Origin of the sequence: Sphingobium sp. IP1 (assembly GCF_002708645.1) — a bacterium.
Classification (GTDB): Bacteria; Pseudomonadota; Alphaproteobacteria; order Sphingomonadales; family Sphingomonadaceae; genus Sphingobium; species Sphingobium yanoikuyae.
Genome location: NZ_NOIW01000045.1, coordinates 1 through 41,391, shown reverse-complemented (window position 1 = coordinate 41,391; position 41,391 = coordinate 1). Strand labels below are relative to the sequence as shown.

The 41,391-nt window shown below is 66.5% G+C and carries 29 protein-coding genes and 1 riboswitch; of the genes, 16 read left to right on the top strand and 13 right to left on the bottom strand.

Features of this window, described 5'->3' with window-relative positions; translation table 11 throughout:
* Positions 1-1,019 (bottom strand): peptide MFS transporter (locus CG471_RS16235; protein WP_099232495.1); only part of this gene is annotated, 1,019 nt, incomplete at its 3' end.
* The gene (locus CG471_RS16230) at positions 1,016-2,293 is read right to left on the bottom strand and encodes an amidohydrolase family protein (RefSeq protein ID WP_099232497.1); all 1,278 of its coding nucleotides are present in this window, start codon (positions 2,291-2,293) and stop codon (positions 1,016-1,018) included. The genes CG471_RS16235 and CG471_RS16230, both read right to left, overlap by 4 nt.
* A 66-nt stretch (positions 2,294-2,359) precedes the next feature.
* Between CG471_RS16230 and CG471_RS16225 the strand changes: the two genes are divergently transcribed.
* From CG471_RS16225 to CG471_RS16185, 9 genes are all read left to right on the top strand, one after another.
* A complete protein-coding gene (locus CG471_RS16225; RefSeq protein ID WP_099232494.1) occupies positions 2,360-4,522 on the top strand; it encodes a penicillin acylase family protein in 2,163 nt (720 codons plus the stop codon).
* A gap of 9 nt (positions 4,523-4,531) precedes the next feature.
* A complete protein-coding gene (locus CG471_RS16220; RefSeq protein ID WP_099232496.1) occupies positions 4,532-5,896 on the top strand; it encodes an amidohydrolase family protein in 1,365 nt (454 codons plus the stop codon).
* Positions 5,893-7,017: a dipeptidase gene (locus CG471_RS16215; RefSeq protein ID WP_099232493.1), complete on the top strand. Its 1,125-nt coding sequence runs from the start codon at positions 5,893-5,895 to the stop codon at positions 7,015-7,017. Before CG471_RS16220 ends, CG471_RS16215 begins: the two co-directional genes overlap by 4 nt.
* Positions 7,018-7,021: 4 nt before the next feature.
* Positions 7,022-7,894 carry an ROK family protein gene (locus tag CG471_RS16210; protein ID WP_099232492.1) on the top strand — a complete coding sequence of 291 codons (873 nt, stop codon included), beginning with the start codon at positions 7,022-7,024 and terminating at the stop codon, positions 7,892-7,894.
* 11 nt (positions 7,895-7,905) lie between these two features.
* Positions 7,906-9,378, top strand: a complete 1,473-nt coding sequence (locus CG471_RS16205; RefSeq protein WP_099232491.1) for a PLP-dependent aminotransferase family protein — start codon at positions 7,906-7,908, stop codon at positions 9,376-9,378.
* Between the two features lie 68 nt (positions 9,379-9,446).
* A complete protein-coding gene (locus tag CG471_RS16200) occupies positions 9,447-10,079 on the top strand; it encodes an FMN-binding negative transcriptional regulator (protein ID WP_099232490.1) in 633 nt (210 codons plus the stop codon).
* Entirely contained in the window at positions 10,076-11,761 is a 1,686-nt protein-coding gene (locus tag CG471_RS16195; RefSeq protein WP_099232489.1) for an amidohydrolase, read from the top strand. Before CG471_RS16200 ends, CG471_RS16195 begins: the two co-directional genes overlap by 4 nt.
* Positions 11,762-11,825: 64 nt before the next feature.
* A complete protein-coding gene (locus CG471_RS16190) occupies positions 11,826-14,069 on the top strand; it encodes a TonB-dependent receptor (protein ID WP_099232488.1) in 2,244 nt (747 codons plus the stop codon).
* 83 nt (positions 14,070-14,152) lie between these two features.
* Positions 14,153-17,356, top strand: coding sequence for an amidohydrolase family protein (locus CG471_RS16185; RefSeq protein ID WP_099232487.1), 3,204 nt, complete (start codon positions 14,153-14,155; stop codon positions 17,354-17,356).
* 6 nt (positions 17,357-17,362) lie between these two features.
* Here the strand turns inward: CG471_RS16185 and CG471_RS16180 are convergent, their stop codons facing one another.
* Entirely contained in the window at positions 17,363-18,259 is an 897-nt protein-coding gene (locus CG471_RS16180; RefSeq protein ID WP_010339681.1) for a LysR substrate-binding domain-containing protein, read from the bottom strand.
* Positions 18,260-18,588: 329 nt separating this feature from the next.
* Between CG471_RS16180 and CG471_RS16175 the strand changes: the two genes are divergently transcribed.
* Genes CG471_RS16175 through CG471_RS16160 form a run of 4 tightly spaced genes read left to right on the top strand, consistent with a single transcriptional unit; the run spans position 18,589 to position 25,163 of the window.
* Positions 18,589-21,783, top strand: a complete 3,195-nt coding sequence (locus tag CG471_RS16175; protein ID WP_017500943.1) for an efflux RND transporter permease subunit — start codon at positions 18,589-18,591, stop codon at positions 21,781-21,783.
* Positions 21,776-22,981 carry an efflux RND transporter periplasmic adaptor subunit gene (locus tag CG471_RS16170; protein WP_099232486.1) on the top strand — a complete coding sequence of 402 codons (1,206 nt, stop codon included), beginning with the start codon at positions 21,776-21,778 and terminating at the stop codon, positions 22,979-22,981. Before CG471_RS16175 ends, CG471_RS16170 begins: the two co-directional genes overlap by 8 nt.
* Positions 22,971-24,377, top strand: a complete 1,407-nt coding sequence (locus CG471_RS16165) for an efflux transporter outer membrane subunit (protein ID WP_099232485.1) — start codon at positions 22,971-22,973, stop codon at positions 24,375-24,377. The genes CG471_RS16170 and CG471_RS16165 overlap by 11 nt, the downstream gene beginning before the upstream one ends.
* A 39-nt stretch (positions 24,378-24,416) precedes the next feature.
* Positions 24,417-25,163, top strand: a complete 747-nt coding sequence (locus CG471_RS16160) for an SDR family NAD(P)-dependent oxidoreductase (RefSeq protein WP_099232484.1) — start codon at positions 24,417-24,419, stop codon at positions 25,161-25,163.
* Between the two features lie 51 nt (positions 25,164-25,214).
* Here the strand turns inward: CG471_RS16160 and CG471_RS16155 are convergent, their stop codons facing one another.
* The 8 genes from CG471_RS16155 to CG471_RS16120 form a co-directional block, all read right to left on the bottom strand.
* Positions 25,215-26,267 (bottom strand): HoxN/HupN/NixA family nickel/cobalt transporter, encoded by a 1,053-nt coding sequence (locus CG471_RS16155; protein ID WP_099232483.1) that lies wholly within the window; start codon positions 26,265-26,267, stop codon positions 25,215-25,217.
* Positions 26,264-27,763 (bottom strand): peptidase, encoded by a 1,500-nt coding sequence (locus CG471_RS16150; RefSeq protein ID WP_099232482.1) that lies wholly within the window; start codon positions 27,761-27,763, stop codon positions 26,264-26,266. Before CG471_RS16150 ends, CG471_RS16155 begins: the two co-directional genes overlap by 4 nt.
* 2 nt (positions 27,764-27,765) lie before the next feature.
* A complete protein-coding gene (locus CG471_RS16145; RefSeq protein WP_099232481.1) occupies positions 27,766-29,754 on the bottom strand; it encodes a TonB-dependent siderophore receptor in 1,989 nt (662 codons plus the stop codon).
* 189 nt (positions 29,755-29,943) lie between these two features.
* Positions 29,944-30,189, bottom strand: a riboswitch (cobalamin riboswitch).
* A gap of 62 nt (positions 30,190-30,251) precedes the next feature.
* Positions 30,252-31,112, bottom strand: a complete 861-nt coding sequence (locus CG471_RS16140) for a copper resistance protein B (RefSeq protein ID WP_099232480.1) — start codon at positions 31,110-31,112, stop codon at positions 30,252-30,254.
* A complete protein-coding gene (locus tag CG471_RS16135; RefSeq protein ID WP_099232479.1) occupies positions 31,109-32,848 on the bottom strand; it encodes a copper resistance system multicopper oxidase in 1,740 nt (579 codons plus the stop codon). Before CG471_RS16135 ends, CG471_RS16140 begins: the two co-directional genes overlap by 4 nt.
* A 6-nt stretch (positions 32,849-32,854) precedes the next feature.
* Complete coding sequence (locus tag CG471_RS16130; RefSeq protein WP_099232478.1) at positions 32,855-33,430, bottom strand: RNA polymerase sigma factor; 576 nt, start codon at positions 33,428-33,430, stop codon at positions 32,855-32,857.
* Positions 33,427-33,861 (bottom strand): periplasmic heavy metal sensor, encoded by a 435-nt coding sequence (locus tag CG471_RS16125; RefSeq protein ID WP_037521141.1) that lies wholly within the window; start codon positions 33,859-33,861, stop codon positions 33,427-33,429. The genes CG471_RS16130 and CG471_RS16125 overlap by 4 nt, the downstream gene beginning before the upstream one ends.
* Before the next feature lie 2 nt (positions 33,862-33,863).
* Positions 33,864-34,160, bottom strand: a complete 297-nt coding sequence (locus CG471_RS16120; protein WP_099232477.1) for a hypothetical protein — start codon at positions 34,158-34,160, stop codon at positions 33,864-33,866.
* Between the two features lie 100 nt (positions 34,161-34,260).
* Between CG471_RS16120 and copC the strand changes: the two genes are divergently transcribed.
* Together copC and CG471_RS16110 are read left to right on the top strand one after the other, a co-directional pair.
* Positions 34,261-34,641, top strand: coding sequence for a copper homeostasis periplasmic binding protein CopC (copC, locus tag CG471_RS16115; protein ID WP_099232476.1), 381 nt, complete (start codon positions 34,261-34,263; stop codon positions 34,639-34,641).
* 652 nt (positions 34,642-35,293) lie between these two features.
* Positions 35,294-37,678: a glycoside hydrolase family 2 TIM barrel-domain containing protein gene (locus tag CG471_RS16110; RefSeq protein ID WP_257211572.1), complete on the top strand. Its 2,385-nt coding sequence runs from the start codon at positions 35,294-35,296 to the stop codon at positions 37,676-37,678.
* Here CG471_RS16110 and CG471_RS16105 read toward each other — a convergent pair.
* Positions 37,675-37,878: a hypothetical protein gene (locus tag CG471_RS16105; protein ID WP_004208544.1), complete on the bottom strand. Its 204-nt coding sequence runs from the start codon at positions 37,876-37,878 to the stop codon at positions 37,675-37,677. The genes CG471_RS16110 and CG471_RS16105 overlap by 4 nt on opposite strands.
* 92 nt (positions 37,879-37,970) lie before the next feature.
* Complete coding sequence (locus CG471_RS16100; RefSeq protein WP_099232474.1) at positions 37,971-40,478, bottom strand: TonB-dependent receptor; 2,508 nt, start codon at positions 40,476-40,478, stop codon at positions 37,971-37,973.
* 322 nt (positions 40,479-40,800) lie between these two features.
* On the opposite strand from CG471_RS16100, the gene CG471_RS16095 reads away from it, so the two are divergent.
* Positions 40,801-41,391: LysR family transcriptional regulator (locus CG471_RS16095; protein ID WP_257211571.1), on the top strand; the 591-nt coding region annotated here is incomplete at its 3' end.

The following is a 41,391-nucleotide window of genomic DNA, read 5'->3' as shown; positions in this document are numbered from 1 at the left end:
GCCCCCGCCAGCGCCGATCCCAGTGCCAGGCAGAGCATGCCCCCGGTCGCAAAGAGCGACCCGATCGTCAGCTTGGCAAGATCGCCGGGCTCGGGCCGATGGCGCGCATAGCGGCGATAGACGAAAGGCAGGCCGGCAAGGATCGTCAGGCCCAGCCCCGCATCGAGGGTGATGAGCCAGCTCGTCGGCACGCGCAGCCCGCCCAACGTCAGTTCCAGATGCGCGTCGCCCCAGATCAGATAGGCGTTGAATATCTGATTGTTGGGCAACAGCGCCACCGCCAGCAGCGGGATCAGCAGGATGATGCCCAGCAGGCCGCGCAAATCCTGCCCGGTCATGCGCATGCGCCGCTCCGATCGTGATCCGCGCTCATCAACCGGCAGATGCCTGCGTCCGGCAAGGTAGATGATCGTGGCGATCGCCATGCCGACGCCGGCGACGGCAAAGCCGACATGCCAGCCGCGCGTTTCCGCCAGCGTGCCGATCACCAGCGGCGCGGCGATCAGGCCGATATTGATGCCCAGATAATAAAGCTGGAACGCGCCGTCGCGGCGCGGATCGTCACGACCATAGAGCGCGCCGATCTGGCTGGCGAGATTGCCCTTGAACAGGCCGCTGCCCAGCACCAGCAAGCCGAGCGCGGGCAGGAAGGCGGCCTGGACCGCCATCAGGAAATGGCCCGCCATCATCGTCAATGCGCCCAGCAGCACCGTGCGATGCCGGCCCAGCAGTCGGTCCGCGACCAGCCCTCCCAGGATCGGCGTCACATAGACGCTGGCGAAATAGGTGCCGACAATGGCGGAGGCGAGCGGCTGGCCGTCCAGCCCGCCATAAAGCTGGCGAAAGGCATCGAAGAAGAGCAGGCCGTCGGCCTGCCCCGGCTGCAGCAGATGCTTGACCAGATAGAGGGCCAGCAGCGACTGCATGCCATAATAGGAAAAACGCTCCCACGCTTCGGTGAACAGCAGATAGGCGAGGCCCCGCGGATGGCCCAGGAACGCGCGATCGCCCTGGTTCATGGCTGCGCGCCCGGCCCCTTGTAGATGACGCCGTCCTTCATCACGAAGCCGACCTGGCGCAGCGCGCCGATGCTGCGGGTCGGATCGCCCTCGACCGCGACCAGATCGGCGAGCAGGCCCGGCTTCACCGCGCCCAGCCGGTCGGCGATGCCGAACAGTGTCGCATTGCCGCTGGTCGCCGCAATCAGCACGTCGCGGGACGCCATGCCGGCGGCCGCCATCAACTCCGCCTCGCGGGCATTGTCGCCATGGGCAAACACGCCGACATCGCCGCCCAGGCAGATGGCGACGCCCGCCGCCCGCGCGCGATCCAGCGCCTGGCGCGCCTGCGTCACCGCCGCCGGCGCCGGTTCCGCCCCGGTCCAGCCACGATAGCGCGCGGTGGCATCGGACGCCGCCAGGGTCGGGCAATAGCCGACATTGTGCGCCTTCATCAGCGCGAAGGTCGCGGCGCTGCCCTCATAGCCATGCTCGATCGTGTCGACCCCGGCCAGGATCGCCCGGCGCATCCCCTCGTCAGTGGCGGCATGAGCCGCGACCTTACGGCCGGCACTATGCGCCGCCTCGACCGCTGCGGCCATTTCCGCCTGAGTGAAGGTCGGGCGGCTCGGCTCGCCCTTGCCCCAGCGATAATCGGCATAGAGTTTCACGACATCGGCGCCGGCCGCGATCTGTCGCCGCACCGCCGTCACCAGATCGGGGCCGCCGGCCTCCTCCGCGCCCAGCGGCACGACGACGCCCGGCTCGAACCCGCGCGGGCCGTAGGCGCCCGGCGCCACCAGCGCACGGGTCGCGACCAGCATGCGCGGCCCGGCGATGATGCCCTGATCGATCGCCTGCTTGAGGCCGACATCGGCATAGCCAGCCCCTTCCGTGCCCAGATCGCGCACGGTGGTGAAGCCCGCCATCAGCGTCGCTCGCGCCGACACCGTGGCCCGCGCGGTGCGCAGCGCCAGCGGCTCATGCAGCACCTGATCGTCCCAGCTCGTCTCGTTATAGGGGTGCAGGAAGAGGTGCGAATGGCCCTCGATCAGGCCGGGGAGCAGGGTCTTGCCGGGCAGGTCGATGACGGTCGCTCCGGCCGGCACCACGATCCCCGGTCCCGCCACCTCGATCCGGTTGCCACGCACCAGCACCGCCCATCCGCGATGCGACGCCGCGCCGTCGAACACGGCATCGGGGCGCAGCAGATAGAGCGTCGGCGCAGCTTCTTCCGCCACGGCCGGCATCGGCGCGACGAACAGAAAGGCCAGCAGGATCAAAAGCCTGTGCATCGATATCATCCCCCTTGACGGGAGGCTGCTTGCGCCGTCCCGCCCCCTTCATTACTCCCCCTCTCTATGACGAAATTCCTGCCGCGCGCCACCTCCCTTGCGGGGGCATTGGTCGCTCTTGCCGCCTGCCCTGCCCTTGCCCAATCGCCGACCGCGCTTTCGCCGGCCAAGGTCACCATCACCCGCGACCAATGGGGCATAGCCCATGTCCATGGCGCGACCGATGCCGATGCCGTGTTCGGCATGGTCTATGCCCAGGCCGAAGACGACTTCAACCGGATCGAGACCAATTATCTGGTCAACTTGGGCCGCCTCGCCGAAGCCGAGGGTGAGAAGGCGATCTGGCAGGATCTGCGCCAGCGCCTGTTCATCGATCCTGCCCGGTTGCAGGCCGACTATGCCCGCAGCCCGGCCTGGCTCAAGAAGCTGATGCAGGCCTGGGCCGATGGCCTGAATTATTATCTCTCCACCCATCCGATGGTGAAGCCGCGCGTCATCACCCGGTTCGAGCCGTGGATGGCACTGAGCTTCACCGAAGGCAGCATCGGCGGCGATATCGAGCGGGTGCCGCTGACCCAGCTCCAGGCCTTTTACGAGAAGAAACCGGTGGCGCTCACCATGCTGGAACAGGGCCTCGCCTATCGCGAGCCGCAGGGGTCGAACGGCTTTGCCATCGCGCCATCCCGAACGCAGGACGGCCATGCGCTGCTGATGATCAACCCGCACACCAGCTTCTTCTTCCGATCCGAACTGCAGATGAGCAGCGACGAGGGGCTGGACGCCTATGGCGCCGTCACCTGGGGGCAATTCTTCATCTACCAGGGCTTCAACCGCCATATCGGCTGGATGCACACGTCGAGCGGCATCGACAATGTCGACGAATTTGCCGAAACGATCGTGCGCCAGGGCGATCGTCTCTTCTACCGCTATGGCAAGCAATTGCGCCCGGTCACGGAAAAGACCATCGCCATTTCCTACCGCACGCCAGATGGCAAGCTCGCCCAGCGCGCCTTCACCGGCTACTCCACCCATCATGGCCCGATCGTCCGGACCGAGGGCGACAAGTGGATCGCCTTCGCGCTGATGAACAAGCCGGTGCCGGCGCTGGAACAGAGCTATCTGCGCACCAAGACCAGCGATTATGCGAGCTTCCTCAAGGTCGCGGAGAATAAGGCGAACAGCAGCAACAATACGCTGCTGGCCGACGACAAGGGCGAGATCGCCTATCTCCATCCGCAATTCGTGCCGATCCGCGACGATCGCTTCGACTATACGAAGCCGGTCGACGGCAGCGACCCGGCGACCGACTGGCGCGGCCTGCACGACCTGTCGAGCCTGCCCCAAGCAGTAAACCCGAAGGGCGGCTGGGCGATGAACACCAATAACTGGCCCTGGACGGCGGCCGGCGCGGACAGCCCGAAGCGCGAGGCCTTTCCGCGCTACATGGACCAGGCCGGCGAGAATCCGCGCGGTCCCCATGCGCAGATCGTGCTGTCGGCCAATGAGCACTTCACCCTCGATAGCCTGATCGGCGCCGCCTATGATCCCTATCTGACCGGCTTTGCCCGGCTCGTTCCGGGCCTGATCGCCGCGCAGGACAAGGCGCCTGATCCGGCGCTGGCCGATGCGGTGCAGAGCCTGCGCGGTTGGGATTATAAATGGAGCCTGACCTCGACCCAGACCTCGCTCGCCGTCTTCTGGGGCGAGGCGCTGTGGAAGGCGGTGGCTCCGGCCGCCAAGGAAGCGGGCCTGTCGACCATCGACTATATGGCGACCCGCGCGACCGACGCGCAGAAGCTGGCGGCGCTGCGCGAGGCGGTCGAGCGGCTGGCCGCCGATTTCGGCAGCATCGCCGTGCCCTGGGGCGAGATCAACCGCTACCAGCGCAATGACGGCGCGATCGTCCAGACGTTCGACGATGCCAAGCCCAGCACGCCCATCCCCTTCGCCTCGTCGCAATGGGGATCGCTCGCCGCCTTCGGCGCGGCGCGCTATCCGGGGACGAAGCGCTATTATGGCACCAAGGGCAACAGCTTCGTCGCGGCGGTCGAGTTCGGGCCCAAGGTCGTTGCCCGCGCGGTCAGCGCCGGCGGCGAGAGCGGCGATCCCCACTCGCCCCATTTCGCCGATCAGGTCGACCTCTATGCCAAGGGCGAACTGCGCCCGGTCTATTTCTACCCCGAAGACATAAAGGCCCATGCCGTGCGCGCCTATCGGCCCGGCGAATAAGGATAGATGATGCACACCGCCCGCCTTGCCGCCCTGATCGCCTGCGCCCTGCCCTTCGCCGCTTTCGCCCAGCCGCCCAAAGCGGCGGAGGACGTGGTGCTCTATAGCGGCGCGACCATCATCGACGGCACCGGCGCGGCGCCGCGCGACAATCAGGACATGCTGGTGCGCGGCGACCGGATCGTCGCGCTGGCGCCGCATGGCAGCCTGTCCGCCGCCGATGTCGCGGGCGCGAAGCCGGTCGATCTGGCCGGCCGCTATGTCATCCCCGGCCTGATCGACAGCCATGTCCATATGGCAACCCCGCCCAACGCCGTGCAGGCCAGGGCGATGCTGCGCCGCAATCTCTATGGCGGGGTGACGGCGGTGCGCGACATGGCCGACGATCTGCGCTCGGTCGGCGAGCTGGCGCGCGAGGCGCGCATGGCGGAGATCCCCGCGCCCGACATCTATTATGCCGCGATCATGGCCGGCCGGCCCTTCTTCGCCGATCCGCGCGTCGCCGCCGCCAGCCAGGGGGTGACGCCGGGCACCGCGCCTTGGATGCAGGCGATCGACGACAAGACCGATCTCAAGGAAGCCATCACCCTGGCGCGTGGCACATCGGCCAGCGCGATCAAGGTCTATGCCGACCTCACTCCGCGCCAGGTCAAAGCCGTGACTGCTGCCGCCCATCGCCAGCATATGCTGGTCTGGGCGCATAGTTCGGTCTTCCCCACCCGCCCGGCCGACGTGATCGCCGCCGGGCCGGATGCGATCAGCCATGTCTGCTATCTCGCCTATCAGCGCGAGCCGGTGATGCTGGCGGCGTATGAGGACCGGACGCCGGTGCATGAAAATCTGCTGGCGCCGGGCGATGATGATCCGGTGATGGCCAATCTGTTCCGCGCGATGCTGAAACAGGGCACGATCCTCGACGCGACCGGCGCGCTGTTCGTGAAATATGAGGCCAAGCGCAAGGCCGATCCCAAGGCGAAGCCGCTGCGCTGCACCGGCGACCTCACTACCCGCCTCACCCGTCAGGCGTGGAAGATGGGTGTCCCCATCTCCACCGGCACCGACTTCGTTGGCGAGGCCGAGGATCCGTGGCCTGCCGTCCATGAGGAACTGCTCTTCCTGGCCCGCAATGTCGGCATGCCGCCGGTCGAGGTGATCCGGTCCGCCACGCTGGTCGGCGCGCAGGCGGCGGGGCAGGCGAAGGATATGGGCTCGATCGAACCGGGCAAGCTCGCCAATTTCGTGGTGCTGAAAAGCGATCCGGTCGCCGACATCGCCAATATCCAGACGATCGAGACGGTGGTGAAGCGCGGCAAAGCCTATGCCCGCAACGCCTATGTGCCGGTGACGAAGGAAGAAATGGGGGACGACGAATGAAGCTGGATCGGCGCAATTTCATGGGCGTATCGGCCGCGATGCTGGCCGCCGGCAGTGCCCGCGCGGCAGGCGTCGACGCCGACCCGATCAAGGACATGATCGTCATCAATGCGCTCGGTGGCCTGGGCGATCCCAACCAGCCCGCCGATTCCCTCGTGCCGCAGTTCAGCCCGCGCGTGCTGGCCGAAGCCCATGCGTCCGGCTTGACCGCCGTCAACATCACCATCGGCTATGTCTCCGGATCGGACGACCCGTTCGAGCAGAGCGTGCGCGAAGTTGCAGAGACCGATGCGCAGGTGCGCGCCAATAGCCGCGACCTGATGAAGATCCTGACCGCCGCCGACATTCGCCGTGCCAAGGCGGAGGGCAAGACCGGGCTGATCTACGGATTCCAGAATGGCGCGATGATGGGCCAGGATGCGAGCCGGATCGACATTTTCGCCAATCTGGGCGTGCGCATCTTCCAGCTGACCTACAACCCCGCCAACCAGTTGGGCGACGGATCGATGGCGCCGGGCAATCGCGGCCTGACCCCGTTCGGGCGCGAGGTTGTCGCGCGCTGCAATGCGCAGCGGGTGATGGTCGACCTGTCGCATAGCGGCGAGCAGACCTGCCTGGAGGCAGCCCGTATCTCGAAACAGCCGATCTCGATCAACCATACCGGTTGCCGCGCGGTCACCAATCTGCCGCGCAACAAGACCGACGCGGAATTGAAGCTGGTCGCCGATCGCGGCGGCTTCATCGGCATCTATTTCATGCCCTTCCTTGATCTGTCCGGCCATGCCCGCGCCGAACATGTCGTCGCCCATATCGACCATGCGGTGAAGCTGTGCGGCGAGGATCATGTCGGCATCGGCACCGACGGCACGGTGACGCAGATCGACGACCTCAAGGCCTATGAGGCGGTGCTGGCCAAGGAAATCGCCGCACGCCAGGCCGCCGGCATCAGCGCCAAGGGAGAACGGCCCGACACCTATCCCTTCGTCGTCGACCTGCGCGGCCCGGACCAGTTCCGCAAGCTCGTTGGGCTGCTGCGCGCCAAAGGCTATTCGACGGCCCGGATCGAGAAGATATTGGGCGGTAATTTCCTGGCCTATGCCGAGACGATCTGGGGAGCATGAACCGATGCTGGCAGGCGTAGAACTGGGCGGCACCAAGTGCATCTGCATCCTGGGCACCGGGCCGGACGATATCCGGGCGCAGGTGGAAATTCCGACCACCACGCCCGCCGAGACCCTGTCGGCGGTGGCCGCGACATTGGCCGGATGGGATTTCGCCGCGCTGGGCCTTGGCAGCTTCGGACCGCTTGATCTTGATCCGGCGTCGGCCAGTTTCGGCTCGATCGTCAGCACGCCCAAGCCGGGCTGGAGCGGAACGGACATCACCCACCTCGCGGCCGGACGGCCCTTCATGGTCGATACCGATGTCAATGGTGCGGCGCTGGCCGAGGGGCGCTGGGGCGCGGCGCAGGGGTTGACCAGCTGGGCCTATGTCACGGTCGGCACCGGCATCGGCGTGGGCAGCATCGTGTCCGGCATGCCCGTGCGCGGACTGGGCCATAGCGAGGCCGGGCATATGCGCGTCCCGCGCGCTGCCGGAGACGATTTTGCAGGCAATTGCCCCTTCCATCGCGACTGCCTGGAGGGACTGGCCAATGGTCCCGCGATCGAGGCGCGGACCGGCCAGCGCGGACGCGACGTGTCCGCCAATGATCCGCAATGGTCGTTCGTCGCCCATGCACTGGCGGCGATGTGCCATAATCTGGCGCTGACCAGCCTGCCCCAGCGTATCCTGATCGGCGGTGGGGTCGCCATGGGCCAGCCCCAGTTGATGCCATTGATCCGCGATCGACTGACCGCCAGTCTGGCGGCCTATGGCGCGGCTGCGACGATCGCATCGATGGACGACTATGTCGCCCATCCGGCACTGGGCGACCGCGCCGGGCCGCTCGGGACGATCGCCCTTGCCGACATGGCCCTGGCGGCATCGCAGCGCTGATCGCCACACGGATGCTGCGCCCCTGGACCCTGCCGCTCAAGGAACGGGTGCGGATCGCGCCGGACAGCCCGCGCTACATGCAGATCGCCCATGGGCTGATCCACGAGATCGAGCGCGGCCGGCTGTTGCCCGGCGAATTCCTGCCAAGCAGCCGGGAACTCGCCGCCGCGCTGGAGGTCAATCGCAAGACCATCGTCACCGCCTATGAGGAACTGATCGCGCAAGGCTGGCTGGTGAGCGCAGGCACGCGCGGCACGATCGTGTCGACCTCCCTGCCCAGCAGCGACGATGCCCCTGCCCCGCCGATCGCCCCCGACACGCGCCAGCCGGACGAAACCGAATATCCGTTCCTGGCCGCGCCCGACCGGCTGATCGCCATCCCGGCGGGCAAATGGCGCAAGCTGGACGAGGGCGTCGCCGACGGGCGCCTCTTCCCCGCCGACCTGCTGGCCCGCGCCTATCGCAAGGCGGCGGAGGGGGCCTCGCGCGCCAATGCGCTTCACTATCGCGACCCGCGCGGGTCGCCACGGCTGCGGCAGGAGATCGCCAGCATGTTGCGGCGCCAGCGCGGGCTGATGGTCGGCGCGGAAAATATCTGCATCACCCGCGGCAGCCAGATGGGCGTGTTCCTGACCGCGCGCATCCTGATCCGGCCGGGCGATGCGGTGCTGGTCGAACGGCTGACCTATGAGCCGGCGGTCGCCGCCTTCCGCGCCTGTGGGGCCAAGATCGTCACGGTCGGGCTGGACGAGGATGGCGTCGATGTCGCCGATGTCGAGCGGGCCTGTCGCAAGCATCGCGTCCGCGCCATCTTCGTGACGCCGCATCATCAATTCCCGACCACCGTGTCGATGCGGCCGGAGCGGCGGCTGCGCCTGCTGGAACTGGCGCGGCAATTCGCGTTCGGGATCATCGAGGATGATTATGACCATGAGTTTCACTTCGGCGCGCAGCCGCTGCTGCCGATGGCGAGCTACGCGCCGGCGCGGGTGATCTATGCCGGGTCGATGTCCAAGCTGCTCGTGCCGGCGCTGCGCATCGGCTATATCGCCGCTGCGCCCAAAGTCGTCGACGCGCTGGCCTATCAGATCTCGCTGATCGACGGCATGGGCAATACCGTGACGGAGGAGGCCGCCGCCGAACTGCTGGAGAGCGGCGAGGTGCGCCGCCATGTGCGCAAGACGGCGCAGATCTACGCCCGGCGGCGCGATGCCTTCGCGCGCAATCTTGACAGCGAAATGGACAGGTTGATCGACTATCGCCTGCCCGATGGCGGCCTCGCCTTCTGGTTGCAGTTCAAGGACATGGCCGCGCTGGACCGGCTGGAAGCGCGGGCACCCGAGATCGGCCTCAGCTTTGCGTCCTCGCACAGCTATGCGGCCGAGGAAGGGGCCGAGCGGGGGCTGCGCATCGGCTTTGCCAGCCTGACCGAGGAGGAGGCGAAAGAGGTGTTGCAGGCGCTGCGCCGCTGCGCCGAACCCTGATCCTTACTTGGACCCCTTCACTTTCCTGAATTGGATGTTTCGGGCGGGTCCAATGCCGGCGCAGTGTCATGCATATGAAATATGCGCCCCGCTCCCCGGACGACATCGTCACCCTGATCGGCGACCATCCGCTCTGCTGGATCGTTTCCCATAGCGAGGCCGGCTTCGGCGCTACGCCGCTGCCGCTGCTGGCAGAATGCGACGCGGACGGTGCGCTGGTGTCGCTGCTGGGCCATTTTGCCCTGTCCAACCCGCAAGTGGCGCAACTGCGCACCGCGCCCCGCGCCACCGTACTGGTGAACGGGCCGCAGGCCTATATCTCGCCCGAGATGCAGTCGAACCCGACCTGGGTGCCGACCTGGAACTATGCGATGGCGGTGCTGACCGTCGATGTCGAGCTTCTGCCGGAAGCCACCCGCGAATCGATCGAGACGCTGACCGACCGGATGGAGGCGGGCCGCGCCGCCCCCTGGCATATCGACGATGCCGGCGCGCGGCTGGAACCGATGATGAAGCATATCATCGGCTTTCGCGCCCATGTCCGCGCGATCGACGGCCGATTCAAGCTGGGCCGCGACGAAAGCCGCCAGGGCATCAACGAGATTGTCGGCAGCCTGGCCCCCGGCGGGCTGCGCGACTGGATGCAGATCTACAATGAGGACCGGCTCGACGACGCGAACCGGAAGGGAGCAGAGCAATGATGTTCAGCCGACGCGAGATGCTGGCCGGGGGTGCGACCGGCCTGGCCGGACTGGCATTGAGCAGCAGCCTTTGGGCGAAGGGACAGGTGCTGGACACCGCCTATGTCAACGCAACGGTCTGGACCGGCGAAGGCATGCCCGTGCAGCGGTCTGCGATCGGCCTTGCCGGTGGACGCATCGCCGCGATCGGTGCGGCGGCGGTCAAGGCGCAGTCGGGCAAGAGCACGCGGGTCATCGATCTGGGCGGCGCCTTCGTCATGCCCGGCTTCACCGACGCCCACACCCATTTCCTCACCGGCTCCTATCTGCTGAGCCAGCCCAATCTGCGCGAGGCGAAGAGCCCGCAGGAATTTGCCCGCATCGTCGGCGAGGCGGCCAAGGGCCTGAAGCCCGGCCAATGGTTGCAGGGCGGCAGCTGGGACGCCGAACTATGGGGCGGCGAATTGCCCGACCGCAGCTGGATGGACCCGGTGACGCCCAATACCCCGGTCGCGGTGCAGCGGCTGGACCTGCACATGCTGGCGCTCAATTCGCTGGCGCTGAAACTGGCCGGGATCGACCGCAACACCCCCGACGTGGCCGGCGGCATGATCGTGCGCGACAAGGATGGCAACCCGACCGGCATCCTGAAGGATGCGGCGATGGACCTGGTCAAGCGCGCCATCCCCGCGCCGACCGACGCCGACAAGGAGGATGCCGCGCGCCAGGGCATCGCCCATGGCCTGTCCAAGGGCGTGGTCCAGGTCCACACCACCGAACTGGACTGGGTCACCCATGACACGCTGCGCCGCCTGCGTGCCAAGGGCGAGACCGACATGCGCTTCTATTCCTTCGTACCGTTGCAGGACTGGTCGAAGCTCAAGACGCTGATCGATGCCGAAGGACGCGGCGACGACTGGGTCCGCTGGGGTGGGCTGAAGCTGCAATATGACGGGTCGCTGGGATCGCGAACGGCGATGTTCTATCGCCCCTATGACGACGCGCCCGACAATGTAGGCTTCCCGATCCACAAGCGCGCCGATGTCCAGCAATGGACCAATGATGCCGACGCGGCGGGCCTGCAGATCACCATCCACGGCATCGGCGACAAGGCGAATGACGAGGCGCTGGACATCTTTGCCGCCGCTGCCGCGAAGAATGGCAAGCGCGACCGCCGTTTCCGCATCGAACATGCCCAGCATCTCGCGCCGGCCGCGATCCCGCGCTTCGCCCAGCAGCAGGTCATCGCATCGGTCCAGCCCTATCATGCGATCGACGATGGACGCTGGGCGATCCAGCGTGTCGGCGCCGAGCGGCTGAAGGGCACCTATGCGTTCAAGTCGCTGCTCGACGCCGGGGCGAAGGTCGCCTTCGGATCGGACTGGCCGGTGGCGCCGCTCGATCCGCTGACCGGGGTCGCCGCCGCCGTGCTGCGCCAGACGATCGACGGCGCCAACCCCGGCGGCTGGCTGCCGCAGCAGAAGATCAGCATGCTCCAGGCGCTGCACGCCTATACCGCGACCAACGCCTTTGCCGGTTTCAGCGACGACCGGATGGGCCTGCTGAAGCCCGGCATGCTGGCCGATTTCGCGGTGCTGGACGCCGATCTGTTCGCGATCGATCCGGCCAGGATCGGCGCGACCAAGGTGTTGCGCACGATCGTCGGCGGTCGCCAGCGCTTTGGCGAAGGGAGCGACATCTAACAACCGAGCAAGGGAGAAAGCCGGCCGGAACAAGGCCGGTTCTCACATCATAAGGGGAATGACAATGAACAGACTGACGCATCTCAAGACTGTGAGTTTCACCGCCATCGCGGCCGCGACCATCTTGTCCGGCACCGCCCTTGCCCAGGCCCCGGCCGCCAGCGACAGCGAGACGATCATCGTCACCGCCGGCAAGCGCGACGAGGATATCCGCCAGGTCGCGCTGCCGATCAGCGCCGTCACCGGCGAGCAGCTCAAGAAGATGAACGCCAACAGCCTGTCGGACTATATCGTCCGCCTGCCCGGCGTCGTGTTCAACGATTATCAGCCCGGCATTTCCGAAGTCGTGATCCGCGGCGTCGCCGCCACCACCTATCATGAGCAGGGCCAGACCACGGTCGGCTATTATCTCAACGAAGTGCCGGTGGTGGAGCCGGGCTTCCCGATCGGCATCCCCGACGTTGACACGTTCGACCTGCAGCGCGTGGAAGTGCTGCGCGGGCCGCAGGGCACGCTGTTCGGTTCCTCGACCCTGGGCGGCCTCGTCAACTATGTCGCCAATGTCGCCGATCCGTCCAAGGTCGACGCCGCCGCATCGGGCCTGATCGGTACTACCAAGAATGCCTCGGGCGAACTCAATTATGCCGCCAAGGCGATGATCAACATCCCGCTGGTCGCCGACCAGCTGGCGCTGCGCCTGGTCGCGCTGCAGCGGTCGGACGCGGGCTATCTTGACAATCCCGGCATCGGCGTGAATGGCTCGAACGATTATCGCACCCGCGGCCTGCGCGGATCGATCGTCGCCAATCTGGGCGAGACCACCAAGGTCACCTATCTGTCGAGCTGGCAGGACAGCAAGCTGGACGACCAGACCTATCTCGACCTGCCAAACCCCTATGTCCGTAACCTGCCGCGCGCCGAAACCCAGAAGACGAAATTCTGGATGAACAGCCTGCGGCTGGACCAGGAAGTCAGCGACATCGCCAATCTGACGGTGCTGGGGTCGATCACCAAGAAGACCAACACCACCATCTTCTCCTACCCCTATGCCTATGTGACCGGCGTCACCACCGGCGACGGCGCCGCCTATTCGCTGGGCGAGGCCGACGCGCTCATCAAGACGGTGGAGGCCCGCCTCGCCTCGGCCGGCGACGGTCCGTTCAAATGGCTGGTCGGCGTCAGCTACCTGCAGGCCAAGAAGAACAGCTATGACCAGATCTTCCAGGCCGGTGCCGCCGACTATATCGACGCCAATCCCGACCTGTTCGGCGGCTATTCCGGCGCGCAGCTGACGCCGGGCGACCGCCTCTATGGCTATTTCACCAAGAGCACGAACGAGGATTTCGGCGTGTTCGGCGAACTGTCCTACAAGCCGGTGGAGCAGATCGAGATCACGCTGGGCGGTCGTTATTATGACACCACCGCCAAGGCCGACGTACTGAACCAGGCCGGCGCGCTGGGCGGCTATGAAGGCGGCTATACGCCGACCGACAGCAGCGGCAGCGTCAACCAGAAGGAAGACGGCTTCCTGCCCAAGGCGACGATCGCCTGGCGCCCGTCGAAGGATGTCATGGTCTATGCCACCTATTCGCAGGGCTATCGCGTCGGCGGCATCAACCCCAATGCCGGCCTGCTGCCCAGCATTCCGGAAGCCTATGAGAGCGACAAGGTCAAGAATTACGAAATCGGCGTGAAGGCGCAGACCCCCGACGGCCGCTTCGCCATCGACCTGACCGGCTTCCACCTCGACTGGAACAATATCCAGGCGCGTCTGTTCGGCCCGGCGCCCTCCTATTATTCCTATGTCGTCAATGCCGGTGGCGCGCGCGTCAACGGCGTGGAATTTTCCGGCACGGTGAATTTCAACAAGATCGTCCACTTCACCACCAACGTCACCTGGCAGGATGCGGAGCTGACCGAATTCCTGCCCTATCCGTTCGACGTCGCCGGGCTGGGCGGCTATGCCAAGGGCACGACGCTGCCGGGTTCGTCCAAATGGTCGATCGCCAATAATCTGACGCTCAGCTTCGCCGATGTGACCGGCGCGCCCAGCTTCGACATTGCCCATCGCTACCTATCGTCGGCGCCGACCAGCTTCGACGATGTCTCGCGCCGTGGCGATTTCAACGTGTTCGACCTGCGCGCCTCGGTCAGCCTGGGCGAGAAGGTCCGGCTGATGGCCTTCGCCAACAATGTGTTCGACAAATATGGCGTGCTGAACGCGCCGTTCGCGAACGATGCGGCGACGCCGCAGGGCTCGATCATCCGGCCGCGCACCATCGGCCTGCGCGCCGACTGGAGCCTCTAACCGCCTTGAAGAACGGGGCCGCATCCGCAAGGCTGCGGCCCCGTTCCCTATCTGCCTTCCTAGCTTCTGACCGAAAGGCCGCAATGCGTTCTCTTGCCTCCCTGCTGCTGGGTGCGTCCCTGCTTTGTGCCCATCCCGCGCTGGCGCAGGACAAGAGCGGGCTGAGCCTGACGCCCACGCGGACGCTGCGCTATGACGCGCATGAGGCAACCTGGATGCAGCCGGACATGTCGCCCGATGGCCGGACGATCCTGTTCGACCTGCTGGGCGACATCTATGCGCTGGACGCCGGCGGCGGCGCGGCACGGCCGCTGCTGACCGGCATGGCGTTCGAGCGCAACCCGGTCTTCTCGCCCGATGGCAAGCAGTTCGCCTTCCTCTCCGACCGGTCGGGCGTCACCAATCTCTGGATCGCCAATGTCGATGGCACCGGCCTAAAACAGCTGTCGCAGGACCAGTCGCTCGCCATCTATTCCTCGCCGGCCTGGTCGCCCGACGGTCGCTCTGTCTATGTCTCGCGCACGGTCCATTCGATCCTGGCGTTCGAGCTGTTCATGTATGACCGTGACGGCGGCAGCGGCATCCAGATCACCAAGGCGGGATCGCCCGACAATTGGGACGCGAAGATGAATGCCATGGGCGCGGTCGCGACGCCCGATGGCCGCTATCTCTATTATGCGACCAAGCGCGGCCATACCTGGACCGAGAATGACCTGCCCAACTGGTCGATCGCGCGCCGCGACCTCAAGAGCGGACAGGACGAGACGATCATCCAGTCGGCCGGCGGGGCCATGCGCCCGGCGCTGTCGCATGACGGCAAGCTGATCGCCTATGCCAGCCGGCAGGGTCAGAAGGATGGCCTGCGCCTGCGCAATCTGGAGACCGGCGAGGACAAATGGATCGCCTTCCCGATCGACCGGGACGGCCAGGATGGCGGCTATTATGCCGACCTGCTGCCGCGCTTCAGCTTCATGCCGGGCGACAAGGCGATGCTGATGAGCGTCGGCGGCGGGATCAGGCGGCTCGACATTGCGTCGGGCGCGATCAGCGACATCCCCTTCACCGCGCCGGTGCAACTGGGCCTCGGCCCGCTGACCCGCGTGCGGCAGACGGAAGAGACCGGCCCGGTCCGCGTCCGCGTGGTGCAGGCGCCGCGCCAGTCGCCCGATGGCGGCAGCGTTGTCTTCACCGCTCTGGGCGGCCTCTATGTCCAGAAGCTGACAGCGAACATGACACCCAGACGCATTGTCGCGGCCGATGCCTTCCAGCCGAGCTGGTCGCCCGATGGCAAGAGCATCGCCTATGTCAGCTGGACCGCCAAGGAGGGCGGCCATGTCTGGACGATCCCGGCGACGGGCGGCACGCCGCGCCGGCTGACGCAGGTCCCGGCCTATTACAGCCAGCCCGTCTTCACCCCCGACGGCAAGGGCGTGGTGGCGTTGCGCGCGAACCAATATGACCGGCTGCGCACCGCGTCGGAGATCGATCCCGCGCGCCCGACCGACATCATCCACATGCCCGTCGGCGGCGGCGCGGCGCGGCTGATCACCCATGCCATGGGCGCGCGCCAGCCGCAGTTCGGCAGCGAAAGTGACACCCTCTATTTCTATGGCGCGGGCGGCCTGTCCTCGGTGCCGCTGGCTGGGGGCGATCCGCAGCCGCTGCTGCGCGTGCTGGCCCATGGCCTGGGCCAATATTTCCCCGGTCCAGCGCCGGTCGAGGATGTGCGGATCAGCCCGGACGGCAGCCGCGCGCTCATCAAGTCGTTCAGCCAGGCCTATCTGGTGGATATCCCGCCGGCCAATGGCGGCGAGCCGGCGACCGTCAATCTCGACACGCCGGCGGTGGCGCGACGCAAGCTGACACGGGTCGGCGCCGACTTCATCGACTGGGCCGACAAGGGCGCGACCATCACCTGGTCGGTCGGATCGACCTTCCGCCGCTTGCCGATCGATCAGGCATTGAACGCGGCGCCGGGCGCGGCCGAGACGGCGGCGCAAAGCTTCGCCCTGCCGGTCGAGCTGCCGCGCGATGTGCCCCGCGGCAGCGTCGTGCTGCGCGGCGCGACCGTCATGCCGATGGCCGGCGGGCAGGATGTGATCCGCAATGCCGACATCGTCATCACCGACAATCGCATCGTTGCGGTCGGCGCCAGCGGATCGATCGCCGTGCCGCAGGGCGCGACGATCCGCGATGTCGGCGGCAAATATATCGTCCCCGGCTTCGTCGACACCCATGCCCACTGGTTCGAGATACGACGCGGCATCCAGGAACGCGGCCATTGGGACTTTGCCGCCAACCTCGCCTTCGGTGTCACGTCGGCGCTCGACCCGCAGCCCTTCACCACCGACATCTTCGCCTATAAGGACATGATCGATGCCGGCATGATGCGGGGGCCGCGCGCCTGGTCGACCGGGCCGGGCGTGTTCGTGAACGCGGAAATCCACAGCAAGCAGGATGCGGTCGACGTCCTCACCCGCTATCGCGACCATTATCGCACCCGCAACATCAAGAGCTACATGATCGGCGACCGCGCCCAGCGCCAATATATGGTCGAGGCGGCGGCGGAACTGGGCATGATGCCCACGACCGAGGGCGCGAGCGACATGGTGCTGAACCTGACCCACGCGATCGACGGCTTTTCCGGCAATGAGCACAGCATCCCGGTGTCGCCGCTGCGCGAGGATATCGTCCGCCTGTTCGCGCAGAGCCGCACCAGCTACACGCCGACCATCCTGGTCGCCTATGGCACCACCCCGGCGCTGTTCGACTTCATCATCAACAAGCGCCCGCAGGACGACGCGAAATGGACCCATTTCGTGCCGGCCGGCATCGTCAGCGACAAGCTGCGCAACCGCCACTGGATGCCGCCCGAAGCGCAGAGCTGGCAGCAGATCGCGGCCGACGCGGTGAAGATCCAGCGCGCCGGCGGCCTCGTCGGCCTTGGCAGCCATGGCGAGATCCAGGGGCTGGGCTATCAGTGGGAATTGCAGGCCTTTGCCGCTGGCGGCGCAACGCCGATGGAGGCGCTGAAGGCCGCGACGATCGGGTCGGCCGAGGTGATCGGCCATAGCGACGATGTCGGCAGCCTGGAGCCGGGCAAGTTTGCCGACCTGCTGATCCTGGACGCCGATCCGCTGGCCGACATCGCCAATGCGCAGAAGATCGGCGCGGTGATGAAGAATGGCCGGCTTTACGATCCCGCCACGCTGGATGAAATCTGGCCGACGCCTGCCAAATTGGCCGAACCCTGGTTCGCGCAGGATGGTGCCACCCCGACGCCCTGAGCCATGTCAGCGCGCCGGGCTGTCTTCCAGCACGGTCGCGCGGAACGCCTCGGCCGGGGGCGACAGGGTGCGATGATGGATCATCCATAGCGAACTGGTGACGGGCGAGGTGAAGCGGCGGTTGACGACATTGTCGACATGCAGCCGCGCCATCGACCGCGCGATCACGGTCGGGCCGAAGCCGGCGGAAACGAGCCCCAGCAAGGTCGCCAGGCTGCGCGCCTCATGCGCGATCCGCGGCACGAACCCCGCCGCCTCGCACTGGGCGAAGAAATGCTCGGTAAAGCCCGCCCCATTGGGCGCGCCATAAAGGACCAGCGGCTCGCCGGCGAGATCGGTGATGCTGGGATCCTCCTTGCGCAGCGCCAGCGGATGATCGTCGCGCAGTGCCAGCAGCATATCCTCGGTCAACAGGCAGTGCGACACCATGTCCTCGGGCAGGACCGGCGGCAGGAAGTCGCGCACCAGGCCGATGTCGAGCTGATGGTTGCGCACATTCTCGATCTGCTCGTCCCGCCCCTGTTCGCGCAGGATCAATTCGACCTGCGGATAGGTCTGACGAAAGCGATAGAGGGCGCTGGCGATCTGCGGCACGAACGGGCCGGACGCGGTGAAGCCCAGCCCCAGATGGCCGATCTCACCACGCTGCGCCCGACGCGCGGTCTGGCTGGCACGATCCGCCTGCACCAATGTCGCCCGCGCCTCCGGCTCGAACAGCCGCCCCGCTTCGGTCAGGCGGACGCGGCGGCTGGTGCGGTCGAACAGGCGCACGCCCAGTTCCTCCTCCAGCGCCCTGATCTGCTGGCTGAGCGGCGGTTGCGATATGCCCAGGCGCAGTGCGGCCCGGCCGAAATGCATTTCCTCGGCAACAGTCAGGAAATAGCGGAGATGGCGGAGATCCATTGATCCATTCGTTAGAAATATCGATTATGCCATATTATATATTAGACGCAGAATGTCCAAGGGCGCATGGCCCATCGCGGATGTGGCGGTGGTCCTCATCGTCCCATGGCATTGTGCGCGGATTCGCCCCCGATCCCGCTGCGCGTGCCATATTGCGGCCGACCAGCGGATTGCCGTCACATTCATGAATGCCGTTCATAGGCTCATGCCGCCATGCCGCTCTGGCAACCCGGCTGCAGAACCCGTAAAATAAGGGCATTCCTTCTGGAGAGGCGCCAAATTTTCGCACCCCGGCATCGTTCCGCCGGGAGATGCGCCGGGAGTCGTGAATGATCGGTATCGTCAAGGTTGCCCTGCATCGCCCGCTGACCTTCATTGTCATGGCGATCCTGATCGCGATCGTGGGCATCCTGTCCGCCGCGCGCACCCCGGTCGACATGTTCCCCAATATCCGCATTCCGGTGATCGCTGTCGCCTTCCAATATGCCGGCCTGTCGCCCGAGGACATGTCGGGCCGCATCGTCGGCCCCTATGAGCGGGTGCTGACCACCACGGTCAACGATATCGAACATATTGAAAGCCAGTCGCTGCAGGGCATTGGCGTCATCAAGATCTATTTCCAGCCCGGCGCCGACATCCGCACCGCCACCGCGCAGGTGACGTCGATCTCGCAAACCGTGCTGCGCCAGATGCCGCCGGGCGTGACCCCGCCGCTGATCCTGAACTATAGCGCGTCGACGGTGCCGATCCTTCAGCTCGCTTTGTCGGGCAAGGGCCTGTCGGAACAGCAATTGTTCGACCTTGGCCAGAACCAGATCCGGCCGCAGCTGGTGACCATCCCCGGCCTCGCCATGCCCTTCCCCTCGGGCGGCAAGCAGCGCCAGGTGCAGATCGACCTCAATCCGCTGGCGCTCCAGTCCAAGGGGCTGTCGGCGCAGGATGTCGGCAACGCCATCGCCGCGCAGAACCAGATCAACCCGGCCGGCTTCGTCAAGATTGGCGCGACCCAATATAGCGTCCGCCTGAACAATGCGCCGGAATCGATCGCCGCGCTCAACGACCTGCCGGTCAAGGTGGTGAACGGCGCGACCATCTATATGCGCGATGTCGCCTATGTCCGCGACGGCGCCGGTCCGCAGCAGAATATCGTCCATGTGGAAGGCAGCCGTTCGGCGCTGCTGACCGTGCTCAAAAATGGCAGCACCTCCACCCTCGCCATCGTCGACGGGGTGAAGCAGGCGCTGCCGAAGATTTCGGCTACCCTGCCCGACACGCTCAAGATCCTGCCGATCGGCGATCAGTCGCTGTTCGTGAAGGCCGCGGTCGAGGGCGTCATCCATGAAGGCGCGATCGCCGCAGCGCTCACCTCGCTGATGATCCTGCTGTTCCTGGGCAGCTGGCGCTCGACCGTCATCATCGCGCTGTCGATCCCGCTCGCCATTCTGGCCGCGATCGCGGCGCTGGCGATGTTCGGCCAGACCCTCAACGTCATGACGCTGGGCGGCCTCGCGCTGGCGGTCGGCATCCTGGTCGACGACGCGACCGTGACGATCGAGAATATCAACTGGCACCTGGAACAGGGCAAGGGCGTGATCGAGGCGATCCTGGACGGCGCAGCACAGATCGTGACGCCGGCCTTCGTCTCGCTGCTCTGCATCTGCATCGTGTTCGTGCCGATGTTCTTCCTGCCCGGCGTCGCCGGCTTCCTGTTCGTGCCGATGGCGCTGTCGGTGGTGTTCGCGATGATCGCGTCCTTCATCCTGTCGCGCACGCTGGTGCCGACCATGGCGATGTATCTGCTGAAACCGCACCATGTCGGCGACGAGGACGAGCATCTGGCCGGCACCGCGACGTCCAGGAACCCGCTCGTCCGCTTCCAGCGCGGTTTTGAATATCGGTTCGAGAAGGTCCGCACATCCTATGTCGGGATGCTTCACCGCGCGCTGGGCGCCCGCAAGCCCTTCCTGATCGGCTTCATGGCGGTTGTCGTCCTGTCCTTCGGACTGCTGCCGTTCCTGGGCAGCAACTTCTTCCCGTCGGTCGATTCCGGTCAGATCGCCATGCATATCCGCGTGCCGGTCGGCGCCCGGATCGAGGATACGGCCGCCCGCTTCGACCAGATCGGACGCGAAGTGCGCAAGATCATCCCGGCCGACCAGCTGGGATCGATCACCGACAATATCGGCCTGCCGGTCAGCTCCATCAACACCGTCTACAATAATAGCGGCACCATCGGTCCGCAGGACGGCGACATGCTGATCGCGCTCAACAAGGGCCATCGCCCCACCGACGAGTTCGTCTCGCAGCTGCGCCGCGAACTGCCGCGCCGCTTCCCCGGCACGACCTTCGCCTTCCTGCCCGCCGACATCACCAGTCAGATCCTGAACTTCGGCGCGCCCGCGCCGATCGACATCCAGATCGCGGGCAAGGATGCGGAGGCGAACCGCGCCTATGCGCAGAAGCTGCTGGCGAAGATCACGACCATTCCGGGCCTGGCCGACGCCCGCATCCAGCAGCCCGGCCGTGCGCCGCAGCTGGACGTCGATGTCGATCGCTCGCGCGTCGGCCAATATGGCCTGACCGAACGCGACGTGACCACCAGCCTTGCCAGCTCGCTGGCCGGCACCTCGCAGACCGCGCCGGTCTTCTTCGTGAACCCGCAGAACGGCGTGCAATATCCGGTCGTCGCGCAGGCACCCGAATATCTGGTCGGCTCCATGAGCGACCTGTCCAACGTCCCGGTGTCGGGTGCGGGCGCCAGCGCGGTTCAGCCGCTGGGCGGCCTGGCCACCATCGTCCGCTCCAACACCGTGCCGGTCGTGTCGCACTATAATATCGCGCCGGTGCTCGACATCTTCGCGACCACGCAGGGCCGTGACCTGGGCGCGGTGGCGGGCGACATCGACCGGGCGATCAAGTCGCTGAAGGCGGAGGAGCCCAAGGGCGCCACCATCACCATTCGCGGCCAATATGCGACGATGAACACCGCCTTCTCGGGCCTTGGCTTCGGCCTCGCCGGCGCGATCGTGCTCATCTACCTGCTGATCGTCGTCAACTTCCAGAGCTGGGTCGATCCGTTCGTCATCATCACCGCCCTGCCCGCGGCGCTGGCCGGCATCATCTGGATGCTGTTCATGACCGGCACCACTTTGTCGGTGCCGGCGCTGACCGGCGCGATCATGTGCATGGGCGTGGCGACGGCCAACTCGATCCTGGTCGTCAGCTTCGCCCGCGAACGGCTCGCCGAACTGGGCGACGCGACCAAGGCCGCGCTGGAGGCCGGCATGGTCCGCTTCCGCCCGGTGCTGATGACCGCGCTCGCCATGATCATCGGCATGGGCCCCATGGCGCTCGGCCTGGGCGAAGGCGGCGAACAAAATGCCCCGCTGGGCCGCGCCGTCGTCGGCGGCCTGATCTGCGCCACCATCGCCACCCTCTTCTTCGTCCCCACCGTCTTCGCCTTCGTCCATAGCCGCAAGGCTGCGAAGGCCAACAACATGGAAATGCAGCCGAGCCATGTCTGACCATAACAGCATCGAAAATCCCGAGCAGGCCGGCCCCGACAGCGGCACGCTGAAGAAGATCGGCATCGGCGCGGCGGTGGTCGCGCTCGCCGTGGTCGGCGTGGGCGTCGCCTCGCGCATCAGCGCCACCAACGAACTGCGCGAAACCGCCGCCGACGCATCGGTGCCGACCGTCGCGGTGGTCAAGCCGACGATGAATGGCGAGGGCAACGACCTGGTCCTGCCCGGCAATGTGCAGGCCTATAACAGCGCCGCCATCTATGCCCGCACCAATGGCTATGTCCGCCGCTGGCTGGCCGATATCGGCGACCGGGTGCGCGCAGGCCAGCCGCTTGCCATCCTCGACGCGCCCGATCTCGACCAGCAGGTCGCCGCCGCGCAGGCCGATTATCAGACCGCGCTGGCCAACCAGCGCCTCGCCGAAACCACATCGAAGCGCTGGAACACGATGCTGGCGCAGGACGCCGTCTCGCGGCAGGAGGCCGACGAGAAGGCCGGCGACCTCGCCGCCCGCACTGCCGTCTCCAACGCGGCGCTCGCCAACGTCAAGCGGCTGAAGGCCCAGCAGGGCTTCACCCGCCTCGCCGCGCCGTTCGATGGCGTCGTCACCAGCCGCTCGGCCCAGATCGGCGCGCTGGTGGTGTCCGGCAATGCCGCCGCCCAGCCGCTCTTCACCGTGTCCGACGTCCATCGCATGCGCATCTATGTCCGCGTGCCGCAGGGCTATTCGGCTTCGGTGCGTCCCGGCATGGGCGCGACGCTGACCCTGCCCGAATATCCCGGCCGCAGCTTCAACGCGACCCTGACCAGCAGTTCGGGTGCAGTCGATGCGCAGTCGGGCGCGGTGCTGGTCCAGTTGCAGGCGGAAAATCCCGACGGCGCATTGAAGCCCGGCGCCTTCGCCCAGGTCAGCTTCAAGGTCGGCGCCGGCCAGGGCAATGGCATGACCCTGCCGGGCAGCGCGATCCTCTACAGCAACAACGGCCCCAGCGTCGCCGTGGTGGGTGCGGACAATCGCGTCACTATGAAGTCGGTCGCCATTTCGCGCGACGAGGGCGCCACGGTGCAGATCGCCAGCGGTCTCAGCCCCAATGACCGGATCGTCGACACCCCGCCCGATGCGATCCGCACCGGCGACATGGTGAAGGTGCAGGCCTCGGCACCCGCTGGCGGAAAGGGCGCGACGCATGCGCGCTGACCGCCGGATCGGCGGCGCGGGCGTGACATTGGCGGCGGCCTTGCTGGCCGGCTGCTCGATGGCGCCGACCTATCAGCCGCCCCAGACCAGCGCCCCCGCCACCTACAAGGAAGTGGCGGGCTGGACCGCCGCCCAGCCGGCCGACGCGACGCCGCGCGGCAATTGGTGGGAGGCGTTCAACGATCCCGTCCTCAATGACCTGGAAACCCGCGCCGAGCAGGCCAGCCCGACTTTGGCGGCTGCGCTGGCCCGCTATGACCAGGCGCGCGCCGCCGCGCGGGTGGAAAATGCCGACCTGTTCCCGCAGATCAGTGCCGGCGCCGATGCCGGCCGCCGCCGCGTGTCGGGCAACCGCTTCCAGGGCAATGGCAACGCCGTCACCTATAATGACTATGTGGTGGGCGGCAGCCTCGACTATGAACTCGACCTGTGGGGCCGCATCCGCAACAGCGTGAAGGCGGCGCGGGCCGATGCCGACGCCAGCAATGCCGACCTCGCCTCCGCCCGGCTCAGCCTGCAAGCCGCCGTCGCCGACGCCTATGCGCGGCTGCGCGGGCTCGATGCGCAGGCGGAACTGCTGCACCAGACGGTCGAAGCCTTTGGCAAGGCCTATGACCTGACCGACCGGCGCCACAAGGGCGGCGTGTCGTCGGGCATCGACGTCAATCGCGCCAAGACGGTGCTGGACAATGCGAAGGCGGACATCTCCGCCATCGCCAACGAGCGCGCCGCGACCGAGCATGAGATCGCAGCGCTGGTCGGCGCGATCGCGTCGGACTTCAGCATCGCCGCGCGCACCCAGCCGCTCGCCGCGCTAGACGTGCCGACTGGCGCGCCCTCGCAACTGCTGGAGCGCCGGCCCGACATCGCGGCGGCCGAACGGCGCATGTTCGCCGCCAATGCGCGCATCGGCGTCGCCAAGGCGGCCTTCTTCCCGACGCTGACGCTGGGCCTGACCGGCGGGTGGGAAACCACCCATGGCGACCTGTTCAGCACGCCCAACAGCTTCTGGGGCCTGGGCCCGGCATCGGCGCTGCTCAACCTGTTCGACGGCGGCAAGCGCCGCGCACAGGTGAAGATGTCGCGCGCGGAGTATGAGGAACTGGCCGCCGGCTATCGCGACACGGTCCTCACCGCCTTCCGCCAGGTCGAGGATGCGGTTGCCGCCAATCATCACCTGTCCGACCAGATCGGCCACCAGCGCAGCGCCGCCGATGCCGCCCAGCGCACCAGCGATCTGGCGCTGACCCGCTATCGCGACGGTGCGTCGGACTATCTGGAGGTGGTAACCGCCCAGACCGATGCGCTTGACGCCCAGCGCGCGGTGCTGATCGCGCAGACCCAGCGGATGCGCGCCAGCGTCGCGCTGGTGAAGGCTCTGGGCGGGGCGGCCTGACCTCGCTATTGGGCTGACGACAAAAGACAGGAGCGCCCCATGACCAAGACCGTCCTCATCACCGGCGCGACCGCCGGCATTGGCGAAGCCGCCGTCCGCGCCTTTGCCGCCGCTGGCTGGCAGGTGATCGGCACCGGCCGCCGCGCCGATCGACTGGAAAAGCTGGCCGCCGAAATCGGTGATGCCTTCTGCCCGCTGGTGTTCGACATGCGCGACGAAGCCGCGATCGATGCGGCGCTGGCCAGCCTGCCCGAAGCCTTCCGCGCGATCGACATGCTGGTCAACAATGCCGGCCTGGCGCTCGGCACCGCGCCGGCCCAGTCGGCCGACCTCGCCCAGTGGCAGCAGATGATCGAGACCAACATCACCGGCCTCGTCACCGTCACCCACAAGCTGTTGCCCGGTCTGGTCGCGCGCAAAGGCGGGATCATCAATCTGAGTTCGGTGGCGGCGACCTATCCCTACACCGGCGGCAATGTCTATGGCGGCACCAAGGCGTTCGTGCGCCAATTCTCGCTCGGCCTGCGGTCGGACCTGCACGGCACCGGCGTGCGCGTCACATCGATCGAGCCGGGCATGGTGGAGACCGAATTCACGCTGGTCCGCACCGGCAGCCAGCAGGCGTCCGACACCCTTTACGGCAATGCCAATCCGATGACCGCGGACGACATCGCCGCCACCCTGCTCTGGGTCGCGAACCAGCCCGCGCATCTCAACATCAACACGCTGGAACTGATGCCGGTGAGCCAGTCCTTCGCCGGCTTCCAGGTCGCGCGCGAGGGGTAAAAACTGCCGTTCGGGCTGGGCGAAACCGAAGCTCAGCCCGAACGGAATAGGCTAAGCCCGCACTTCCCCGGCCGGGGTCAGTTCGATCGCGTCATAGCCCTTCCAGCGATAGAAGAGCGCGCTGGCGATCCAGCAGGCGATGAACAGGCCGATGATCGCAAAGCCCAGATCGTTGAAATGCTCGCCCAGCGTCGCGGCGACATCCCAGATGCCACCGCTTAGCCCCAGCTTGTCGCCCAGCAGCGCCAGCGTCTCGATCGTGCCGATGCCGATCGCCACCGCCGCCGACAAGGCGGTGATGACGATATTATAGTAGAGCTTGCGCAGCGGCTTCACGAACGCCCATTGATAGGCGCCCATCATCAGCATGCCGTCGACCGTATCGACCAGCGCCATGCCGGCGGCGAACAGCAGGGGCAGCACCAGCACCGGGCCGAGCGCGAAGCCGTCGCTCGCCTGCGCGGCGGAGAGGCCGAGGATCGCCACTTCGGTCGCGGTATCGAAGCCGAGGCCGAAGAGGAAGCCGAGCGGCGCCATCTGCCAGGGGCGCGAGATCAGGCGGAAGACCGGACGGAACAGGCGCGACAGCGGCCCGCGCCCGCCGGTCAGCATGTCGAGGTCCGCCTCCACATAGCTGCCGCCCGCCTGCACCCGGCGGAAGGTCGCCCAGACCTGGCGCAGGATCACCAGATTCATGATCGCGATGGCGAACAGGAAGGTAGCGGAGATCAGCGTCGCCACCACGCCGCCGGCGGCGCGGAACCGCTCCAGCCCGGCGAGCGCACTGACCGCATAGGCGAGGCCCAGCGCGGCGATCAGCACGATCGCGCTATGGCCGATCGCGAACCACAGGCCCACGGTCAGCGGCCGCTGCCCATCCTGCATCAGCTTGCGCGTCACATTGTCGATCGCGGCGATATGATCGGCATCGACCGCATGGCGCAACCCGAGCCCCCAGGCGAGCAGGGCCGTGCCCATCATCACCGGTCGGTCGCCGAACAGGGCGAAGGCCCAGCCCCAGACGGCCAGATTGGCAATAACGAGCGCCGCGATCAGCGGCACGCTGCGTCGCCGAAGCGACGCCTGCAAAGGGGGGGCAGTCATGCGGTTTCTCCGATCAGGGGCCGTAGGGCGCGGGCGCGCCGACGGCGATTGCGGACGCGGCGCAGGTCGCGCCGCAACTTGGAAAGGCCCATCCATGTCCCGGTCCCGCAAACGAGCGTGACCATGGCGAGCAGCGGCAGGACGATCAGATCCCACCAGGGACGGGTGCGCAGCAGCGGGAAGTCGAGCCGGTGCAGCCCGTCCTGCAGCCAGCGGAAAGCGCGGCCATTGCGGTCGAAGGCGCGGATCAGGCGGCCCGATGCCGGATCGACATAGAGGCGTGTCGCCTGCTCATCGGCCAGGATGACGCGCCACACCGGCAGGGCGACGCTGGCCTTGTGACCATAATAATAAGCGTCTTCCTGCCGCAGCAGGTCGAGCGAGGCGATCGGCGGTCCATCCTGGAGCGCCGCACGCAGCCCCGCTTCCGACAAAGTGGCAGGCCGGCCAGCAGCGTCGAAGCGCTGCGCCTTGCCAGCCCGATCGATCGCCACCAGATGGACGGCACCGGCAAAGGGCACTGCTTCCAGCCGGACGATATCCGTCGGCAGGGCGGGCAGCGCCGCGATCGCCCGGCGCGCATCGCCCCAGGCGAAGTCACCGTTCAGCCGCTGGCGCTCCGTCATCATCGCCTCGCTGTCCAGCAGCCCCCAGGGATTCATCGACAGCAGCCCGCTCGCCACCCAGGCCAGCGTCACTATGCCGAAGAACAGCCCGGCCATATGGTGCCCCCACCACAGGCCGCGATAGGGCGATCCGATGCTGCCATCGCGACGGCGGCGCAGCCGGGCGATGCCGACCCACAGGCCGGTGATCGTCAGGAAACAGCCGATCAGCGAGGTCCAAATGACGACCTGGCTCCACAACGCACCATCCTGTCGCAGAATCGTGGGATAGAGCCAGTGCGGCACCGCGCCGAGCCAGCCCCAGAAGCGCTGGAAGCGGGTGGTCAGCTGCACCACCTCCCCGCTCTTGCCCGAAACATAGGCCTGCGTCCCGGCCGCATCGGCATAATCGACGCGATAGAGCGGCGCATTGCGGCGGAAGGTCTGGACCGTCCACTGGTCCATCTCCGTCTGCGCGACCTGCCCGACCGGGCCGGCAATGGCGCTGTTGCGGCCGAATTCGCGCGCGATCCTGTGGATATTTTGCGGATCGACCTGCTCGACCGGTTTCCCCGTCGCCCAGTCATGGGTGCCGGCGGAGACCCGCATCTGCGGGATGGTGCGCGTCGGATCGAGCGCCGGCGTCACCCGCAGCACAGGTCGCCCCGCCATCATCTCGATCCGGGCGGCGGACAGCATCATGGCGTCGGGCAATATCCCCGCCTGCCCGGCCGACAGCTTGAGGGGCGTGAGCCCCCCAAGCTGCGCGGCCGGTGTCAGGCGCGGATAGTCGACATAGAGCATCACGAAGCCGGACAGGCACCACAGCGTCATGACGGCGCCGATGATGATGCCCAGCCAGCGATGCAGCAGCAGGACCGGCCGCAACATGGTCAGAAGCTCAGGCCATAGCTGACCCGCAGCGTGCGCGGCACGCCCCGGTAGAAATAGAGGAAGCGGCTGTTGCTGCCGTCCAATACCCCTGCGTCGCTGACCGCCGAGCGATAGCCGGTGGAGGCATAGTCGCGGTCGAACAGATTCTCGACATTGACGCCGAACCGGTTGCGCCGCGCCTGGTCCAGCCACAGATGCGCGCCCGCATCGACCACGGCATAATTGCCATAGTTCATCCGGCCAAAGCCCGACGCGGTCGACCAGACATCGCCCACCCAATTGGCCGACAGATTGGCGCCGAAGCGGCCGGCTTCCGGCGCATAGACGATCGCGGCGCGGCCATATTGTTCCGGATTGCGATCGCGCTGCACCGAACTGCCCTGATTGCGGACGCGCGAATATGTGTAGCTAGCCGACAGGCCCCAGCCGCCGGTCAGGTCGGCGTTCAGCTCCAGCTCGGCGCCCCTGGCCCGCACCTTGTCGCTGACGTTGATATAGGTGCCTTCCGGAAAGGCCGGATCATCATAGGTCGTGTCGATCAGGTCGGTGATGCGCCGGTTGAAATAGGTCGCTTTCCACCGGATCGCCCCGCCGGCCAGCGCGCCGCCCAGCGCGGCGTTGAGGTTCAGGCTTTCCTCGGGCTTCAGGTTCGGGTTGCCGACCTCGCAACAGGGATCATTGCCATAAAGCTGCGAGGCGTCGGGCAGCACGAAGGAGGTGCCACCATTGGCCTCCACGAACAGCGCGTCGCTGACATCATAACGGCCCGAGACGTTCCAGATCGTCTTTTCCGATCCCTTCGCCTTGTTGTAGCGCAGGCCCGCCGCGATCCGCGCCTTGCTCGACAATTCGTCATTGGTGCGCAGCTGGAAGATGCCGGCATGGACCTGTTCGTCGGTCGGCGCGATCAGCAGGACGTCGTCGCGGCCATTGAAGCTCTGAAAATCATAGCCGATCAGCGTGTCGATGCCGCGCAGCATGTTGAGCTGCACCACCGCGCTGCCGCCATAATCCTGATAGCCCCAGAAGGTGCCGGCCGGGTAGATGACCTGCGGCGGGCCGGCGGGCACGGGGTTTCGGATCTGGACATAGGCGGTCTTCCAGTCGTGGAAATAGCCCTTGAGGAAGAATTGCACCCCATCCTCGCCGGTATAGTCGAGGCGCAGGCTGGCGATTTCCTCATTGCGGTCGTTGCGGCTTTCCTTGGTCCGCGTCGCGCTGATATTGTCGAGATCGGCCCTGGTATGCTGGTAGAGCGCATTGAGGCGCAGGTCCGGCGCGATATCATATTGATATTTGATGCCCGCCGACCAGAGATCATAACCGCGCGCGCGATCGGTGGCGCTGGGCTGCATCACGTCATAGGGACGATAGCCGTCCGACTGGCTGCGATTGGCCCAGACCACGAAGCGATGCTGGCCGATCGCGCCGCGAACATAGCCATCCAGGCTAGTGCCGGCAAAGCTGTCGAGGCTGGCATTGACTTGGCCGCCCAGATCATCGCTGAAGTCGCGGGTGACGACATTGATGACACCGGCCGCCGCCTGGGTGCCGTAGAACAGGCTTTCGCCGCCTTTCAGCACCTCGATCCGCTCGATCATGCTGGCGGCCATGGTGTCGTTGGGCGAGGTGCCGCCATAGAGGCGGTTGTTGAGGCGGATGCCGTCCATCGTCCACAGCACATCCTTGGTGCGCGAACCCTGCAGCGCGATGTCGACATAGCTGAACGGCCCGGACTGCGACCGGATGAACAGGCCCGGCACCGCTTCGAGCGCACGGGCGGTGTCGATCGCGGCGGCATCGCGGATCTGCGTGTCGGTGACGATCTCGATGGCATGGCCATAGCGCGACAGTTGCTGCGGCAGCGTCTCTTCCAGGCTGGTGCCGGTGACGACGATGCTGTCGCCTTCCCCTTCATCGGCAAATGCCGGCGATGCGATGGCAAGCGAAAGGGCCAGTGCGGCCCGCGAAACGATATTGGACTTCATTTATTCCCCCATCCGGCGCCGCGTTCGACGGGCGGGGGCAACCTTCACGAGCGGCACGCGCGCGAACGTCCGACACACGCGCCGGCCGGGCGCCCAAGGGCAACCGACGCGCGTCGTCGCAGCGGCCCCAGCCGCTCGTTCGTCGCTCAGACGGAAGTTACCGTGCCGCGGCCATCCCCTGGACCAAGGCAAGAGCGACCAGACGCCGGCAGGTCTCCTGGCTCACGGGTCATCGCTTGATGCACGGCCTTCCCAGGCCTCGCAGGATTTAGCGTCCGGCCCAGTGGCTGGCGGATCGGTCATTCTGCCGTCCGCACATATGCATCGCGCTCACCGCTTACAGTTGCAGGGACAGCTGCGGATTTGGACAGTCACCCGTCCGCACCGCATTCCCTATTAAGCCCCTTTCGGGACACCGGCGCGATCATGATCCCATGCCGTGCGGCGCAGGATCGGCGGGATCGATAATCGAATATCAGGCGGGCTGCAAGCGCCTCTCAGAACCAGGCGCGCAGGCCGATCACCAGGCTGGTGCCCGACGGCTTGTCGCCGGCGGCACGGGCATAATCGGCCGTGTCGCCCAGCTTGCGCTCCCAATTGACGCCGACATAGGGCGCGAATTCGCGAGCGATCTCGTAGCGCAGCCGCAGCCCCAGCTCGATATCGGACGGGCCGGCGCCGATCCCCAGTTCGGGCACATCCTGCGCCGCCAGATTGAACTCGGCGGCAGGCTGCAGGATCAGCCGCTGGGTGAGGCGCTGGTCATAGCTCGCCTCCAGCCGCAGATGGGCGTCGCCCCTAGTCGACAGGAAGGCTTCGGCCCCGACTTCGAACCAGTAGGGTGCCAGGCCATCGATGCCGATCACCGCATAGCTGCGGTCCGGCCCTTCGCCGAAATCGTGCCGCACGCCCGCCTGCAGGTTGAACCAGGGGTCGATCGCCCGGCTGTAGAGCGCCTGCACCTCGGCCCGTTCGAGCGATCCGCCGAACGTCCCTTCACCCTCGCTCTTGACCGCGAAACGGTTGATGTCGCCGCCGATCCAGCCCTCGCCCTCCCAGGCATAGCCATCCGCGCCCCTGCCGGCGCGATATTCCAGCCGATCGAGCATCCATTGCGAATAGGTCATGCCGCCGCCCTCCGCGATCATCGCCGCGCGGGCGCGGGCCATGGCGGCGGGATCATAGAGCGCGTCGGCGGCATGATCGGTCGGCACTGGCGGTGGCGCGCCTTGCGGGATCGCGGCGTCGGTGGTGGGCATATTGTGGCCCATCGCGCCATGGTCCATCTGGCTATGATCCATGGTCTGGGCCTGAACCGGCGCGGCGGCGGCGAGCATCAGAAGCGCGACACTCCTCATGCCGCGTCCTCCTCGTGGCGGACCGTCACCACCCGCATCATCCCGGCATGCATGTGCATCAGCATATGGCAGTGGAATGCCCAGTCGCCCAGCGCATCGGCGGTAAGGTCGAAGCTCAGCTTGCCGCCGGGCAGCACATTCACCGTATGCTTGCGCGGATTATGCGCCGCCTCGCCGGTCACCAGTTCAAAGAAATGGCCGTGCAGATGGATGGGATGGGGCATCATCGTGTCGTTGATCAGGGTCACCCGCACCCGTTCCATATGGCGGAAGGCGATCGGCTCCGCCCCTTCCGACAGCTTCACCCCGTCGAACGACCACATATAGCGTTCCATGTTCGCGGTCAGATGGATGTCGAGCGATCGGGTCGGGGTGCGCAGGTCGCTGTTCGGCGTCAGCGACCGCAGATCGGCATAGGTCAGCACGCGATGATCGACATGTTCCAGCCCCGTCGGCCGGTCGGCGGTGCGATCGGCCGGCATCGGCGACAGGGTGGCAACGCCCGGCCCCATTTTCACGCCCGGCGCGACCGACTTGTCGCGCATCTTCATGGCATGGCCGCTCATGGCGTCATTGGCCGGCTGGCTGAGGTCGATCACGCCACCGTGGCCCATATCCATGCCGCCCATGTCCATGCCCATGTCCTTCATGCCCAGCAGCGGCCGGGCGCGCCGGGCCGGCACGGGCGCGACCATGCCCAGCTGCGGCGCCAGCGTGGCGCGGACCAGGCCCGACCGATCGATCGCCTCGGCAATCAGGGCATAGGGCTTCGCCTCGCCGGGCTGGACGATCACGTCATAGGTTTCGGCAATGCCGATCTGAAACTCGTCAGTCTCGACCGGCTGGACATCCTGCCCGTCGCACTGGACGACGGTCATCGGCAGGCCGGGCAGGCGAACATTGAAATTGGTCATCGCCGACGCGTTGATGATGCGCAGCCGCACCCGCTCGCCCGGCGCGAACAGGCCGGTCCAGTTCTCGGCCGTGCCCATGCCGTTCACCAGATAGCTGTAGGTGGCGCCGGTAACGTCGGAAATATCGGTCGGGTCCATGCGCATCGCGCCCCAGTCGATCCGGTCCTTGAGACCCTGATCCTCCCCCGCCAGCAGCCCGCCCAGCGTCTGGCGCTGCATATTATAATAGCCGCCCATCTGCTTGAGCCGTTGCAGCAGCTTGTGCGGATGAACCGGGCTCCAGTCGGCGAGCAGGATCACATGTTCCCGGTCATAGGCCACCAGATCGGCACCGGCGGGATCGATGATGATCGGCCCGTAAAGGCCCATCGCCTCCTGCATGCCCGAATGGCTGTGATACCAGTAGGTGCCCGCCTGCCGCACCGGGAAGCGATAAGTGAAGGTTTCGCCCGGCGCGATGCCGGGGAAGCTGATGCCGGGCACGCCATCCATCTGGAAGGGCAGGATCAGCCCGTGCCAGTGGATCGAGCTATCCTCCTTCAGCCGATTGGTGACGGCGATGTTGACATGCTGCCCCTCGCGCAGGCGGATGAGCGGGGCGGGCGTGCCGCCATTGACGCTGATCGCATGGGCCGATCGGCCACCAGTCGAAAAATGCCCGTCGCCGATGCTGAGCGCGATCGTCTCGCCCGACAGCGCGCCCTGAGCGGCTCCATGCGTGCCGGTGGCGGCCCAGCCGGGCAGTGCCTGTGCCAGCGCCAGCGCGGCGCCGCCCCGGATCAGGCTGCGACGGTCGAGAGGGAGGGAGGGCTGATCGGTCATGCTGCTCTATACGCGCGCTGCGTCGCTTTCCCTCAACATCTCCTGCAATTGCCGGCGGGCGCGGTAGAGGCGGGTTTCCACCGCCTTTTCGCTGATGCCCAATATCGCCGCGACCTCGGCCTGGCTCATGCCCTCGATCCCGCGCAGCAGCAGCACCTCGCGCAGCGCCACCGGCAGCGCCGCCACCGCCGCCTCGATCCGGGCGACCCCGGCGCGGGACTGGGCCGCCTGTTCGGGATCGGGCGCCGCGTCGGCGACATGGGCCGCGTCCTCGATCGGCCGGGCGAAGCTGAAAAAGCGGCGGACGGCACGGCGGCGGGCCCAGTCATGACATTTGTTGATCGTGATCCGCGCGATCCAGCCGCGAAAGGGCCGGCGTCCGTCATAGCGGGCCAGCGAGGCAAAGGCGGCGACGAAGCTTTCCTGCACGATGTCCATTGCCGCGTCGGCATCGCCGACATGGCCGCGCGCCAGTCGATAGACGGCATCGCGGTGCCGCCGCATCAGCGCGCCATAGGCCGCCTGCCGCCCGGCCAGCGCCTGCGCCGCCAGACTGGCATCATCGGGATCGTCGGCTATCACCCGACAGGCTGGGTCAGCGCCTTGACCACCGCCGCGTCGAACAGCGCGGCCTGATCGGGGCGCAGCACGCCGCGCATCGCGAAGATGTGCTTCAATGTTTCCTTCTGCAATTCCCCCATCGCCTGGTGCGACCGGTCGACCGCCTGGGCGACGCGCGGGCCATAGCCATGTTCGGCGGCGATCGCTGCGGCCAGCCGCTGATTGTCGGCGCGCATTTCCGCGTCGAGCGCCGCCTTGCGCTGGGCGAAGGCAGCTTCCAGATCGGCGATGCGCTGCTTCTGGCCGGCGTCCAGGGTCAGCCGATCATGGAGCAGGGCATGAACCTCATTCTCCACCGGCGGCGCGGGTGCGAGCCAGGTGCGCGCGACCAGCACGGCGGCCAGCGCCGCGGCAAAGGCGACCAGCGCCACCAGCCAATAGCGTTTGCCCATGCCTATCGCTCCAGCAGGCGCGAGGGCGCATAGTCGGACATACCGATCAGTGCGGGCGCGGCCTGCGCCGGCTGCGCGGGCACGCTACTGCCGATCCAGCCGATACCGATCGCCATCACGCCGGCCAGCATCAGGCTGCGCCGCGCGACGCCGCGTTCGCGGCGGCGGTCCAGCCCCTGCATCACCGCCGCCTCCAGCCCGTCGAAGCGCGCCGTCGCCGGCGCGTCGCGCAGCCCGGCCAGCATGTCATCCAGATCGTCCATCGTCCCGTCCTTCATGTCCTGCCTGACGATACGCATCCGGCCGACCCATCCCTCGAACAAAATAGCGCGGCGCGTGAGGGATGCGACAGGACAATGCGTATTCCCCTGCAAGACGCGCATTTTTTCGGAGTTCCCTATGCCCCGCCTGCCCCTGATCGCCGCAGCCTTTGCCCTCACCGCCCTGCCCGGCGCTGCCTTCGCCAAACCACAGCTCGTTGCCGCCAGCCCCGCCGCCAATGCCAGCGTCGCCAAGCCGACCCGGCTGACCCTGGGCTTTTCCGAGACGCTGCAGGCCGATCATAGCAGCATCACCCTGACCATGACCGGCATGCCGGGCATGGCCGATCATCCGCCGATGCCGATCAAGGGCTTCACCACCGCCGCGGCCGCCGACGGCAAGGGCCTGGTCATCACCCTGCCCCGCGCGTTGCCGACCGGCAGCTATGATCTTCAATGGACGGTGATGGGCAATGATCATCAGCCGGTCAGCGGCACATATAGTTTCAAGGTGCGCTGAAGGGGGACAATTACCCGGCTCAACGAGCCCCTTCAGGTCCGAAATGGGTGGTTTCCTGCCATTCCCCTCCCGTAAACGGGAGGGGTAGCGAGACTTGCGCGCGCAGCGCGTTAGTCGCAGCGGGGTGGGCTATCGCGACGTCCAGCCCACCCCCTTGATGGGAGCCACGCGCCTCCCATCAACCCCTCCCGCCTGCGGGAGGGGGAACAGGTCCGTTTCGGGACGCTTCCGGCCATCGGCTTTCCTACTCGGCCTTTCTCTGATCTATCCTGTGGGATGGCCCCGCTCCCTCCCCGCGTTCACGTGCATCAGCCGCGCAAATCTGTCGCTTCGCTGTCGCCCAACTGTCGCGTCGGCGACGCGTCGGGATGCCCCGCATCATGACCCAACCGACGCGTCGCTGTCGCGTGGCAGGCGCGTCATGGCGGCGTTTGCGGCGCATTTCGCCCGAATCCGCGCACGACACTGTGAACTTCGTAGGAGATTTGCCTGTCGCGTCGCCGCCCGCCCCGCAAGGCCAGCAAAGCCGCTTGGCATCGGCCCGCCACTCCTGTAGCCATATACCCACATAGGGCGCCATAGCGCCACATAGTGGACATATTCTGGAGAGGGGGCCGATATGGCGACGGGACGGACCGCACGGATGCGCAGGATGATCGGGCGGAGTGCCGCCGGCCTGGCGCTGGCGCTATTGATCGCCCTGCCCGCCCCCACCTTTGCCCAGCCGACCGGCGCCGAGAATTTCGATGCCGGCTGGCGCTTCCATCAGGGCGATGTCGCGACCGCCGAGCAGCCCGGCTTTGCCGATGCAGGCTGGCAGCCGGTCGACCTGCCGCATGACTGGGCGATCGCCGGGCCGTTCGACGAACATGCACCCGCGACCGGATCGGGCGGCTTCCTGCCGACCGGCGTCGCCTGGTATCGCAAGCATTTCACCCTGCCGCCCGCCAGTGCCGGCCAGCGCGTCTTCGTCGAATTCGACGGCGTGATGGAGCGGTCGGGCGTGTGGATCAACGGCCAGCATGTCGGCCATCGGCCGAGCGGCTATGCCAGCTTCCGCTACGAGGTCACCCAGCATTTGAAACCCGCCGGGCAGGAGAATGTGCTGGCGGTGCGCGCCGACACCTCCGCCCAGCCAGCCTCGCGCTGGTATGCGGGCGGCGGCATCTATCGCCATGTCCGCATCCTCACCCTGGGCGATGTCCATGCCGAAACATGGGGCAGCACGGTGCGGGTCGCAAAGCTGGACGCGAAGAGCGCGGACCTTGCCATCGGCAGCAGCGTGATGAATCAGAGCAGCGCCCCGGTCGAGGCGCGGCTGGAGGCGGTGATCGAGGGGCCGGACGGCCGCAGCATCGCGACCTTCACCGGCCAGAGCATCAGCCTGCCCGCCGGGCGCGCGACCCAGATGGATGTCACCGGCACCCTGGCCGATCCGCGCCGCTGGGACATTGGCGATCCGGCGATGCACCAGGCGCTGCTGCGCGTCCGCGCGACCGACGGGCGGCTGCTCTACGAGGAACGCGTCCCCTTCGGCATTCGCGATGCCCGGTTCGAGGCGGCGAGCGGCTTCTGGCTCAATGGCCGCAACATCAAGCTGAAGGGCGTGGCGATCCATGCCGATGGCGGGCCGTTCGGCATGGCGGTGCCGCTGGCCGTCTATGAGCGGCGGCTCAAGGGGCTGATGGCGCTGGGCGTCAATGCGGTGCGCACCGCCCATCATCCCTTCTCGCCCGAATTTCTCGACCTGTGCGACCGGCTCGGCCTGATCGTCATGAACGAGGGCTTCGACATGTGGACGGTGGCGAAGAACCCGCAGGATTATCATCTCTATTTCACCGACTGGTCGTCGATCGACGCGCGCGATTTCGTGCGGCGCGATCGCAATCATCCCAGCATCGTCATCTGGTCGATCGGCAACGAGATTCACGACACGCCCTATCCGCTGGTGGCGCAGTCGATCATCACCCGCTTGCAGGACATCTTCCATGCCGAGGATCCGACCCGGCCGGTGACGATGGCGCTGTTCCGCCCCAACACCACCCATGATTATGACAATGGCACCGCCGACCTGCTGGACGTGGTGGGCCAGAATTATCGCGAGAATGAACTGGCCAAGGCCCATGCCGACAAGCCCAGCCGCAAGATCATCGGCACGGAGAACAGCAAGAACCGGTCAAGCTGGCTCGTGGTGCGGGACGACCCGGCCTATGCCGGCATGTTCCTGTGGACCGGCGTCGATTATCTGGGCGAGGCGGACCGGGCGGGATGGCCGGCGATCAGCAATCCGTCCGGCCTGGTCGACCGGGTCGACGGGGTGAAGCCGATCGGCTGGGAACGGGCGAGCTGGTGGTCGGAAAAGCCGGTGGTGAAGCTGGCCCGGCGCGTGACCGAAGTGATCGACATCAGCGAAATGCCCACCATGGTCGGCATCGCCCTGCCCCAGCCCAAGGGGCCGGGCGCGCTGACCGACTGGTCGCCCGACAATCGCGCCGCGCACAAGGAAAAGGTCGAGGTCTACAGCAATAGCGACGCGGTCGAGCTGTTCCTCAACGGCAAGTCACTGGGCCGCAAGCCGCGCAACGCGGACGACAGCGCGATCACATGGGACGTCGACTATGCGCCGGGCGAGCTGCGCGCAGTCGGCTATCGCGGCGGCGCAAAGGTGGCGGAGGACATGCTGCGCAGCGCCGGCGCGCCGGCCGCGATCCGGCTGGTGCCGGAGGCCAAGGCGGTCGGCGGCGGCTTCGACGATGTCGTCGCGGTGCGGGCCGAGGTGGTGGACGCCAAGGGCATATTGGTGCCCGGCGCGACGCCGCTGCTCAGCGCGACGGTATCGGGGCCGGGCCGCGTCGTCGCCTTCGACAATGGCAGCGTCACCGATCACACCGCCTTTGCCTCGCCACAGCGGGCGGCGTTGGGCGGCAAGGCCGTCGCCTTCCTGCGCGGCACCGGCAAGCCGGGCGCGATCACGCTACAGGTCAGCGCACCGGGGCTGAAACCCGGCCGCATCAGCCTGCAGGGCACAAAGGATTAGGCCGATCGCCGCCCGGTCGCATCGATGCAGGGGACCGCGCCGCTGGACAGCGACAGGGCGCGGACCTTGTAGCGCAGCGCCAGTTCATTGTGCGCAGCAATCACGCACACCGCATCGCCGCGTTCACGGGCTTCATCGGCTTTGCGCGTCTCGTCGCGCGACCGGCGAAACAGATAGGCAGCATCCGTGATCACGTCCATCGAACCGACTCCGCTTGATTGCCATGCAACCTATCAGCCGCCGGAAGCGCCGTCCTAGACATGGATCAATTTTCGCGGTCGCCGGTGCCCGTTTATCCGCCGAAGCGGAAGCGCAGGCGCGCGCCATACATTTGCGGCTCGCCCAGCGTCGCCGTCTCGAAATTGACGCTGGGTGATCCCAGCCCGGCGATGAAGCTGTAATATTTTTCCTTGGTCACATTGGTCATGAACAGGCTGAGGTCGACGGGCGCGCCGGCGATATTGTTCCAGCTGGCGTTGAGGTTGAGCAGATCGAGCGGCGCCAGCGTGCTGAGCGCGGCGATCGACGGATCGGGATTGGTGCGGTCGGTATAGTTGACCAGCATCGAGGACCGATGGGTGAAGGTCGCGCCGAAGGAGATACGGCCGATCTTCTCCTCGTCCAGCGGCAGGGTGTAGGTGCCGCTGACCGTGAATTTGTGGCGCGGCGACAGCACTTCGGGATCGCCGGGCTGGAACGGCGCGGCCAGGATATAATTGGGGTCGTTGAAGCTGGAGAAATCGGGCACCGATTTGATCTTGGTGCGCAGATAGCTGTAGCCGCCGGTCAGCACCAGTCCCTGGAACGGGGTCAGCGAGGCATCGGCCTCCAGCCCCCATATCTCCGACTTGCCGGCATTGACCGGCGCGGCGGTGGACGCCTGCCCCGACAGCGGCCGCGCGTTGAAGCCGACCTGCAATTGCTGGTTGGAAAAATCATTGTAGAAGCCGGCCAGGTTGAAGGTGCCGCGCAGCGCGCCACCAAAGCTGGTCTTGAGGCCCAGCTCATAGCTGTCCACCTTCTCCGGCTCGACGATGTTGAGCGGCGCGGTGATATTGGGGACGATCGTGCCGGCGCGATAGCCGCGCGCATATTTGGCGTAGAGCAATATGTCCTGGGTCGGGTTGTAATCCAGGTCGACCAGCCAGGTCGGCTTTTCCGACGACTGATAATAATGCGACACGCAATTGGTCGCCGCCGCCTGCGGATTGGTGCAGCGATAGGCCGCGGCCGGATTGAAGGCGCCATATTGCGGTGGATAGGCGACGATATAGGTGCGCTGGTCGCTGACATTGCGCGAATGATCCCAGGTGTAGCGGAAACCACCGGTCAGTTTCAGCTGATCGGTCAGCGCATAGGTCGCCTGCGCATAGAGGCCGACATTGTGGAAATTGGTGCGCCCCGCCGTGTAATTGACGGTGCCGGCATGGATCGGCTTGGCGAACGCCGGGATGGTCGGATCGAGATTGGACAGGAAGCCCAGCGGATCGGTGCATTGCAGGGTGGCGGAATCGGTGCAGGACGCCAGGAAGGGCGACTGGCTGCCACTCGTGCCCAGCGGTTCGCTGACCTCCAGATAGGCCCCTGCCTGCCAGTTGAGCCGGCCATCGCCCGAGCGCCCCTGCAATTGCAGTTCCTCGGTAAAGGTCGACTGGTTGGCGGTATAGCCACCGGGAATCGACGTCACCGTGGTGAAGGGCAAATGATAGCTGCCCAGCGCGGCGAGGAAGGGATTGATCGCGGCGAAATCGACGACGAAATCGGTGCCGAACAGCGGCGCATTCATGCGCTGCTTCAGCTGGGCATAGCTGGCGATATTCTTGACCGTCAGCGTGTCGCTCGCCTGCCAGCTTGTGGTGTTGATCGCCTGCCACTGCTCGGTCTTGGAATAAGGGTCTTCCAGGGACTGCATGACGTCGTAGAAGCCGCTGCCCTGGCGCAGCAACTGGCCATAGGCGAGCTGGCCCAGCCCCTCCGGCGCGGCCGCAACCAGCTTCTGGATCGGGCCGTTATTGCTGGAATCGCTGTAGGAGAGGATGGTGTAGTTTTCGAGATCGGGGGTCAGGTCGACGACAAGGCTGGCGCGCAGCGCGATATAGTCGACATCGCCGAACCGGTCGGGGCCGATGCCGCTGCCGTTGCGCATATAGCCATCACGCTTTTGCCGATCGACGCCGATGCGCATCCGCGCCCGGTCGCCGAGCGGCGCGTTGACCACCGCCTGGCCGCGCCACATGTCATAATTGCCCATCGATCCTTCGACATAGCCGGAAAATTCGTCGGTCGGCTTCTGCGGCACCAGCAGGATCGCGCCGCCGGTGGTGTTGCGACCGAACAGGGTGCCCTGAGGCCCCTTCAATATCTGGACATTCTGCAGGTCGAAAAAAGCGCCCGGCCCGGCACCATCGCCCGAGGGCAGGCCGTTGGAAGCGCCGCGCGGCGCGACCACATCGGCGAAATAGACGCCGACCGAGGGCGCGGTGCCGATGTCCTGGGCAAAGCCGCGGATGGCGAAACTGCTATTTTCGCTGCCGAAATTGCCATTGGCGGACAGCGAGGGGGTATAGGCGGCCAGATCCTGCGCATTGACGACATTGCGGTTGGCCAGTTCTTCCTGATTGAACACAGTGATCGAGATCGGCACGTCCTGCAGCCGTTCCTCGGTCCGGCGGGCGGTGACGATGATGTCCTGGGTCACGCTGGCCCTGTCCTGAGCCCTATCCTGCGCCTGGGCCTCGATCGGCAGGGTAGGCAGAGTCGCGCAGGCGCAGAAAAGCAACGTCCGGAAACGGCGTGTCATGGCATCCTCCCATCCAGACCGCGCGGCGCTTATATGCTGGATCGACCGTCACGGCGTCGAGCGCCGCACAGACGACGCCCATCCCTTCATCATCGTCGCACCTGTTGCCCCGGACACAATGATTGCAGGCGCACAGCCTCTTGATCGACGAAGATGTGATACAGGTTATTTCATAAATCCGGATGACGGGGCCTGTCAATCGGCACCGATCGCACCGCGCAACAGTCCGGAAATGCAACGGGACTGGACCCTGACCAGACCGGAAGTTAAGAATGGTCCGCATTATCCTTAAGGAACGGACCGGTCTCTCTTGCTTGGCGGCGTGCATTTCGACCTTAACAGCCTGGTGACACTGGGGCTGTTGCTGCGCACGAAAAGCGTCACGCGCACGGCGCAGCAACTGGGCGTCAGCCAGCCGTCGGTCAGCCGGTCGCTGGCGCAGTTGCGCAGCCTGCTCGGCGACCCGCTGCTGGTGCGGACAGCCGGCGGCATGGAACTGACCCGGCGGGCGGAGGAACTGGCGCCGTCCTTGCAGGACTGGCTGGCGACGACCGCCGGCCTGCTGGAACCGCCGCGTTTCGATCCGGCGACGCTCGATCGCCGGTTCCGCGTCGCATCGACCGATTTCGGCGTCGCCGCCGTGGTGGCGCCGACCCTGCCGCATATCGGCCGCGCGGCGCCGCTGGCGGCGATCGACATCGTGCCTTTGACCGGCGACATGGTGGCGCGGCTGACCGCGGGCGAGATCGACCTCATCATCAGCGGGCTCGATCCCGATCCGGCCCAGACCTATGAGCGTTTCCTGTTCACCGAGACGTTCAGCTGCGTCGTCGATCGCCATCACAAGCTGGCGGCGCATCCGACCGACCGGCCCCTATCGGTCGAGGATTTCCTGTCCTGCCCGCATATCAGC

Excerpts from the sequence above, each read along its gene's own strand:
- CG471_RS16230 (WP_099232497.1), bottom strand. The coding sequence starts at position 2,293 with ATGCACAGGCTTTTGATCCTGCTGGCCTTTCTGTTCGTCGCGCCGATG.
- CG471_RS16225 (WP_099232494.1), top strand. The coding sequence starts at position 2,360 with ATGACGAAATTCCTGCCGCGCGCCACCTCCCTTGCGGGGGCATTGGTC.
- CG471_RS16220 (WP_099232496.1), top strand. The coding sequence starts at position 4,532 with ATGCACACCGCCCGCCTTGCCGCCCTGATCGCCTGCGCCCTGCCCTTC.
- CG471_RS16215 (WP_099232493.1), top strand. The coding sequence starts at position 5,893 with ATGAAGCTGGATCGGCGCAATTTCATGGGCGTATCGGCCGCGATGCTG.
- CG471_RS16210 (WP_099232492.1), top strand. The coding sequence starts at position 7,022 with ATGCTGGCAGGCGTAGAACTGGGCGGCACCAAGTGCATCTGCATCCTG.
- CG471_RS16205 (WP_099232491.1), top strand. The coding sequence starts at position 7,906 with ATGCTGCGCCCCTGGACCCTGCCGCTCAAGGAACGGGTGCGGATCGCG.
- CG471_RS16200 (WP_099232490.1), top strand. The coding sequence starts at position 9,447 with ATGCATATGAAATATGCGCCCCGCTCCCCGGACGACATCGTCACCCTG.
- CG471_RS16195 (WP_099232489.1), top strand. The coding sequence starts at position 10,076 with ATGATGTTCAGCCGACGCGAGATGCTGGCCGGGGGTGCGACCGGCCTG.
- CG471_RS16190 (WP_099232488.1), top strand. The coding sequence starts at position 11,826 with ATGAACAGACTGACGCATCTCAAGACTGTGAGTTTCACCGCCATCGCG.
- CG471_RS16185 (WP_099232487.1), top strand. The coding sequence starts at position 14,153 with ATGCGTTCTCTTGCCTCCCTGCTGCTGGGTGCGTCCCTGCTTTGTGCC.
- CG471_RS16180 (WP_010339681.1), bottom strand. The coding sequence starts at position 18,259 with ATGGATCTCCGCCATCTCCGCTATTTCCTGACTGTTGCCGAGGAAATG.
- CG471_RS16175 (WP_017500943.1), top strand. The coding sequence starts at position 18,589 with ATGATCGGTATCGTCAAGGTTGCCCTGCATCGCCCGCTGACCTTCATT.
- CG471_RS16170 (WP_099232486.1), top strand. The coding sequence starts at position 21,776 with ATGTCTGACCATAACAGCATCGAAAATCCCGAGCAGGCCGGCCCCGAC.
- CG471_RS16165 (WP_099232485.1), top strand. The coding sequence starts at position 22,971 with ATGCGCGCTGACCGCCGGATCGGCGGCGCGGGCGTGACATTGGCGGCG.
- CG471_RS16160 (WP_099232484.1), top strand. The coding sequence starts at position 24,417 with ATGACCAAGACCGTCCTCATCACCGGCGCGACCGCCGGCATTGGCGAA.
- CG471_RS16155 (WP_099232483.1), bottom strand. The coding sequence starts at position 26,267 with ATGACTGCCCCCCCTTTGCAGGCGTCGCTTCGGCGACGCAGCGTGCCG.
- CG471_RS16150 (WP_099232482.1), bottom strand. The coding sequence starts at position 27,763 with ATGTTGCGGCCGGTCCTGCTGCTGCATCGCTGGCTGGGCATCATCATC.
- CG471_RS16145 (WP_099232481.1), bottom strand. The coding sequence starts at position 29,754 with ATGAAGTCCAATATCGTTTCGCGGGCCGCACTGGCCCTTTCGCTTGCC.
- CG471_RS16140 (WP_099232480.1), bottom strand. The coding sequence starts at position 31,112 with ATGAGGAGTGTCGCGCTTCTGATGCTCGCCGCCGCCGCGCCGGTTCAG.
- CG471_RS16135 (WP_099232479.1), bottom strand. The coding sequence starts at position 32,848 with ATGACCGATCAGCCCTCCCTCCCTCTCGACCGTCGCAGCCTGATCCGG.
- CG471_RS16125 (WP_037521141.1), bottom strand. The coding sequence starts at position 33,861 with ATGGGCAAACGCTATTGGCTGGTGGCGCTGGTCGCCTTTGCCGCGGCG.
- CG471_RS16120 (WP_099232477.1), bottom strand. The coding sequence starts at position 34,160 with ATGCGTATCGTCAGGCAGGACATGAAGGACGGGACGATGGACGATCTG.
- copC (WP_099232476.1), top strand. The coding sequence starts at position 34,261 with ATGCCCCGCCTGCCCCTGATCGCCGCAGCCTTTGCCCTCACCGCCCTG.
- CG471_RS16110 (WP_257211572.1), top strand. The coding sequence starts at position 35,294 with ATGATCGGGCGGAGTGCCGCCGGCCTGGCGCTGGCGCTATTGATCGCC.
- CG471_RS16105 (WP_004208544.1), bottom strand. The coding sequence starts at position 37,878 with ATGGACGTGATCACGGATGCTGCCTATCTGTTTCGCCGGTCGCGCGAC.
- CG471_RS16100 (WP_099232474.1), bottom strand. The coding sequence starts at position 40,478 with ATGACACGCCGTTTCCGGACGTTGCTTTTCTGCGCCTGCGCGACTCTG.